Raw genomic sequence first — 54,920 nt, 5'->3', positions numbered from 1 at the left:
GCCGGCTCGCCGGCATGCGTCGGCACGGCCACGGCAAGGGCGGCCGCGAAGGCGATGTGCCGAAGACCGGGCACGTCGATGCGATCACGCCTTGCCGGCGTGCAGCGCCTCGACGAACAAGGTCAGCGCGGCTTCGGCGAAGGCCACCATGTTGGCCGGCCGGTCGCCCGATCCGGTGCGCAAGGTGCGCACGCGCGCGTCGGGGCCGGCCACGGCGAGGCAGCTATGCCCGGCCGGGTCGCCGTAGCGGTTGCCGGTCGGCCCGGCGGCGCCGGCCTCGGCCAGTCCCCAGGTGGCGCCGACCCGCTCGCGCACGCGCCCGGCCATGAAGGCGGCATAGGGCTCGGTCGCGCTACGCATGCCTTCGGGCAGGCGCTCGACGCCCAGAAAGCCGCGCGCGGCGGGCCGCGCATAGGTGACGCTGCCGCCGAGGAAATAGGCGGAGGCGCCGGGCACGGCCAGCAGAGAGGCGGCGATCAGCCCGCCGGCCGAGCTTTCCGAAACGCCGACGGTCTCCTTGCGGGCGACCAGGATGGCCGCGGCCTGTTCGCCGAGACGGGTGAGGTGGGCGTTGATCATGCGCTGCTCCGTTGCTGACGCGCGGCGGCGGTCGCCTGGGCGTCGATCTCGAATCTGGGGCCGGCGAGCACGACGCCGTAATCGCGCCGCGCGGATTCCAGGCTCACCACGCCGTCGCGCACGTCGCGGCGCACAAACTCAGCCGCGCGGTCGAAAGGATGGCCGAGGCCGCCGCCGCCGGGCGAGGAGGCATGGATGGTCGCCGGGCCGAACTGCGCCAGCCCGTATTGCGGCGCTTCGATATGGCGGCCCTCCGCGGTCTCGACCGACATGCGGCCCGCCGCGCCGAAGCCGCCGCCGGCCACGCCGTAGCCGGTCGGATAGCCGAGGCCCTCGCCGCGGAAGGTCCAGTCGCAGGCGACCTGCATATCCGCCTCGTATTCGACGCCGGTGCCGCCGCGGAACTCGCCAAGGCCGCCGCCATCGGTACGGAACTCGTGCCGGCGGATCAGGGTCGGGTAGAGCTGCTCGTAGACCTCGACATTCGGCACCACCAGGCCGCCCAGCGCGATCAGCAGGCCGATCTGGTTGAGGCCGTCGCGCCCCGGCACGGCGCCGCCCGCCATCATGGCGTTCCAGTGGTACATGACGAAGCGCTGGCCGTCGGATCCCAGGCCCGAGGTGATGTTGTGGATGGTCTTGCCCCAGCCGGCGCAGGCGCGCGTCGGGTCCGCCTTGGCGAGCGCCTTCCAGATCGCGTGCACGATCTCGTGCGCCACGAAGACCGTGCACATGGTCATCGGCGCCGGGGGGCGGGCGTTGATCACGCTGCCTTCGGGCGCGGTGATGCGGACCGAGCGGAAGGTGCCCTCGTTCCGCGGCAGGTCGGGCTCGAAGAACGAGGCGAGCGCCATGTAGACGGCGGAGTAGGTGTTGGCGAGCGAGGAGTTCTTGAAGCCCCGCATCTGCGGGTCGGTGCCGGTGAAGTCGACATGCAGGCCGTTGTCGTCCAAGGTCAGAGCGACGCGGATGACCGTGTCCTTCTTCTCGAAACAGTCGTTGTCGGTCATGTCGCTGCCCTCGTAGCGGCCCGGGGGCAGGGTCGCGAGCGCGGCGCGGAAGCGGCGGTCGGCATGGGCGAGAATGCCCTCGTAGAGCGCGAGACCGGTCTCGACCCCCGCCTCGCGAACCAGCGCGGCAATTCGATCCGCGCCGATCCGGGTCGAACCGATCATGGCGCGCAGGTCACCGTCGAGCAGCTCCGGCGTCCGGCTGTTGATCATCAGCAACTGCCACAGGTCGTCGCGCAATGCGCCGCGCTCGATCAGCTTCAGCACCGGCAGGCGGATGCCCTCGTGGAAGATCTCGGTCGCGGCGGAGTTGTAGGTGCCCGCCGCGCCGCCGCCGATATCCGATTGATGCGCGCGGTTGCAGGCGAAGCCGGCGAGCCGGCCTTCGACGAAGACCGGGCGCGCGATCACCCAGTCCGGCAGATGATTGCCGCCGGCGACATAGGGATCGTTGAGCAGGAAGACGTCGCCATCCTCGATCCGGCCGGCGAAGGCCTTGAGGATGGCGCGCACCGAGAAGCCGCCGCCGCCGGTATGGATCGGGATGCCGTCGGCCTGGCTCACCAGCGTGCCGTCGGGGCTGGCGATGAAGCAGGAGAAATCGTGGCTCTGGTTGAAGATCGGGCTGCGCGCCGTGCGGGTCATCACCCAGCCCATCTGCCGCGCGATGTGGTCGAGGCGCTTCTGCGTCAGCGCCAGCTGGACGGGATCGAGCGCGGTCATGCGGCCCCCACGGCGATGTCGAAATTGCCACTGGCATCGACGGCAAGCGTGTCGCCCGGACCGGCCAGCACCGTGGTCGTCAATTCCTCGACGACCAGCGGGCCGGCGAGCCGGTGGCTGGGCGCGAGATCCGCTCCGGCGAAGACCGGCGTCTCGACCCAGCCGGATGCCTCGTCCTGCCAGACCGGTCGGCGCGCGACCGGTCGCGGCGGCGGCGCGGCCGGCGGTGCCGCCGGCCGCAGGCGTTCCACGGCGCCGATCGCGGCGAGGCGGAGCGCTGTTACCTCGATCGTGCCCTGCGGCTGGATGTGGCCGAACATCCGGTCGTGCTCTTCCTCGAAGCGGCGGCGGATGGCCATCGGCTCGAAGCCGGAAGCGAGCTCGATCCGGATCGCATATTGCTGGCCCAGATAGCGGAGATCGAGGCTGCGCACCAGCCGCGCCCGCTCGCCGCCAAAGCCTTCGGCATCCATCGCGGCGCCCGCCTCTCGCTCCAGCGCCGCGAAGCGGTCCTCCAAGGCGGATCGGTCGGCGCGGTCGAGATCGGCAAAATGCACCCGCAGGAAATCCTGGCGCACATCGGTGTTCAGCATGCCGAGCGCGCAGAAGGCGCCGGCGAGGCGGGGCACATAGCAGCGGCGGGAACCGAGCGCGCGGGCCACGGCCGCGCCGTGCATCGGGCCCGCGCCGCCGGCGGCGACCAGGGTGAAGCGTCGCGGGTCGTAGCCGCGCTCGATGCTCATGCGCTCCACCGCGTGCAGCAGGTTCTGTTCCAACAGGCGGATGATGCCGGCGGCGGCGCGCTCGATGGTAAGGCCGAGCGGCCGCGCCACCTTGGTCTCGATCGCCTCCCGGGCGAGTCCGTCATCGAGGTTCACCGCGCCGCCGGCATAGGGGCCAGGGCGCAGCCGGCCGAGCACCAACTGCGCGTCGGTCACCGTCGGCTCGGCATTGCCGCGGCCATAGCAGGCGGGGCCGGGCACGGCACCGGCACCGCGGGGGCCGGCGAACAGCATGCCGGCGCCGTCGACCCCGGCGATGGTGCCGCCGCCGGCGCCCACCGTGTGGATCTCGATCGCCGGGATCGCCGCGTGATAGCCGCCGACCAATATCTGATCCGTGACCGCGACATCGCCCTTGCTCATCAGCGCCACGTCGCAGCTCGTGCCGCCGATCTCCATCGAGACGAAGTCGTCGGTGCCGGCGGTCTGGCGGTAGTAGTTGAGCGCGCCGACGCCGGCCGCCGGTCCGGAGAGGAGGAGCTGCACCGGCCGGTCCTGCACGTGGTCGACCGAGACGGCGCCGCCATTCGATTGCACCAGCAGCAGCGAATGCCGCAGGCCGAGCTGACGCAGCTTCCGGTTCAGGCCGGCGAGATAGGGAACCACGCGAGGGCCGACATAGGCATTCAGCACCGCGGTCGAGCCACGCTCGTACTCGCCGATCACCGGCGCCACATCGGAGGAAAGCGTGATCGGCAGGCCGTTCATATGTTGCCGTAGGGCGGATGCCGCCGCGACTTCATGCTTCGGGTCGGCATAGGAGTGCAGCAGGCACAGCGCCACCGCCTCGACGCCTTCGTCCTTGAACACCGCAGCGGCGGCCTCGACATCGCGCCCACTCACCGGCTCGAGTTCGTTGCCGTTGCGGTCGAGCCGTCCGGTGACCGGCAGGCGCAGGTAGCGCGGCACCAGCACGGGCGGGAAGGGCGCCCGGTGGTCCCATTGATCTTCGCGGATGCCGCGGCGGATCTCCAGGCTGTCGCGGAAGCCGGCCGTGGTCAGCATGCCGACCTTGGCGCCCTTGCCTTCCAGCAGGGTGTTGGTCGCGACGGTCGAGCCGTGGATCATCAACGAAGTGCCGGCCATCAGTTCGGGCAGCGCCATGCCGGCCTGCTTTGCCGCGGCGCCGAGCGCGTTCACCACGCCTTCCGCCGGGTCGGCCGGCGTGGACGGCACCTTGGTGACATGAACGGCACCGGCGGCGTCGGCCAGCACCAGGTCGGTGAACGTGCCGCCGACATCGACGCCGATGCGCCATGGCGCTTGCAACTGCATGCCCTCAATCCTGCTCGTGGCGGAACGGCGAGTGGTGCTCTTCCAGGTACTCGATCTCGCGCGCGACCTGGGCGCGCTCCTGCATCAGGAAATTCTCCACGGCGCGGTGGAAACCCGCATCGCGCACCCAGTGCACCGAATAGGTCGGCCTCGGCAGATAGCCGCGGGCGAGCTTATGCGGACCCTGCGCGCCGGCCTCGACCCGCGCCAGCCGGTGCGCGATCGCATAGTCGATGGCCTGGTAGTAGCAGAGCTCGAAATGCAGGAAACGGTGCTCCTCGATGCAGCCCCAGTACCGCCCGTACAGCGTATCGCTTCCCTTGAGGTTCAGCGCGCCGGCAATGTAGCGCCCGTCGCGCCGGGCCAGGACCAGTACGACGCGGTCGGCCATGCGCTCGCCGAGCAGGGAGAAGAAGCGCCGGTTCAGGTAGGGCCGCCCCCATTTCCGTCCGCCGGTATCCATGTAGAAGCGGAACATAGCGTCCCAGTGCCGCTCCTCGATTTCGCTGCCCGACAGGACGTCGATGCTGATCTCGTTCTCGATCGCGGCGGCGCGCTCCTTGCGCAGGTCCTTGCGCTTGCGCGAGGTGAGCTCGGCCAGGAAATCCTCGAACGAGCCATAGCCGCGATTCTCGAAATGGAACTGCTCGCCCGTCCGCTGCAGGAGCCCGGCCTTGCCCGCGCACTCCCACTCGGCCTCGGTGCAGAAGGTGACATGCACCGAGGACAGCTCCTCCCGCCGCGCGTATTCGCTGGCGCCGGCGATCAGGCCGCCGATGCCGGCCTCCGGTGCGATGCCGGGCCGCACCAGGAAGCGCGGGCCCGGCACCGGGGTGAACGGCACGCAGACCTGCAGCTTCGGGTAATAGCGCCCGCCGGCCCGCTCATAGGCCTGGGCCCAGCCGTGATCGAACACGTACTCGCCCTGCGAATGTCCCTTCAGGTAGGCGGGCGCGCAGGCGATGAGGTTTCCTTCATCGTCCTCGAGCGCCAGGTGCCGCGGCGCCCAGCCGGTTTCCGGGCGCACGCAACCGCTCGCCTCCAGCGCTTCGAGGAAGGTGTGGGCGAGGAAAGGGTTGTCCGCGCCGGCGCAGGCATCCCAGTCGGCCGAATCGATCTCGGCAATGGCGCCATGCACGCGCAGCGTCACCGCCGCATCGCTCATGCGCGGAAACCCTCGAAGATGACGTTGTCGGCGTGCGCCGCGGCGCGGGCGCGTTGTTCGTCGGTCCGCACGGTCCAGGTCAGCACCGGCCTGCCGGCCGCCCGGGCGCGTTCGGTCAGTGGCGCCGGCAGCAGGCTGACGTCATAGGCGATGAAGTCCGGCGCGCCGTGCCCGGCCTCCAACTTGGCGGCGAGGGCTTTGCGGCCGGCCTCGTCGAGCGCCTTCAGATCGGCCGGATCGGTCGCGATCTGGCCGCGCGGCACATGCGGCGCGCGCTCATGGAACCAGGCGACGACATCGGGCGCGAAGGATTGCACGGCATAGTCGCCGGCATAGCCCTTGAGCCTCTCCCATGCGGCTTCGCAGAGCGGCGCGGCCGGCTCGTTGCCGTAATTCTTGATCTCGATCAGCAACGGCGCCCTGCCGCTCGCCAGCGCAAGAAACTCATCGAAGAGGGGCGGCGTCTCCGCCGTGCCGAGCAGGGGCAATCTGGACAGCGCGCTGGCCGCGAGCGCATCCGTCCGGCCTTCCGTGCCGGTCAGCCGCTTCAGATCGGCGTCATGGAACACCACCGGCACGCCATCGGCCGCCAGCCGGACGTCGCATTCGATGGCGTAGCCGGCCGCAATGGCGGCGCGAAAGGCCGCCCGCGAGTTTTCCGGCACCCCGGCGCCGATATCGTGCAGGCCGCGATGGGCGACCGGTACGCTGCGCAACCACCCTTTGGCCACTGGTCACGCCACCTCGAAAATCGCCTCGACTTCCACCGCGACATTGCGCGGCAGCGAGCCGGAGCCCACGGCGGAGCGCGCGTGGCGGCCCTTGTCCCCGAACACTTCGACCATCAGGTCGGAACAGCCGTTCACGACCTCGGGTTGCTGGGTGAAATTCTCCACCGCGTTGACGAAGCCCACCAGCTTCACGCAACGCACGACCTTGTCGAGATCGCCGTCCAGCGCCGCCTTGAGATTGGACAGGATGTTGATGCCGCAGAGGCGCGCCGCCTTCTTGGCATCCTCGACATTGACCTCCTTGCCGACCTTGCCGACATGGCGCAGCTCGCCATGCGACATGGTCACCTGGCCGGAGATGAACACCAGATTGCCGGTGCGCACGAAGGGCACGTAGTTCGCCACCGGCTTGGCCGGTGCCGGCAGATCGATGCCGAGAGCCTTGAGGCGTCCATCAATCTCACCCGCCATGACATCCTCCTTGAATGTTCCGTCCCGTTATCAGCGTTGTGCTTGGTAGCCTGACCCGTCAACCGCCGGGCCGTCCGCCGGCGCCTGCATCCAGCCGGATGCCGACATTCTTGGTCTGCACATAGTTGAGCAGCGCCTCCTGGCCCTTCTCCCGACCATAACCCGACCGCTTGGTGCCGCCGAACGGCGTCTCGACCCCGCCGGCGAACCATTCGTTGACGAAGACCTGGCCGGCGACCAACCGGTCGGCCGCCCAGTGGGCGGTGCGCAGATCCTTGGTATAGACGCCGGCGCAGAGGCCGTATTCGGTGCCGTTGGCGAGTTCGATCGCCTCCTCGGGCTCGTCGAAAGCCTGCACGGCGAGGACCGGGCCGAACACCTCCTCGCGGGCGATGGTCATGTCGGGCATGACGCCGGCGAACACCGTCGGCTGCATGAAATGGCCGCGCGCGCCGTCGACGCGGCGTCCGCCGGTCACCGCCGTCGCGCCCTGCTGGCCGGCGGCGAGGCAATAGCCTTCCACCTTGTCGAGCTGGCCGGCGGAGATCAGCGGGCCGAGATCCTTGCCCTCGATGCCAGGGCCGATGGACAGCGAGGCCGCCTTGGCGCGGATCCGCTCGATCACCTGGTCATGCACCTTGCGGTGCACGATCAGCCGCGATTGCGCCGAGCAGACCTGGCCGGCATTGGAGAAGATGCCGGCGGCGGTCGAGGCCGTGACCTGGTCGAGATCGGCATCGGGGAAGACGATGCCGGCCGACTTGCCGCCGAGCTCCATCACGCAGGGGATCACGCGCTCCGCCGCCGCGCGCAGGATGCTCTGGCCGGTCCGGACCGAGCCGGTGAACACGATGTGGTCGATATCGGGATGCGCCACCAGCCAGGCGCCGCAATCATGGCCGTAGCCGCACAGGATGTTGACCGCGCCGGGCGGCACGCCGGCGCGGGCGCAGGCCTCGGCGATGTAGTAGCAGGAGAGCGGAGAGAGCTCCGGCGATTTCAGCACCACGCAGTTGCCGGTGGCGAGCGCGCAGGCGACCGAGCGGGCGGCGATCTGCAGCGGGAAGTTCCACGGCACCACCTGGGCGGACACGCCGAACGGCGCCGGCACGGTGTAGTCGACATAGCCGGCGCCGAGCGGGATCATCCGGCCTTCCAGCTTGTCGGTGGCACCGCCGTAATAGGTGAAGTAGCGCGAAGCGGCCATCGCCTCGTTCCTGGCCGCAGCGAGCGTCTTGCCGTTGTCGAGACACTCGACCAGGGCGATCTCGTCGGCCAGCGCCTCCATGTGGCGGCCGATCTCGAGCAGCAGGCGGCCGCGCGCCATCGGCCGCATGTCGATCAGGGTGCGCGCCATGAAGCGGGCCCGCGCCGCGGCAACCGCGGCATCCACATCGGCACGGCCGCCCCGCGCCACCTCGGCGATGGTTTCGGCCGTCGCCGGGTTCTCGATGGCGATGCGGCCGCCATCGGCGGCATCGCGCCAGGCGCCGTCGATATAGTTCTGCCAATAGGTCTTGATCTTGCTTCCGGTCATCGCGTCCCTTGTCTCCGGGGGCAAGGATAGCGTGGCCGGCGCCCGCGCACTATTGCGCGTAGTCCGGCTCTTCGCGGTCCAGGATCCGCTTCAGCGCCGCGAAATGCAGTCCCGTCTGGGTCTTGTCGGCGGCGATCTGTGCGGCGGTGCGGGCCGCGACTTCGGGCTTTGCGATCTTGAGCGGCCGGCCGGACCATTGGGCATAGACCTGCACCTGCGCCGCGCGCTCCAGGTAGTAGAGATCATCATAGGCGGTGGCGACGTCCGGTCCGGTGACGATCACACCGTGATTGGCGAGGAACAGCACCTCGGCCTCGGCGAGCTTGGCGCACATCCGGTCGCCTTCGGAATGATCCAGCGCCAGGCCGTTATACTCGTCGTCATAAGCCGTGCGGCCGAGGAAGCGGAGCCCGTTCTGCGTGCAGCCATATTCCAGGCGCCCGCCATCGATCGAGGTGATCGAGGTGGCGAAGGGCATGTGGGTGTGCAGGACGCAGGCAGCGGTCGGCTTGTTCACATGGATGCGCGCGTGGATGAAGTACGCGGTCGCCTCGACCGTATGGTCGCCCTCCAACACGTTGCCGTCCGGGTCGATCATCACCAGGTCGGAGGCCTTGACCTCGGACCAGTGCAGGCCTTGCGGATTGATCAGGATGCGGTCGCGGGTGCCCGGCACCAGCAGGCTGAAGTGATTGCAGATCCCCTCGTGCAGGCCCTGGCGCACCGCCCATCGCAGGGCTGCGGCAAGATCGATGCGGGCCTGCCAGACGGGGTCGTTGCGACGGCTCGTGCTCATGGGACGCTCTCCCTTTCGGCTTCCCGGGCCAAGGTACGCTGGGCGGCAGCGGCCTCGACGTCCGCCGCCATGGCTTCCGCCTTCACCTTCTGGCGGTTGTGACGGCGCACGACGAACCAGACCACCACGACGAACAGCGCCAGCATGCCGAGGCCGAAGCCCTTGGCGATCGACCCCAGAAGATTCTCGAACATCCCGCCCAGTACATAGCCGCCCCAGGCGAAGCTGTTGGCCCAGAAGCCGGCAGCGATGAAGTTCAGCACCAGGAACCGCCCCCAGGGCAGGCGGCTCATGCCGAGCGCCACCGAGCTGAAATTGCGGATCCCATAAATGAAGCGGAAGGTCAGGATGAACCAGGTGTTGTGCTTCTCGGCGAGATGCATCGCCGTGTCGACGCCGGGCTTCCACTTTGGAAAGCGCTGCAGCAAACGGCCACCGAAGCGCCGGCCGATGAAGAACCAGGTCTGATCGCCCGCGAACGATCCGAGCCAGGCCGCGGCGATCAGCCAGCGGATGTCAAGATAGCCCTCATGGCAGGCATAGCCGGCAAAAATGACAAATGTTTCACCTTCGATATATGTCCAAAGGAAGGTGAGCAGATAGAAGAGATGCTCGTATTTCGAGATGTAGTAGAGAACATCGTCCACGGGTACCGCCGGTCAGCTCGCGTTCTTGTTGCGGTTCGATCGCTTGCCCGCTGCCGTCCCTGTATCGGCCAAATGTCGGGCGCCGCACCATAGTGCCGCGCCCCCCGGTCGTCGAGGGGCGCGGCATTCCGCAAGTCAGAAAGTGCCGTGATAGGCGCCGCCATCGATCAGCAGGCTCTGGCCGGTGATGAAGCCGGCATTGGCGCCGCACAGGAAGGCGCAGGCATCGCCGAATTCCGCCGGGTTGCCGACCCGCCTGGCCGGGATGGCGGCCGCGCGCTCCTTGAACACATCCTCCACGGCGCGGTTCTGCGCCTTGGCGGCAATCGTGATGCCGCCCATCAGCCGGTCGGTCTGGAAGGCGCCGGGCAGCAGGTTGTTGATCGTCACGTTGGCATGCGCGACCGAACGGGCGACGCCGGCCAGAAAGGCGGTCAGGCCGGCGCGTGCGCCGCTGGAGAGGTCCAGTCCGGCCAGCGGCATCTTGACGGAACCGGAGGTGATGTTGACGACGCGGCCGAACTTGCGCGCCACCATGCCGTCGACCACCGCCTGAATCAGCTCGATCGGCGTGACCATGTTGGCGACCACGCCCTTCAGCATCGCCTCGCGGTCGAGCTGGCGGAAATCCTTGAACGGCGGGCCGCCGGCATTGTTGACCAGAATGTCCGGCTCCGGGCACGCGGCGAGCAGGGCCTTCTGGCCCTCCGCCGTGGTCACGTCGGCCACCACGGGCGTCACCTTGGCGCCGGTCGCCTTGGCGATCTCGGCCGCTGTCTTCGGCAGCTGCTCGGCATTGACGCCGTTGATGATCACCTCGCAGCCGGCGCGGGCGAGCGAGGTGGCGCAGGCGCGGCCCAGGCCGCGGTTGGAAGCGCAGACGATGGCCTTGCGGCCCTTGATTCCGAGATCGAGCATGTTTCTCCCCTTGGTTCGAGTGCGGATTCTAAATGGCGCGGCCGAGGATGCGGGCAAACAGTTCGGGATCGACATTGCCGCCGGAGCAGACAACGACGGTGACCTTACCCTCGGTCGGCAGCTTGCCGAGTAGGGCAGCGGCAAGCCCGACGGCGCCGCCGGGCTCCACCACCAGCTTCAAATGCAGGAAGGCCTGGCGCATTGCCTCGGCGACCTCGGGATCGGCGGCGGCGACCGCGCCGGTGATGGCTCGGCTGTTGATCGCCCAGGTGATCTCGCCGGGCTCCGGCGACATCAAGGCGTCGCACAGCGTCGACGCACCGGGATTGATCGCAACGCGCCGGCCCGCTTCCAGCGAACGGGCATGGTCCTCGTAACCGGCGGGCTCGGCGACGATGGCGCGGGCGTTCGGGTAGATCGACTGCACGGCCGTCGCGACGCCGGCCAGCAGGCCGCCGCCGCTTGCCGGCACGATCACCTGGTCCGGGGTCAGGCCGAGGGCGAGGCATTGCTCGGCGATCTCCAGGCCGACCGTGCCCTGGCCGGCGATCAGGCCCGGATCGTCGAACGGTTTCACCAGTGTCGCGCCGGTCTCGGCGGCAAGCTTGGCGCCGATCGCCTCCCGGTTCTCCTTCAGCCGGTCGTAGGTGATGACCTTGGCGCCATAGCCCTTGGTGTTCTCGATCTTGATGGCCGGTGCATCCGACGGCATCACGATGGTCGCCGGCGCGCCCAGCATGGCGGCGGCACAGGCGACGCCCTGGGCATGATTGCCGGAGGAGAAGGCGACCACGCCCTTCGGCCGGTCGGCGGCAGGGATCAGGCTGATCCGGTTGAAGGCGCCGCGGAACTTGAACGAGCCGGTGCGCTGCAAGGCTTCCGCCTTGATCAGCAGCCGGCCGCCGACCCGCCGGCTCAGTGCCGGCACTTCGAGCAGCGGCGTGCGCACGGCGACCGGCGCCAGCCGCGCGGCCGCCGCCCGGATATCGGCCATGGTCGGCACGATGGTCTGAACCGGCAGGCTCGCCCGGTCAGAAGGGCTCGAGGAATTCATGCAGGACGCTCCGGAACGGCTCCTCATGGGGCAGGGGAATATGCCCCCGATTGGGAATGAGGAGTCTCCTCAAGTCCGGCTTTTCCGCAAGCATCCGATCGAAGGTTTCCTGGTCCAGCACATCGGAGAGGGCGCCGCGCACGGCGAGCGTCGGGATCGGCTTCAGCGCCGCATAGAGCGGCCAGAGATCCGGCACCGGCGCGCTCAGCTGCTCGCGCAGGGCATCGCCGATCTTGAGATCGTAGTCGAGGCGAAGCTCGCCGGTCGCCGGATCGCGCACGAACGTGTCCTGGGCGCTCTGCAGCCAATGCGCCTCGGCGATGCCGGGATAGGCATAGCCGAATTGCTGCTTGATGGCGGCGGCGGCCTGCTCATAGGTCGCGAAGCGGAGATCGGTGCCGACATAGCCGGCAATGCGCTGGCGGCCCTCGTCGCTGACCGTCGGGCCGACATCGTTCAGGACGGCGGCGGCGACCAGGCCCGGCACGCCGGCGGCCAGTCCCATGGTGAGGATGCCGCCGAGCGAGGTGCCGAGCAGGACGCAGCGTGCGATGCCGGCCTGCTGCAGGACGAGGAGAATGTCCTGCACATAGGTCGGCGGCGCGTAATTGTGCCAGTTCGGGTCGTAGCCGGAGCGGCCGCGGCCACGGTAGTCGAGTGCCAGCACACGGCGGCGCGGGGCCAGCTCGGTCGCGATCCGGTGAAAATCCTTCGAATTGCGCGTCAGACCGGTCAGGCAGACCAGCGGCAGCCGCCCTTCGGCTGCGGCGCCATAATCGCGGTAGTAGATCGCGACGCCGTCCGGAGCGCCGACCGTGAACTCGCGATAGAGGGGTACTCCGTGGTTCATCCTGCCACCAGCTCCGGCAGTGTCCGGAGGTCGCTCAGCACGCGCTCCGGCGCGCCCGGGAGCCGTTCCGGCGGCTGGCCGAAGCGATTGACCCAGAACACGCGGAAGCCGAAATGCGCGGCGCCATGCGCGTCCCAGCCATTCGACGACAGGAACAGGATCGCGGCCGGGTCCACGCCGAAATGTGCCGTCGCCAGGCGGTAGACGCTGCCATGCGGCTTGTAGATGCCTGCATCCTCGACCGACAGCACGGCGTCGAGGCTGCTGGCGATGCCGGCACTCTTCACCGCCGCGTCCAGCATGGCGGGCGAGCCGTTCGACAAGATCGCCGTCTTCAATCCCTTGGCCTTCAGACGGCGCAGCATGTCCGGCACTTCCGGATAGGCGTCGAGCGTGAAATAGAGCGCCATCAGGCGGCGGCGCAGGTCGGCATCGGCGATGCCGGACTGGGCGAGGGCGAAGTCCAGCGCCTCGCCCGTCACCTGCTCGAAATCGGCATGCGCGCCCATCAGCGAGCGGAGCCAGGTGTATTGCAGCTGCTTCGCCCGCCAGGTCTCGGCCAGCTTCAGCCAGCTTTCGCCGATCTCGCCGGCCAGCCTGGCGGCGGCGCTGTTGACGTCGAACAGCGTGCCATAGGCATCGAAGACGCAGGCACGAACGCCGGCCACCGCCTCAGCCATTGCGCCCGCCATCGCCGCGGAAATCGCGGTCCAACCGCTGCAGCACGCCCGTACCCGGCGCCAGCCGCTGGCGATACACCATCAGCCCTTCCAGCACGCGCTGCACGTAGTTGCGCGTCTCGTTGAACGGCATCAGCTCGATCCAGTCGACCACGTCGACATCGGCGCGGCGCGGATCGCCCCAGTCGCGCATCCAGCCGAGCGTCCGGCTCTTGCCCGCGTTGTAGGAGGACAGTGCGAGCAGGTAGGAGCCGTCGAAGGCATCGACCATGCGCTGCAGATAGCGCGAGCCGAGCGTGGTGTTGTAGCGGGGATCGCGGGTCAGGCGATCCGGGCTGTAGGGCAGGCGAAGTTCCTTCGCCACTTCCTTGGCGGTCGCCGGCATCAGCTGCAGCAGGCCGCGCGCACCGGCCGGCGAGATTGCGGCGGCATTGAACTCGCTCTCCTGGCGTGCGGTCGCCAGCACCAGGCCCTGTTCCGGCAAGTCGGCATGCCGGGTCAGGTCCACCATCGGATAGAGCCGGGTCAGCAGGATCGAGCCGTTCCGCTGCGAGCGCTTGGCCGACATCACGCCGAGATCCACACGCCCCACCCGGTCGGCGAGGGTGGCGACGAGCTCGTGCTCGACCGGCGTCGTCGCCCGGTCGGCGAGGTGCATGATGAACACGCGAACGTAGTCGCGCACGCTGTCGCCGCCTTCGGCCAGCAGGCGCGCGGCATGCACCAGCTCCTTCCTGTCGAAGCGGGCAAAATCCTCCGCCGTCGGCTGCGGCTCGGACGGCAGGATCAGCGGCCGGCGCGGATCGATCCGCGCCTGCGCCAGCTGGCCGTAGAAGGTCGCGCCGTGCTGTGCCGCCGCCTCGTACCAGATGCGGGCGCCGTCGCGATTGCCGATCGCTTCCTGTGCGCGGCCGGACCAGTAGGCACCGCGTGCCACGCTGATCGGCAGCTTGACCGTCTCGACCACGCGGCGGAAATGCTCGGCAGCAATGTCAGGCTGTTCCAGGAACCGCAGCGCGATCCAGCCGGCGAGCCATTCCGCCTCGTTGGCGACGCTCGGCACCGACAGCCGGTGGTCAGCCGCGGCGCGGTAGGCGTCGGTGATCTTGCCGGCGCCCAGCAGGCGGCGCGAATGATACTGCCGCTCGTTCCAGAACGGCCATGCCGCATTGGCCGGCGGGGCCGCCATGCTGAGCGCATCGAGCGCCTGGTCGTCGTCGTCCCGCTTGCGCAGATAGCGCGCGCGATCGAGGGCGAGGCCGGGATCGCGCTGCAGCTCGTCCGGCAGCGCCGCGGCCAGCGCCTCGGCATTGCTCGTGCGCTCGACCAGCGCGATGCGGGCCTGCACCAGCCGCTTGCCGTTGTTGTCGAGGAAGGGCAGTACCCGCCTGGCGCCGGCGCGGTCGCCATCGCTCAGCAGGTTGGTCGCGCGGGCCAGATGGTCGGCATTGTCGAGCCGGGCGAGATGGCGCTGCATGATGGCCGCCTCGGCGCCGTCGCTGAGCTGGCTCGAGGCCCAGGCGAGCTTGAGCCAGGGCGCCGCGTCGGTCTCGCGCCCGGTGGCGATCAGGGCATCGGCGAACCGGGCCATGCCGTCGGCGGCGACCGGCTTGCGGTGCGCGAACCAGTTCAGCACCGCCTGGTGGTCGGGCTCGAGGCGGAGCGCCTCCTCGGCGCGCCGGGTCATCAGGTCGCGGCTCGGCCAGTCCGGGTTCTGGTCCAGGAAGGCGACGATATCGGCGAAGTTGGCGCCCGAATCCCGGCGCAGGAAATAGAGGAAGTCGACCAGCTTCTCCGCGCCGTCCAGGCGGGCGGCGCGGGCCTGCGCCCGGGCTTCCTCGTAGCGGCCCCAGGCCGCGTGCTTCACGGCGTTGACCCAATGCTCCCGCCGGGCATTCGACAGCGAGGATTTGCCCGGCGGCGGTGCCGGTTGCGTGGTTAACGCGGCGGGCTCGGCGGCGGTCGATTTCGGCCTGGCGGCACCCGGGGGTGCATTCGCCGCGGTCCGCAGCCCGGCGGGCTCCGCGGGCTTGGGCTTCGGCGCAGGCGGCGCGCTGTTGGCGGCCTGGGCGGTGGCCGGCAGCAGGCCGAGCAGAACGACAGCGGCGGCGGCAGAAAAACGCCTCACGAATCCGTCCCTTGTCCAGTCAGGCGGGCAGCATACTAGCCGGACGAAGGTTAAACTGTCCCTGCCTGGCCGGCCGGTGCCCCCGAGTCACATCGTCGCCCCCAGCACCCAGGGGGTAAACTCTTCGTCACCCATGCCGAGCAGTTCGCTCTTGGTGCGCTGGCCCGAGGCGGTCTTCAACACGAGATCGAAGATCTCCTGGCCGACCTCCTGGATCGATTTCTCGCCATCCGCGATCTCGCCGCAGTTGATGTCCATGTCATCGGTCATCTTGCGGTAGAGCGGCGTGTTGGTGGCGAGCTTCAGGCTCGGCGCCGGCTTGCAGCCGAACACGCTGCCGCGGCCGGTGGTGAAGCAGATCATGTTGGCGCCGCCCGCCACCTGGCCGGTCGCCGAGACAGGGTCGTAGCCCGGCGTGTCCATGTAGACGAAGCCCTTGGCGGTGACCGGCTCGGCATAGCGAAACACGTCGACCAGGTTGGTCGTTCCGCCCTTGGCCACGGCGCCGAGCGACTTTTCCAGGATGGTGGTGAGACCGCCCGCCTTGTTGCCGGGGGAGGGGTTGTTGTTCATCTCGCCGTTGTTGCGGGCGGTGTAATCCTCCCACCACTTGATGCGGTCGACGATCTTCTGGCCGACTTCGCGGCTGACGGCGCGGCGGGTCAGCAGGTGCTCGGCGCCGTAGATCTCCGGCGTCTCGCTCAAGATGGCGCTGCCGCCGTGGCGGACCAGCAGATCGACCGCCGCGCCCAGCGCCGGATTCGCCGTGATGCCGGAATAGCCGTCCGAGCCGCCGCATTGCAGGCCGATGCAGATATGGCTCGCCGGCACGGTCTCCCGCTTCACCTGATTCGCCTCCGGCAGCATCTCGCGCAGCATGTCGACGCCGCGCTTCACCGTGATGGCGGTGCCGCCTTCGTCCTGGATGGTCATGGTGCGGAGCTTCGGGCCGACCTCGAGCCCCTCCGCCTGGATCATGCCGCCGATCTGGTTCGACTCGCAGCCGAGCCCGACGATCAGCACCCCGGCAAAATTCGGATGCCGGGCGAAACCGGCGAGCGTGCGGCGCAGCACGTCGATCGGCTCGCCCTCGGACGCCATGCCGCAGCCGGTCGCATGGGTCAGCGCCACCACCCCGTCCACGTTCGGGAACTGGTCGAGATAGGGAACGATCTTCTGCGCTATGTATTTCGAGGCGGTGGCGGAGCAGTTCACCGTCGAGACGATGCCGAGGAAGTTCCGGGTCGCAACCCGGCCGTCCGGCCGCACGATGCCCTGGAACGTGGCGCGCTCGTGCTCCGGCAGATAGGCGGTCGGCTTGGCATCGGCGCCGAAGGCGTAGTCGCGCTCGAAGGCGCGCATCTCGAGGTTGTGGGTATGGACATGGGCGCCGGGCGCCAGATCGGCACTCGCGAAGCCGATGATCTGGTCGTATTTGCGCACCGGCTCGCCCGCCTTGACCGGCTTCAAGGTCACCTTGTGGCCGCGCGGGATGTGGCTGGCGCAGGCGATGCCGTAATCGTCCAGCCTGGTGCCGGGCAGCAGATCGGCGCGGGCGACGGCGACGTTGTCGTTCGGATGCAGGCGGATGACCAGCGGCGGCATGGCGGCTTCGCTCCCGGATTGTCGACCCAGCGGGGCCTAAGCGCGGAATGAATGCGCACGGACATGGACGTGAGGCCCCGGCCCGTGGCACTTTGCGCCGCCAGAATATCGATAACCAGAGGGTGGGGTAAGCGGGAGGAGAGATGGCAGGACGACTGGCAGGCAAGCGCGCCCTGGTGACGGCAGCGGGTCAGGGCATCGGGCGGGCGACGGCGCTCGCCTTCGCCGACGAAGGCGCGACCGTCTACGCGACCGACCTGGACCCCGGCAAGCTGACCGAGCTTGCCGGCCACGCCAACATCGCTTCGATGAAGCTCGACTGTCTCGACCCTGCGGCGATCCAGGCCATCGCCAAGGAGCTCGGCACCCTCGACATCGTCTTCAACTGCGCCGGCTTCGTGCACAACGGCACGATCCTGGAGGCGACCGAGGAAGAATGGGCCTTCGCCTTCGACCTCAACGTGCGCAGCGTGTTCCGGGTGATCCGGGCCTTCCTGCCGGCCATGCTGGACAAGGGCGCGGGCTCGATCGTCAACATCGCCTCGATCGCCTCCAGCCTGAAGGGCGTTCCGAACCGCGCGATCTACGGCGCGACCAAGGCATCGGTGATCGGCCTGACCAAATCGGTCGCCGCCGATTTCGTCGGCCGCGGCATCCGCTGCAACGCGATCTGCCCGGGCACGGTGCATACGCCGTCGCTGGACGACCGCATCAACGCCGCGCCGGATCCGGTGCAGGCGCGCAAGGATTTCGTCGCCCGCCAGCCGATGGGCCGGCTCGGCAAGGCGGAGGAGATCGCAGGCCTCGCGGTCTATCTCGCCAGCGACGAGAGCGTGTTCGTCACCGGCCAGGCCTATGTGATCGATGGCGGCATTCTGATCTAGCGAGGCGTAAGCCAAAGAGGGGAAGCACCAACATGAAGCTGTTGCGCTACGGACCGAAGGGGAAGGAAAAGCCGGGCCTCTTGGACGAGGACGGCAAGATCCGCGACATCTCCAGGATCATCAAGGACATCACGCCGGCCACGATCGGCGAGATCGGCAAGCTGAAGAAGGCGAATCTCAAGCGGCTGCCGGTGGTCAAGGGCAAGCCGCGCATCGGTGCCTGCGTCGCGAACTTCGCCAATTTCCTCTGCATCGGCCTCAACTATGCCGACCACGCGGCCGAGACCGGCTCGGCCCTGCCGGAGAAGCCCATCGTGTTCCTGAAGGCGTTGAGCGCCGTGACCGGGCCGACCGACAGCGTGCCGATCCCGCGCGGCTCGACCATGTGCGACTGGGAGGTCGAGCTCGGCGTCATCATCGGCCGCAAGGGCAAGTACATCGCCGAGAAGGACGCGATGCGCTACGTCGCCGGCTATTGCACGGTGAACGACGTGTCGGAGCGGCGCTACCAGGGCTATCTCCGGCCGCAGACGCACTGGGTGTTCGGCAAGGGCTGCGACGGCTTTGGTCCGATCGGGCCCTATTTCGTCACCAAGGACGAGGTGAAGGACCCGCACAATCTGAAGCTCTGGTGCGAGGTGTCGGGCACCATGCGCCAGAACGGCAACACCTCGACCATGATCTTCAAGATCCCGCAGCTGATCGCCTTCATCAGCAAGCACATGACGATCTATCCCGGCGACATCATCTCGACCGGCACGCCGCCCGGCGTCGGCACCGGCATCAAGCCGGAGCCGGTCTACCTCAAGGGCGGCGACGTGATGCGCACCGGCGTCGAAGGCCTCGGCGAGCAGAAGACCAAGATGGTGCAGGACAAGTAGCCAGGTCCCTTCGCATCGGAAACGCCTCTCCGCCCGCGAAGCGGGGGAAGAGGCTGAGAGAGGTGGGGAGGATGCGGCCAGCCGAGCTTGAACGACCGGCGGTGACTCTGCGGATGGCCCACCTCCCCCAACCCCCTCCGCCCTAAGGGCAGAGGGGCTTAGTTTCGAGAGCTACCCGTCCTCTCTCACCACCTGCGTCAGCGCCTCGCCGTATTGCGCCAATTTCATGTCGCCGATGCCCGGGATGTCGGCGAGCTCGGCGAGGCTGCGCGGCCGCCGCGAAGCAATTTCGCGCAAGGTCGCGTCGTGGCAGATCACGTAGGGCGGCACGCCCCGTGCCGCCGCCAGCCCGCGGCGCCATTGGCGGAGCGCCTCGAACAGCGGCTGGTCGGCCTCGGCCACTTCGGCCTTGCGGGCCGCGCGCCCCGGCGCCGCAACGCGGCGGCGCTCCTTGCGCGACGGCTCGCGGGTCAGCAGCACGCGGCGCTCGCCGCGCAGCACCTCGCGCACCTCGGGCCCAAGCGTCAGCGCGCCATAGGCCTCGAAATCGGTGGCGACCAGTCCCATGGCGCTGAGCTGGCGGATGACGGAGCGCCACTGGATGTCGTCGCGCTCGGCGCCGACGCCGAAGACGCTCAGCTTGTCATGGCCGAAGCGGCGGATCTTGTCGCTGTCCTTGCCGCGCAGCACATCGACGACGTGGCCGGCGCCGAAGCGCTGGCCGGTGCGGTAGATCGCCGAGAGCAGCTTCTGGGCATCGGTCGTGCCGTCGAAGCTCTCCACCGGCGACAGGCACCGGTCGCAATTGCCGCAGGGCTCAAGCCGTTCCTCGCCGAAATAGCGCAGCAGCACCTGGCGGCGGCAATCGGCGGTTTCGCAGAAGCCGAGCAGGGCGTCGAGCTTGCGGCGCTCGACGCGCTTCTGCTCGTCGGAGGCTTCCGAGCTTTCGATGAAGCCGCGGATCTTGGCGATGTCCTCGGCGCCATAGACCATCCAGACCACGGAAGGCTCGCCGTCGCGCCCGGCGCGGCCGGTCTCCTGGTAATAGGCCTCCAGGCTCTTCGGCAGGTCGAGATGGGCGACGAAGCGCACATCGGGCCGGTTGATGCCGAGCCCGAAGGCGATGGTGGCGACCACGATCACGCCGTCGTCGCGCACGAAGCGCTCCAGCGCGCGCGAGCGCACGTCGGGGTCGAGCCCGGCGTGATAGGGCATGGCGTCGAAGCCCTGTTCGCGCAGCCACTCCGCGGTTGTCTCGGTGCGGCTGCGCGAGAGGCAGTAGACGATCCCGGTGGCGCCGCGCTCCTGCTCGGCGAGGAAGTCCTTGAGCTGGCGGCGCTCGGCGATCTTGGGGCCAATGCGGTACTGGATGTTCGGACGGTCGAAGCTCGCCACGAAGACGCGCGCCGCGTCGAGATCCAACCGCTCCAGGATGTCGCGCCGGGTCGCCCGGTCCGCCGTCGCCGTCACGGCGATGCGGGGCACGCCGCGAAAGCGCTGGGCCAGCACCGAGAGCCGCAGATATTCCGGACGGAAGTCGTGCCCCCATTGCGACACGCAATGCGCCTCGTCGATGGCGAAGAGCGAAATGCGGCATTCTTCCAGCAATTCCAGGAAGCCTTCGGCGAACAGCCGCTCCGGCGCGATATAAAGCAGGTCGATGTCGCCGCTGCGCATGGCCTGCTCGGCAGCGCGCCGCGCGCCGCCATTCTGCGCCGAGTTGATGGCATGGGCGCGCAGGCCTACTTCGCGCAAGGCACCGACCTGGTCCTGCATCAGCGCGATCAGGGGCGAGATGACGACGCCGAAGCCGTCGCGGGCGAGCGCCGGGATCTGGTAGCAGAGCGACTTGCCGCCGCCGGTCGGCATCAAGACCAGCGCATCGCCGCCGGCGGTCACGTGCTCGACGATCGCCTGCTGCTCGCCGCGGAAGGCGTTGTAGCCGAAGACGTGGGCGAGGATGTCGTGCGGGGTCGGCACCGTCAGTAGGTGGACCGGCCGCCGGAGATGTCGAAGGTGGCGCCGGTCGAGAACGAGCAATCGGCCGAGGCGAGCCAGGCGACCAGCGCCGCCACTTCCTTGGGCTCGACCAGCCGCCCCATCGGAATCCTCGAGATCATGTAGTTCACGTGCTCCTGCGTCATCTGCTTCAGGATCTCGGTATTGCCGGCGGCCGGCGTGACGCAGTTGACCAGCACGTTGACGTCGGCGAGCTCCTTGGCGAGCGATTTGGTGAGCGTGATGAGCGCCGCCTTGGAGATGCTGTAGGGCGCCGCGTTCGGATTGCCTTCCTTGCCGGCGACCGAGGAGATGTTGATGACGCGGCCATAGCCGCGCGTCTTCATGTCCGGCACCAGCGCGGCGCAGCAGATATAGGCGGAGGCGAGGTTGACATCGATGATGCGCCGGAACTCGCCCGGCGTGTATTCCCAGGTCTTGCGGTTCGGCCCGGCGATGCCGGCATTGTTGACCAGGATGTCGACGGGGCCGAGATGCCGCGCGGCCTGCTGGGCGGCATCCTCCACCGCGGTCTCGTCGGTGACGTCGAGCACGATGTGATCGACCTTGCCCTTGTGGCCGAGCGTGCGGGCCGCCTTGGCGAGCGCCGCCTTGTCCATGTCCCAGAGCGACACGGCGGCGCCGGATTCCAGCATCCGGTCGGCGATGGCATAGCCGAAGCCGCGCGCGGCGCCGGTCACCACGGCAACATGGCCCTTGAGATCGATCTTGTTCGCCATCCCCGCTCGGCCTCCCTCGCGCCTCCTGCGCCGAAGCTAGCATGCGCTCGCGCGGCCGCGCATGCTCAATTGACGCAGCCGGCCGCCGGGGCCAGCATGGCGCGCAGCAGACCCCATTTCGTATCGGGAGGAATGACGATGCCGGCCAAGATGAAGAAGGGCTTCCGCCAGCTGGTCGACGAGGCCAATGCCCAGGTCGAGACCTTGACCATCGAGCAGGCGAAGAAGCTGCAAGGCGACCCGAACGTGGTGCTGGTCGATATCCGGGACATCCGCGAGCTCGAGCGCGAAGGCGTGGTGCCCGGCGCCTTCCACGCGCCGCGCGGCATGATCGAGTTCTGGGTCGATCCGGACAGCCCGTATTTCAAGCCGATCTTCGGCGAAGGCAAGAAGTACGTCTTCTTCTGTGCCGCCGGCTGGCGCTCCGCGCTGACCGCGAAGACCGTGCAGGATATGGGGCTTGCGCCGGTCGCGCATATCGATGGCGGCTTCACTGCCTGGCGCGACAGCGGCGGGCCGGTGGAGAAGAAGGAATCCAAGCCGAAGCCGGCGGCGTGAGGAGGCCCCGATGAGTGCCGCCCCTTCCGTCGCCGAACGCGAAGCGATCTTCAAGGCCTTCGGCCGTGCCTTCTTCAAGGAGGATCTCGACGCGCTCTACCAGGTTGTGACCGAGGATTTCGTCTGGAGCGCCGTGGTGGACGGCAAGGCCCGCCACATTCGGGGGCGGCAGGCGGTCGGCGCGTATTTCGCCGAGCGGCGCGGCCTGTACGAGAACGTGCGCTTCCACGACGTGATCTATCACCACGCACCGGAGGCGAGCTTCATGACTTTCCGGCTGACCGCGACGAACAAGGCGACCGGCGCGCCGGTCGACGAGATCGGCGTCGAGCGCTACACCTTCCGCGACGGCAAGCTCGCGGTGAAGGACGTCTATCTCAAGCCGGCCGGCTAGCTAAGCCTGCGGACCGAGCTGTGCCGCGACTTCGGTCGCGGCGCGCTTCATGTCGCGGGCGAGCTTGAGTGCCGTTGCGCGGTCGAGCTGGTTGCCGAGGCCGACCGCCGCGAGGGTGCGGGATATGGTGCCGTCGCCCTTCAGCACCGGTACGGCCACGATGGTGACGCCGGCGATGTAATTGCCGCGATCGATGCTGAAGCCCTGGCGCCGCACCGTCGCGACTTCCTTGCGCCAGGTTTCGTAGCCCGGCGCATTGTGCCAGCGCAGCCGCCGAAACCGCCGCTCGACCTCGCCCCATGGCTGGTCGGTGAAGGCCGCGAGGCAGCGGCCGGTGGCGCTGATCAAGGCGGGGAAGCGGCTGCCGACATCGACATGCAGCCGGACCGGCGCCTGCGTGCGCGACAGCGCCACCACCACCATGTGATCCAGGTCCGGCAGCTCGACGCCGATAGCCGTCACGCCGTAGCGCTGCGACAGCGCGTCGAGCTTCGGCCGCACCAGGCTCGGGAAGTCGCCGCTCTCCAGCACCGCGCGGGCCAGCGGCAGCATGCCGACGCCAAGGCCGTACTGCTTGCTGACGGCATCCACATGCACCAGCTGTTCGGCGGCAAGCGCGCGCAGGATGTGCAGCGCCGTGCTGGGCACGAGATCGAGTGCCTCGGCGATCGTCTTCAGGCCGAGCGGCGCACGGCTGCGGCTCAGCAGGCGGAGGATGGCGACGGCGCGGGTGACGGCGGGGACGGCGCGGATGCGTGGGGCGGCAGCAGGTGACATGATTGTATATGTACAATGATAAGTGCTGTTGTACAATCGGATGCCGCGCGCCATGCTGTACCGATGGCGCTGCTGACCGACTTCACCAGCTACGCGGAGGCGCAGGCGCAATTCGCCCCGGCGAAGCTCTGGGAGCTGTTCGACGGCGATCGCGGGCGGCTCAACATCGCGCATGAATGCATCGACCGGCATGCCGGTCGGGCCGAACCCGCCGTCATCGTCGTGCGCGCCGACGGTGCCGACGAGGTCCTGAGCTTTCGCCAGATCGCCGAGGCGTCGTCGCGCTTCGCCCATTGGCTGGCGGCCGAGGGCGTGGAGCCGGGCGACCGCGTCGCCGTCATGCTCGAACCGTCGCTCGCCTTCTACGCGGCTTTGTTCGGCGCCATGAAGCGGGGCGCGGTCGCGGTGCCACTGTTCACGCTGTTCGGGCCCGATGGCGTGAAGCTCAGGGTGGCGGATTGCCAGCCGCGCCTGCTGCTGACCAATGCCGAGAAGGCGCCGCTCCTCGCGGCTGTGGGGCCGCGCGTCGTCGTGGCCGACGAGGCCTTCCTCGGCGGGCTGGCGCGGTTCGATCCGCATTACGAGCCGGACACGGCGGCCGATGCCCTCGCCATCTTCCAGTACACTTCCGGCACGACCCGCGAACTGCCGGAGGCGGTTAAACACACGCACCGGTCCATCGTGACCTTGATGGTGGCGGCGCTCTACGGCACCGGCCTTCGGCCCGGCGACCGGTTTCTGTGTCCGTCCTCGCCGGCCTGGGGCCACGGCCTATGGCACGGGACCCTGGCGCCGCTCGCGCTCGGCATCACCGCCGGCGTCTATGCCGGCAAGTTCGATGCCGAACGGCTGCTGGCAGCGCTGCAGGCACACGAGTTCACCAACATGTCGGCGGCGGCCACGCATTACCGCATGATGCGGAAGTCGGGCGCTGCCGGGCGATACCGCTATGCGATCCGCAAGCTTTCCTTCACCGGCGAGCCGATCGACAGCGAGACGGCTCTGTTCGTCGAGCGGACCTTCGGCCGGCCGGTCTGCAGCATGTACGGAACGACCGAGATCGGCGTGATCCTGGTCAGCTATCCCGGCGCCGACGACTTCGCCGTCAAGCCGGGCTCGCTCGGCAAACCGATCCCGGGCGGCCGGGTCGAGGTGCAGGATGCCGCCGGACAGCCCTGTCCGCCGGGTATCGTGGGCGAGCTCAAGGTCTGGCGCCGCGACCGCTGGATCGCGACCAAGGATCTCGGCCGCATCGACGCGGACGGCTACTTCTTTCATGCCGGCCGCGCTGACGACGTCATCATCTCCGCTGGCTGGACCATGAGCGCGGTCGAGATCGAGGATGCCATTCTGAAGCATCCCGATATCCGCGAGGCCGCCGCCATCGGCGTGCCGGACCCGCTGCGGGGACAGATCGTGAAGGCCTTCGTCGTGTCCGACCGGCAGGGCGACGCAGCGTTCCGGCAGGAGATCCAGGTTCTCGTGCGCCAGAGACTGAGCCAGCACGAATATCCGCGCCTCGTCGCCTTCGTCGCTGAGCTGCCGAAGACGCCGGCCGGCAAGGTCAATCGCAAGGTGCTGCGCGCGCGCGAGCAGGCAAGCTGAAAGAGGAAACGTTCATGCAGAGCAGTGCCGAGGGCAGATTCCCGAAGATCACCCAGAAGGAGCTTGATGCGCTGCGCCAGCGCATCGGGGTGAAGATCGGCGTCACCGCGGAACCCTGGTGCTACGAGGCGACGCGCGACAACATCCGCCACTACGCGCACGGCATCGGCGACGACAACCCGCTGTGGTGCGCCCCAGAATACGCCGCCAAGACGAAATACGGGGACCTGATCGCGCTGCCGAGCTTCCTGTTCGCGACCAGCCGTATCGTCTCCGGCTATGTCGGCGGCCTCCCCGGCATCCATGCCATGTGGTCGGGCGCCGACTGGACCTGGCACAAGGTGGTGCGGCGCAACGATGAGATCTCCACCGAGGCCTGGCTGAAGGACATCGTCGAGCACCAGACCCGCTTCGCCGGCCGCGCGATCCAGCAGATCTATCACGTCGACTTCTTCAACCGGCAGGGCGACCGCGTCGCCGAGGCCGATAGCTGGTGCTTCCGCACCGAACGCGACCACGCGCGCGAGCAGGGCAGCAAGTACAGCGAGGTGAAGGCCCGTCCGCCGCGCCGCTACAGCCGGGACGAGCTCGACAAGGCCTACCAGCTCTATGCCGAGGAACGCATCCGCGGCGCCGTGCCGCGCCACTGGGAAGAGGTGAGCGAGGGCGAGGCCTTGCCGACCATGCTGAAGGGGCCGATGACCGTCACCGGCTTCATCGCCTATGCGCAAGGCTGGGGCGGCCTCTATATCCGCGCCAACAAGCTCGCCTGGAAGCAGATCTATGCCCATCCGGGGCTCGGCATCGAGAACCGCTTCGGCATTCCCGACTGCCCGGAGCGCGTGCACTGGGAAGAGGAGTTCGCCCTCGAGGTCGGCGCGCCGGGCGCCTACGATTACGGGCCGGAGCGGTGTTCCTGGCTCACCCACCATCTGACCAACTGGATGGGCGATGACGGCTTCCTGCGCCGGGCGTCGTGCAAGATCCGCCGGCACAACCCGGCCGGCGACCTTCTGTTCATCGACGGCAAGGTGACGCGCAAGTTCGTCGAGGACGGCCGCCACCTGGTCGAGATTGAGCAGGAGGCGCGCAACCAGGACGGCGAGCTCTCGATTCTGGGCAGCGGGTTGGTGGAACTGCCGTCGCGCGGCTGACGGCTTACGGCGGCGCCGGCCGACGCCCTAAATAGACCGACAGATTGTTGGCCGGCATCTCGCTGGCGCTCGGCGCCACGAATCCCGCCGAGCGCGCGAGTGCCGCCACATCGTCCAGATCGCGGACACCCCAGGCGGGATCCTGCGCTCTGAGGCTCGCATCGAAGGCAGCGTTGCTCGGCGCGGTGTGACGACCTCCGCGCTTGAACGGCCCGTAGAGGAAGACCGGCGCATCCAGCACCGCGGCGCCTCGCAGCAATCCCTCGGCCGCCGCCCAGGGCGCGATGTGGATCATGTTGATGCAGACGATCAGGCGCACGCGCCCGGCGCCGAGCGCGTGATGCCAGTCGGACGTCGTCACATCGAGGGCGAGGGCCGGCAGGGCGATGTTGGCCACGCCGCCGCACCAGGCGGCGACCGACGCACGCGCCTCGGCGTCCGGGTCGCTCGCCTGCCAGAACACGCCGGCCGGCAGCGCCGGCGCGAAATGGCCGGCATGCTGGCCGCTGCCGCTGGCGATCTCCAGCACGACGCCCTCGGCCGGAAAATGCGGCCGCAGGGCATCCAGGATCGGATCGCGGTTGCGATCGGCCGCCGGGCTGTACCGGCGCCGCTCAGCCACCGGCACCGAGCACCGCGACCGCTTCGATCTCCACCAGCACCAGCGGATGGGCGAGGGCGCGCACCTCGACCAGGGTCGAGACCGGGAAGTCGCCGCTGAACACCTCGCGCCGGGCCCGCCAGACTTCCTCGCGGCGGCGGATATCGGTGACGAAGACGTTGATCTTCACCACGTCGTCCATCTTGGCGCCGGCGGCGTCGAGCAGATGGCGGATCTTGCCGAACACGGCGCGGGCCTGGCGGTACATGCTGTCGCCGCCCTCCGGCTCGCCGTCCTTGATGTCGGGGATCATGCCGGCGACGTAGACGGTCTCGCCGACCTTGAGGCAGTTCGACCAGGTCTGCGGCGGCGGCTCGGTGACCTGCGGGCTGGCGAAACGCTGTTTCTTCATTGTTTCCCCCTCAGACCGGCGTGAGCAGAGGCTCGCCGGCGAAATGGGCGGCGATGTTGTCGACCACCAGCTGGCCCATGGCGGCGCGGGTCTCTTCCGTCGCGCTGGCGGCATGCGGCTGCAGCACGACGTTGGGCAGGTCCATCAGCTCGGCCGGCACGTTCGGCTCGTCCTCGAACACGTCGAGCGCCGCCTGGCCGAGCTTGCCCGAGGTCAGCGCCGCCACCAGTGCCGCCTGGTCCACCACCGAGCCGCGCGAGATGTTGACCAGAGTGCCTTTGGTGCCGAGCGCTTCGATCACCTCGGCATTGACGGCGTGGCGCGTCGCTGCGCCGCCGGGGCAGGTCAGCAGCAGGAAGTCGACGGCGCGCGCCATGTCGACCAGCTTCGGATGGTAGGCATAGGGCAGGTCGGGCTTCCGGTTCGGGCCGCTGTAATGGATCTCGCAGCCGAACGGCGCGAGGCGGCGCGCCACCGCCTGGCCGATCCGGCCCATGCCGTAGATGCCGGCCTTGCGGCGCACCATGTTGTGGGTCAGCGGCATGTTGGCTTTCAGCCACTGGCCGGTCTTTACATAGGCATGGCCCTCGACGATGCGGCGCTGCACGGCGAGCAGGAGCGCCACGCCCATATCGGCGACGCAATCGGTCAGCACGTCCGGCGTGTTGCTGACCTTGATGCCGCGCTCGCGGCAGCGGGCGGTGTCGATGGCGTCGACGCCGACGCCGAAGCAGGCGGCGATCTCGAGCGCCGGCAGGGCGTCGAGCACCGCTCGGGCGGCGCCGGTCGCGCCGAAGGTGGCGAGCGCGCGGATCCGCGGCCGCACCGCATCCGGCAGGCCGGCAGGGTCTTTCGGGTCGTCGTGGAAGTGGACCTGATAGTCGCGTTCGAGTGCTGCCGTCACAGAGGGCAGCATCGGTCGGATCACCAGGACTTCGGGTTTGGCCACGCGCTCCCTCCCTCTGCTCGCCGCCATGGTAGCGGCCGGGCGGGGGAGGGGTCTAGGCGGCGCGGCCGATCTTGCCGATCAGATAGTCGAGATTGGCCGGGTCGATGCCGGTTTCGAACTGGGTGAGCAGCCGCTCGATGGTGCGCTCGGTGAAGCGCTGGCGGTCGCCGGGATTGCCGTCGTGGCGCAGCTCGCGGGCGACATCGATGGCGGCGCGGGCGATCGGGTAGAGGCCGTTCGGCAGCTTGCAATGCTCGTACAGCGCCTTGAGGCCGAGCGAGCCGTGGTCGTGGATCAGCTTGTGGGCGTTGACCACGCTGATATTGGCCATTGCCGCCAGTCCGGCCTCGAAGAAGTCGACATCGCCGAGACAGAGCGCGCGCAGCACGATGGTGGGCGTGAGGCGGCCGTTCTTGTTCAGCTGGCGCACCAGCTGCACCACGTCGGGCTGGGCCGCGTCGGCCGAGAGCGACAGCGTCACCCGCTCGCGGGTCGAGAGCACGAGGTCGGTGGCAAGGTCGGGCGACAGGTCATGATGGGCGACCAGGTGGTCGCGCAGGTTGTCGGAGACGAGCGAGACCAGCCGCTCGGCGATGCGGATCGGCAGGCGCGAGCGACGCGCCATCGGCGCGTTCACCTTCTCGCTCTTGCCGAAGCGGTCGACGGCGCGGCCGAGCGCGGCCTCGCCGATCTCGACCTTGTCGTTCGCCATCAGCGTGGCGACCGCGGCCTCGCCGCCCTTGGCGGTGATGGCGTCGATCACCTCGGCGCCGAGATCGGCGCGCTTGGCGATCGCCACCTGGTGGTTCTCGGTGGCGGCGGAGATGATCTCGATCAGGTCCTCGTCGGTCAGGACGGAGGAGAATTCGAGCATCGGCGCGGCGACCTCGATCACGTCCTTGGCGAGGGTCAGCGCCACGTCATGCGGCACCTGGGGCAGCGACTTCAGCTGTTCGGCCAGGGCGGCGCGCACCCGGATCGCGGTGTCGCGCACCATGGCGCGGAAGATCTCTTCGGCGAGGGCGCGCTCGCGCGGCAGCAGGTCGGCCTGGGAGAAGGCGGTCGCGACCTTGGTCGCGGTGACGACCCGGTTCTTTTCCGACGGGTCCTGCAGCAGGCGGGCCACATCGGCCGCCGTCAGGATCATGCGCTCGCTGCTCACCGGGTCCTCCGCATTGGTCGCCCGCAAACGTAAGTCTAGGGGCTACAGAGTTAACCCTTCCTGAAGCTGCGGGCGGGCGGATTGGCGGCCCGCGTCTCGCCCCGGGTGAGCCGGCGGAGCGCCGCGAGGCGCTCGTCCACGTCGATCGGCAGGCGGCCGGTGGTCTCCAACCCTTTGTCTTCCAAAGCACGCTCGCGGGCGCCGGCGCGGGCCTCGATCGCCCGGTCGCGGTGCAGCAGCAGAGCCTCGACCTCCGGCCGGAACAGGCGGAGCAGGCCGGTGATCCAGGCATTGACCGCCGGCTCGGGCAGGGCGGTGGTGACGGCGAAGCGGGGCAGCAGGCGGATCGCGGTGGCGGCCGGCACCCAGGCCTCGTCGGTGACCCAGCGGTTGACAGCGAACAGGGCGCGAGGCTCGCCGTATTCGTCCATCGAGACGGCGATCAGATGGGTCGGCGATCCTGCCGCGGCGCGGCGCAGGAAGGTGTGGAAATGGCCGTGCTCGCCCGCGACGCTGCGATGGGCGTGATAGTAGTACTGGGCGCCGGTCACCGGATCGAAGACGTCGCCGTCGGGATAATGATCGAACTCGTAAAACGGGCCCTGGCCGGCGAGCAGCTCGGCCACCACGTTGCTGCCGCGGTCGAGCAGCCGGTCGCGCGCCGCGGCCACCGCCTCGCCCGCTTCCAGCATGCCGGCCAGGCGACGCTTCGGCAGCTCGGCCAGCCTGGGCGCGGCGGGCGGTGCGATCCGGCTCATGCCGTCCTGCTGTGGCGAAGCGCCGCGCCGCGGCGCGCCGGCTTTGCCGGCCAGGCTGCCGGCTCTATATCGGCGGGGCGGGTCGAGAAGCGAAGGTGAGGTCGATGCACGGGTCGAACTGGATGTTGGCGCTGACGGGAGCTCTGGCGCTGGCGGGATCGCTGGCCGCGGGCGCCGCGCAGGCGGCGGACGAGGCCAAGGGGCAGCGGCTTTTCGCGGTCTGCAAGACCTGCCACACGGTGGAGAATGGCGGCAAGCATCAGGTCGGCCCGAACCTGCACGGCGTGTTCGGCCGCAAGGCCGGCACCGCCGAGGGCTACAAGTATTCCGACGCCATGAAGGGCGCCAACATCACCTGGTCGGCTGAGGCGGTCGACAAATACATCGCCGATCCCAAGGGTTTCGTGCCGAAGAACAAGATGGTCTATGCGGGCATGCGCAAGGCCGAGGACCGCGCCGACCTGATCGCCTGGCTGCAGAAGGCAACCCAATAGGTTCTTAGTTGTACTGCCGGACCAGGCCGACCAGCCGGCCCTGGATGCGCACCCGGTCGGGCCCGAAGATGCGGGTCTCGTAGGCCGGGTTGGCGGCTTCCAGCGCGATCGACTGGCCCTTGCGGCGCAGCCGCTTCAAGGTCGCCTCCTGCTCGTCGACCAGGGCGACCACGATCTGGCCGTTCTCGGCGGTGTCGCAGCGGCGGATCAGCACGGTGTCGCCGTCCAGGATGCCGGCCTCGACCATCGAATCGCCGGCCACCGTCAGCGCGTAGTGCTCGCCGTCGCCGAGCAGGCTCGCCGGTACCTCGACCCGGGCGGAATGGTCGCGCAGCGCCTCGATCGGCGTGCCGGCGGCGATCTTGCCGTAGAGCGGCAGCCCGACCATGTCGCGCGCCGCATTGGCCGGATCGCCGCTGCCGGCCGGCCAGCCGCCGGTGACCACGGTCGGCTTGAAGGTGCCGCGCTTCGGCGTCTGCGAGGGCACGGTCGAATCCGGCAGCTTCATCACTTCCAGCGCCCGCGCCCGGTGGGCGAGGCGACGGATGAAGCCGCGCTCCTCCAACGCTGTGATCAGCCGGTGGATGCCGGATTTCGACTTGAGCTGCAGCGCCTCCTTCATCTCGTCGAACGAAGGGGAAACCCCGGTGCGCTGCAGGGTCTGGTGCACGTACACGAGAAGCTCGTGCTGCTTGCGGGTGAGCATGATTTCCCCTCGCCTCCGCCTAAAATCTACATCTTGGGCCGGAACAAACCCGAAACCCGCATATGTTCTAGGTTGGTTCCTCCGCTAACGTCAAGCGCAAATGCAGGACCTCAGCCCAAAAAAGCGCCGGCCGATCCGAGCGGTACGATGGCGACGCGGCTGCCGGCCTTGGCGGCGGGGGCGCGCGGCGCCCGCACGACCAGGCAATCGGCCCGGGCCAGGCGCGACAGCATGGAGCTGTCCTGCTTGTCGAACGGGGTCGCGACCGGCGTGCCGTCCGCCTCGAAGCTGAGCGTCGAGCGCAGGTAATCCTCGCGGCCGTCATTCTCGGCCAAGTCGCGGCCGAGCTTGGCGGTGAGCGGCGGCCGGCTCTCGGCCCGCTCGCCCTGCAGGGCGCGTAGCGCCGGCACCAAGAAGAGGGTCGCGCAGACCAGCGACGACACCGGATTGCCGGGCAGGCCGAGCAGGGCGGCGTTGTCGATGCGGCCGAACATCAGCGGCTTGCCGGGCCGCATGGCGATGCGCCAGAAGTCGAGCGCGAGGCCGCGTTGGCCCAGCACCTTGCGCACGAGATCGTGCTCGCCGACCGACGCGCCGCCCAAGGTCACCAGCATGTCGGCGCCGCGCGCGCCGTCGGCCATCGCGCTGAGCGAGGCCTCCTCGTCGCGCGCGATGCCGAGATCGATGGGGATGCCACCGGCCTCGCGAATCAGCGCCGCCAAGGCGAGCGCGTTGGAGGAGACGATCTGGTTCGGGCCGATCGGCTCGCCCGGCCGGGCGAGCTCGTCGCCGGTCGCGATCATGGCGATGCGCGGCCGGCGATGCACTTCGAGCCAGGGCCAGTTCATCGCCGCAACCAGGCCGATATCGGCCGGCGTCAGCCGCCTTCCGGCCGGCACGCCGACCTCGCCTGCCTTGAAGTCGAGCCCGGCCGGGCGGACATAGGTGCCGGCCTTTGCGCCCTCGCGCACGGTGAGGTTCTTGCCCGCGGCGTCGACGTCTTCCTGGATGACGATGCAATCGGCGCCGGCCGGCACCGGCGCGCCGGTGAAAATGCGCACCGCTTGGCCCGGGCCGACGGTGCCGTCGAAGGAAGCGCCGGCCGGCACGTAGCCGATCTCGACGAGCTTCGCCGGCACGGCCGCCACATCGGCGCTGCGGCAGGCCCAACCGTCCATCGCCGAGACCGCGACAGGCGGCTGGGTGCGGCGCGCGACGATGTCGATCGCGGTGACGCGGCCCACGGCCTCGGCGACCGAGACGGTCTCCGCCGGCAGCGACTTGACCGCGGCGAGGATGCGCGCGCGCGCTTCGGCGACGGAGATCATCGCGTCAGGCATCACGGCGCCTCATAGGTGCCGGACTTGCCGCCGGATTTGTGGGTCAGGCGGATCGCCTGGATCTGCATGCCGCGATCGACCGCCTTGACCATGTCGTAGACGGTGAGCGCGGCGACCGCGACGGCGGTGAGCGCCTCCATCTCGACACCGGTCTTGCCGGTGGTCTTCACCGTGGCGGTGATCGTCACCGCGTTGCGCTTCGTGTCGCAGTCGAGATCGACGGCGACGGAGGTGACGGGGAGGGGATGGCAGAGCGGAATCAGGTCCGACGTGCGCTTCGCCGCCATGATGCCGGCGAGCCGCGCGGTGCCGAGCACGTCGCCCTTGGCGGCGGTGCCGTCCTGGACCAGCTTCAAGGTCGCCGGCTGCATCGTTACTTCGCCGCGCGCGACGGCGACACGCTCGGTCGCCGCCTTGGCCGAGACATCGACCATGTGCGCCTTGCCGGCGGCGTCGAAATGGGTGAGGCGGCCGGTCATGCGGTGCGGCCTGCCCCAGCCCAAAAGCCCTCTCCGCCCTCGAAGAGGGGGGAGAGGGTTGGGTGAGGTGGGGAGGAAGCGGTGGCAGGAAGAAGCGCGCGGCTTGCGTGACAGCCCAATGCGGAAAGGCCTACCTCCCCACCTCCCCCAACCCCTCCCCCCGCGTTGCGGGCGGAGGGGAGTGATCGGCGATATGCAGGTCGGCTGTTCACGCAGTCTTCTCCAGCAGCTTCCGCACCGCCGCGGTCACGTCGCTCCGCCGCATCAGGCTCTCGCCGACGAGGAAGGTCGTCACGTCGATCCTGGCCATCCGCGCGATGTCGGCTGACGTCTCGATGCCGCTTTCGCAGACGGTGAGCTTGCCGGCCGGCACGCGGGGGGCGAGGCGCTCCGTCGTCGCGAGGTCGACCTTGAGGGTCTTGAGGTTGCGGTTGTTGATGCCGATCAGGCCGGCATCGAGCTGGAGCGCGCGGTCGAGCTCGGCCTCGTCATGCACCTCGACCAGCACGTCCATGCCCCAGTCGCGCGCGACGCTCGCGAGCTCGCGCGCCTGGTCGTCTTCCAGCGCGGCCATGATCAGCAGGATGCAATCGGCGCCGATCGCGCGGGCATCGACCACCTGGTAGGGATCGAGCATGAAGTCCTTGCGGATCACCGGCAGGTCGACGGCACTGCGCGCCGCGGTCAGGTCGGCGTCCTGGCCCTGGAAATAGGGCGTGTCGGTGAGCACGGAAAGACAGGTCGCGCCGCCCGCCTTGTAGGCGCGGGCGAGCGCCGGCGGATCGAAATCGGCGCGGATCAGGCCCTTGGAGGGCGAGGCCTTCTTGATCTCGGCGATCAGGCCGGTGCGGCCTTCCTGCTTCGCGGCCGTGAGCGCCTTGAAGAAGCCGCGCGGCGCGGTCTGCGCTTTTGCATCCGCCTCGACGGCGCGCAGCGCGCGGAGCTGCTTCCGCTTCGCCACATGCGCGAGCTTGTCGGCGCAGATGCGGTCGAGGACGTTGGTCATCGAAACTCACCACACGAACCAAAATCCCTCTCCCCCCACTGGTGGGGGGAGAGGTTAGGTGAGGGGGGCGTTTCCGCCGTGCAATCGGCGGGGAACAACTCGCCGTCAGCGCCGCGCCCTTGGTTCCAGAGTTCAGTTTGTGGCAACGCCCCCCTCACCCCGACCCTCTCTCCCCACCAGTGGGGAGAGAGGGAGGATGGGCGGCGGATGCGGTCGCGGGCCACGCCGCTCATCACTCCGCCGCCTTCGGCGGGGCTGCGTTGGTGATCGTCACCAGCTTGTCGAGCGCGGCTTTCGCCCGGCCGGTGTCGATCGACTGCGCCGCCGCCGCGACGCCGGCTTTCAGGTCGCCGACCTTGCCGGCGACGATCAGGGCGGCGGCGGCGTTGAACAGGACGATGTCGCGCAAGGGGCCGGTGGCGCCGGCCAGCACGTTGCGGATCGCGGCCGCGTTGGTCTCCGGGTCGGATCCCTTCAGGTCCTCGAACACCGCGCGCGGCAGGCCGGCCTGTTCGGGCGTCAGCTCGAACTCGGTCACCGTGCCTTCGTTCAGCTCGGCGGCATAGGTGACGCCGGTCGTGGTGATCTCGTCCATGCCGTCGCTGCCATGCACGACCCAGACGCGCTCGGCGCCGAGCTTGCCCATGGTCTCCGCCACCGGCCGCACCCATTCGCGGCCGAACACGCCGATCAGCTGGCGCTTGGTATCGGCCGGATTGGCCAGCGGCCCGAGCAAATTGAAGATGGTGCGGGTGCCGAGCTCGACGCGCGTGGGGCCGACCGCGCGCATGGCGCCGTGATGGCGCGGCGCCAGCATGAAGCCGATCGACGCCTCGCGCATGGCGCGCTCGATCAGCGGCATGGCGCAATCGAGATTGACGCCGAGCGCGGTGAGCGCATCGGCCGCGCCGCTCTTCGAGGACAGCGCGCGGTTGCCGTGCTTCGCCACCGTCACGCCGGTGCCGGCGACCACGAAGGCGGTGCAGGTGGAGATGTTATAGGTGCCGGTGGCATCGCCGCCGGTGCCGACGATGTCGATGGCGCCCTTCGGCGCCTGCACTTTCAGCGCGCGCGAGCGCAAGGCGAGGGCGCCGCCGGTGATCTCGTCCACGCTCTCGCCGCGGACGCGCAGGCACATCAGGAAGCCGCCCATCTGCGAGGGCGTGGCATTGCCGGCCATCATGGCGTCGAAGGCGGCGCGGGCGCTCTCGACATCGAGGCGCTCGCCCGCCGCCACCTGCGCCAGCAGGCGCTTGAACTCCTCCATGTCGACGCTCAACTGACCCCTCCTCGAGACCGCGGCCCGGTCCGCTTCGGCCAGGCGCGGCGCAAATGTTCCGCGCCGGTCATCCCGCGAGGCGTTTCTAGCATCGAACCCGGAGCGCCATGAACCGGGGAATTCGCGGCCGGGCGGCCGGCGCGGCGCATCTGTTCCTCCGGTCCAACCCTCCCCCGTGCCGAAGGCATGGGGGAGGGCAGGGTGGGGGCGAAGCCGCACGACGCCGGCCGGCGCATCTGTTCCCCAGCTTCAGCCGCCGCGAGGCAGGCGCGGCGCATCTGTTCCTTCACCTCGTCGTGCCCGGGCTTGACCCGGGTACCCATGGCACGAACAGAAGGGCGTGGGTGGCCGGCCAGTTCTCCTCCTGAAGCTAGGCCCGGCCACGACGGAACAGCGCGGCGCATCTGTTCCGCTCCAAAATTGTGGGTATTCCCGGTGCCGCCGGGAGGCCCGGCCCTGCCGCGGCGCATCTGTTCCGCGGCGCGTCTGTTCCGCCGATTCCTTTCGTAATTTGTAAGGACCGCCGGGAAAGCAGAGTTTCATTCCGGCAGTCTAGCAGAATTTGCTCAGAAAGAGAACTGCCTTCACGCCCGGCTGACGTTAGCGTGATCTTCGGTCGGCCCCTCCGACCGCAGGAGAGGTGCCCCCTGCTGCGTGTGTATGGGCCGTACGGTTAATCGGCGCGACCCGCGCCGGGAAAGGGAACAGATGTCCACCACCACGCGCCGCGGTCCGGCCCATACAGCTCCGGCTCTGGCCGCCCTGGTCGCGCTCGCCATGCTGACGCTCTCCGCCTGCGGCACCCTGGTGGGCGCCGGCGTCGGCGCCGGTGTCGGCGCGCTGGCCGGCGACACCAATACCGGCGCCCTGGTCGGCGCCGGCGCGGGCCTGATCTACGACATCGCGAAGTGATGCGTTGCGGGCCCGGTCTCGATCCCCAGTGAACCGGGCCCGGCTCATCCATAAGGCCCGTGCGACTTCCTATCGCGGGATGAGTGCAGCCTCATACAATCACTTGAGTAACTCGATAATCTCGCAGTGGAATAGAGAAAATTTTCAGTCTTAAACAAAGACAATTACTTGTGACCGCGCCAGTCAAGGTCATCACAAATAAAGTTAAATTATAGTAATAATTTCATATTTCTATAAAAATAGAGTTATCGGATCTTAGCTCATAACTAACCTCATGTCTTGATTTGTTAATTTTTATTGTATAAAAATCGTCCATCATGTTTGAGATTACTCTAAGAGTCGCAAATGCGGCTGTTAAAGTGGGGTCGCCATAAATAGCGCTTTCAACAAGCATGGGAGTGGTGAGCGAAGCACGATTCTTGTATGAATTTAATAAAACACCAGAAAAAATATTGGCTTCTAGTCTCTCTATATCCCTTTCTATCTCGGGAAATCTCGAGATGTAGTTCGTGTAGTGAATCATCTGCTTTCCAAATAATACAGCATTTTCTCTCTTTGGAATTCCACAAGATTCTTCGAAGTCCTTATATGCAGCGAGATATTCTTTTCTTTGTGTCGAATCAAGGATTGTCTTTAGGCTCTTGCACGAGAGGTGCATGATAGACTCCGGGCGCGGAAGTATCATCGTACTTTGGAAAATTGGCGGCTCAACGCGGGATTTAGACATATCCAAATTTTTGTATGATATTTCAAATAAACTAGATGAAATATCACTATAAAACTGTCTCTCAAAATCACATTCGAACTCCTTGGCGAAATTTCCAGAATAGCAATCACCAAATAATTTGAACCAGTGTTTAGATATTCCGACATTTTTTGGAGTGACTTCTTGGATATGCTTTAGCGCAGCAGTTACTGTAGGAAATCTCGCACTTTCTCCACGTTCTCTCTTTCCCACAATTTCTTCGATTGTTATCTTCTCTCCGCAAATATTCGGGGCCAATAAATTTACCAGATCCAAATAACGGACGCCCATACTAGGATGTTTTAAGCCGTACTGTACCGCGTTATTTATAGTATTCTGAATGTCATTCGACTTTGCTAAAAAGGATTGGCAGCGTTTCTTGACATCGAGTGGTAATCCAGAGTCGTCCAAACTGGACGGTTGTAACAGGCAAGTTTTCTCCACCATCATTGCCAGCCTGTGGCTCATATTCTTTTTCCATTCGACAGACGGAATTGAGTAATCGCTTAGTTCATTTGCGATCCGTCGAGCCATTTTGGTTCCGTATAGTCCGTCCACGCGTGTTGAAGGAGTAGCATCACCGACGAGTCGATGCCGCAGCAACTCGGCGCTGCCCAGCTCCTTGTCTCGTACTAAGACAGTAAGATTTCTATGCCCGTCTTTTGATTCCGTTTCACAAAGGATCTTAAACCAAGTGTCCAAGCCACCATCGAATTGCATGTTTCCTTCTGCATCCCGAAACAAATGATCGGCCATCCAGTGTGAGAATAGGAATGAATCTGGGATCAAAATACCACGAGGATTTAGGATTGAATGCCACCGAAAAAAATACTCGGATGGATTCCACACAAATTCTTGTCCTTTCAGGAACGGACGGAAATTCTCCGACCCGCTCGACAAGAGCATGCCTTTGGGATGAACAGTCAGGTCTGGAAAGACAAATGGCATCTCAATGCCCCATTTGTGGGCGCAATATACCAGTCGCAATGATACAAGGAACTACGATTCTACAGAACCTAGAAGGCTGTCCACGAGCCTCGACATTCGGTTGCGGGCGGCGAGCCGTCGCCGTCTGGTCTTCTGCTCAACATCAAAGCGCCGGCTGTCTCGCACCGGTGCTGCGAGGACGGGAAAGTGCCAATGGATGTGCATACCGTCGCCAAGATGTCAGGAGGATCTAGTTCGCCCTGCGCGGTTAAAGCCCTGTTCATTTCATGCCGGCCTGACCCAGCCTCACGGCGAACGCCGTAATCGGCTCTGGTGGGCGGGGCTGCTCGCGCTCGCCTGCGCCCTGCCGTTCCTGCTCGGCAGCTTCCGCGTCTACCAGCTCACGCTCGCCGGCACCTACGCGCTCGCCATCCTGGGCCTCAACATCCTGACCGGGTTCAGCGGGCAGATCTCGCTCGGGCACGGCGCCTTCTATGCGCTCGGCGGCTATGTGACGGGCGGCATGATGTTCCATTGGGGCGTCGACGCCTATCTCACCCTGCCGGCGGCGGCGCTCGCCTGCTTCGCGGCGGGGCTGGCGGTGGGCTGGCCGGCGGCCAGGCTGCCCTTCCTCGGCCTCGCGCTCGCGACCTATGCGCTCGCCGTGGCGCTGCCGCAGGTGCTGAAATCCTGGCTCGCCGCGCCGTGGACCCGCGGCGTGCAGGGCATCTATATCGACAAGCCGGCGGTGCCGGCCGCGCTGCCGCTGACGCCGGACCAGTGGTGGTACTTCGTGACGCTTGGCCTGCTGGTGGCGGCGCTGTGGGCGGCCTCGAACCTGACGCGCGGGCGGATCGGCCGGGCCTGGGCGGCGCTGCGCGACGACGAGATCGCCGCCGCCTGCAACGGCATCCATGTGGCGCGCTATCGCGTGCTCGCGATGGCGACGGGCGCGGCCTGTGCCGGGCTCGGCGGCGCGCTCGCCGTGCTGGTGACCGACTATGTCGCGCCCGACCGCTACGGCTTCTTCTTCTCGGTCCAGCTCCTGATCGGCGCCGTGCTCGGCGGCGTCACCTCGATCGCGGGCGCCGTGGTGGGCGGGCTCGTGCTGATCCTGCTGCCGATGCTGGCCGACGAGATCTCGAAGAACCTGGCCTGGCCGGTCTATGGGGCGCTGCTGATCGCGAGCGTGTGGCTGGCACCGGAGGGGGTGGTGGGGGTGTGGCGGCGAATCCAGTCGCGTTGACCTAGGCACTTCGAATGCGGAGCTGGACTGAGTGCGGACGTGGCAAGATCAATAGGGTGAGTGCGTGGTCCGCCAATCTCAAGGTCTGACAAAGGCGCTCGGCACCTCATCCATCACCAGAACCCCATTTAATTGCGCGGTGTAGGGACCATCCTGCTTCAGCACGACGTTCCAATAGATTCCGGGAGGGCGGCCCGGGGCGGCAGGTTCGGCCGTTTGGTCGGTAAAGTAAAATGCGAGCGGCGCAAGATCCGGACGGAAACCCGCATCGAGCCGCCTCTGGATCATCTGGCTATGGAGCTTCTGAGCGCCTGGTTTGATATTGCCCTTCTCATCGATCAGTCTAATGGGATGCTGAGACAGCTCGTTCAGAAGTACCCCCAGCAGGCTCTTCCAATTCCGAAACGAGTCCGTCAGCGCGTTCGATATCGAATGCATCGCGAACAGGAGACCCATCTCCCTGCGGAGAGAGCCCAAATTGAGACACGAACTGACGGCGGAAATCACTTCGTGGGTATTTTTGTTCGCACCGTGGAGGATAAGTGCCTCGTTTAGCCGCTTCAGGACGTTCCAACCGCTCTTGTTTCGATCAAGCGCAGGGTGTTGCAGCCAGTCGCAATAGAGATGCAATGTGGGTAGCGTGGCACCTAACCCTTCGTGCTCGAGCGCAATTCGAATGCAGCGCATTAGATCGAGAATGTCGGCCCTTGTAGCTCGACCCTCAGCGAGCAGTGAATCGATTCTGGAAGCGAGCTTGGTGATTGGATTGGGTTTCATGGCGGGCCACCATAACGCACGGCCGGAGGTTTTTATCGGAGCTCCGCAGGCGGTCCGAGCGTGAGCTTTTCGCTCAAGCTGACTGCGCTCACCTTCCTCGCCGTCCTCATCCCCGTCTACTGGCGCCATTACGGCCCGGGCAATTTCCTCTGGCTCTCCGATCTCGGCCTCGCCTGCACCGTCGCGGCGTTCGTGCTGGAGAGTCCGCTGCTCGCCAGCATGGCGGCGGTCGGCATCCTGGCGCTGGAGCTCGCCTGGACGGCGGATTTCATCGCCGGCGGGCGCCTGCTCGGGCTCGCGGGCTACATGTTCGATGCGTGCTATCCGCTCTATCTCCGGCTGCTCTCGCTGTTCCACCTCGCGATCCCGCCGGCGGTGCTGCTGATGCTGTGGCAGTGGGGTTATGACGCCCGCGCGCTGCCGCTGCAGGTGCTGCTCACCTGGGCCGCCTTCGCCGGCGCGTACCTGCTGACCGAGCCGGCGAAGAACATCAACTGGGTGTTCGGCTGGGGGACGGAGCCGCAGGCGGTGATGCCGGCGCTCGCGTGGTTCGGGGTCATGTGCGTCGGCGTGCCGGTGCTGGTGATGCTGCCGACGCATTTTTTGTTGAGCTGGGGGTTTCCGGCGGCGGGGCGGTGAGCGCGGGACGGGCCCGCGCCTGCTAAGCTGACCGCGCGATGAAGGACCGCATCGAACAGCCGCCGATGGTCAAGGAGACGCCGCGCCTGCGCCGCGTGATCCGCACGCCCTTGACCGAGATCTGGAATGACGAGCGCGTACTGCCTGTGCGGTTCTTGCGCGGCCTCGATCTCGAGGATGCTCGCGCCCTCCTCAAGCGAGGCGCCGTGCATCTCGTCATTGCCGAGCCGGGCTTGCCATTGCGCTGGATTCCGCCGGCGGAGTGTTTCCGGTTCTGGAAGACGGAAGCGCAGCGGCACATCGTCTTCGGCGCCTGTGTGCCGTACCAGATGCCGGACGGTTACGCCTATGCGGCGTCGGAATGGGAGGCGCTCGATGGGGTGCCGATCGTGGTGTTGACGAAGCACAGTTAGGCGGTGCCCGGCGGCGGCCGCCCCCACCCAACCCTCCCCCACGTTGCTGCGCAACGCGAGGGAGGGCTTGAGGGCGGTCAGTCGAAGGTGAAGCCCTCGTACCCCCTGGCCGCGACCTCGTCGCATCGCTCGCGGTAGGCGGGGGCGCCGGCGGCGTAGAGGAGGAAGGTGCGCTTGTTGCGGCCGGGCAGGTTGGTGTTGATGCCCATGAACCAGCTGTCGACCTGGGTGAAGAGCAGCTTCTGGCCGGTCTCGTAGACATGCTCGGTCCAGGCGTCCTCGGCGGCGCGCGTCGCGGCGATGCGGTTCAGGCCCTGCTTCTGCATATGCGCCAGCACGTCGCTGACCCATTCGACGTTCTGCTCGATGCAGCGCGGGATGTTGCAGAAGGTGGCCGCGTTGTGCGGGCCGACCAGGGTGAACAGGTTGGGGAAGCCCTCGACCTGCAGGCCGAGATAGGTGCGCGGGCCTTCGGCCCATTTGTCTTTCAGGGTGCGGCCGCCGAGGCCTGTGATTTCCATCTTGTTGAAGCCGCCGAGCACGGCGTCGAAGCCGGTGGCGTAGATGATCATGTCGAAATCGCGCTGCGTGTCGCTCGTGGCGATGCCGGCCGGCGTGATGCGCTCGATCGGCGTTTCGCGGATATCGACCAGCGTCACGTTCGGCTGGTTGTAGACCTCGTAGTAATTGGTCTCGAGCGGCACGCGGCGGGTGCCGAAGCCATGATCCTTGGGGATCAGCTTGTCGGCGATCTTCGGGTCCTTCACCCGTTCGCGGATCTTGCGGGCGACGAACTCGCTGATCGTGTCGTTGGCTTCGCGGCTGACGAAGATGTCGCGGAAATTGCCCATCCAGATGCCGAAGCCGGGCTCGGCGTAGCGCTGCTCGTAGAAGGCCTCGCGCTCTTGCGGAGAGACTTCCAGGGCGCGCCTGGGATCGGCGTCGTGGATGAAGCAGCCGTGGCTGGCGCGGCAGCGGGCGAAGATCTCGGGATAGCTCGCCTTGATCTTCGCCTGCTCCTCGGCGGTGATCTTCGCGTTCACCAGCGGCGCGCACCAGTTCGGGCGGCGCTGGAACACGGTGAGCGTGCCGGCCGTCTTCGCGACTTCCTGGATGGTCTGCACCCCGGTCGCGCCGGTGCCGATCACGGCGACGCGCTTGCCGGCGAAGCTCACGGGATGATGCGGCCAGGTGGCGGTGTGGTAGCTCTCGCCTTTGAAGTCCTGGATGCCGGGGATGGTCGGCCAGACCGGCGTCGAGAGCGGCCCCACCGCGGTGATCAGGAAGCGGCAGCGCGCGGTGTCTCCGTCTTCCAGCGTCACTTCCCATTCGTTCGCCGCTTCGTCGTAGGCGCAAGCCGTGACGCGGCTGTCGAAGCGGATGTCGCGGCGCAGCTTCAGCTTGTCGGCGACGTAGTTGAGATAGGCGAGCGTCTCCGGCTGGGCGGCGAAATGCTCGCTCCATTCCCATTCCTTCAGCACCTCGTCGTCGAAGGAATAGCCGTAGGACCAGCTCTCGGAATCGAAGCGGGCGCCGGGATAGCGGTTCCAGTACCAGGTGCCGCCGACATCGCCGCCGGCCTCGTAGACGCGGACTTTCAGGCCGAGCTGGCGCAGCTTGTGCAGCTGGTACAGGCCGGACATGCCGGCGCCGATGACGATGGCATCGAACATGGCCATCCCTTCCTCCCGCGCTTCTTCTGCCGGAACGCTAGCGCGACCGCGCCGAGGCGCCTAGAGGCGCCGGTGTCGCGGGTGGTCTAAGCTCGCAGCCTGCGAATCCAACAGGGGCGTTCGATGGCAAGACGGGTCGAGAAGGTGGCGTTGCGGGCGATGTCGCCGGGCACGCCGGGGCGGGAGCTGACGGTGCTGCGCTATGGCCGCGCGGGCGCCAGGCCCAAGGCCTATCTGCAGGCCTCGATCCATTCCGGCGAGTTCCCCGGCATGATGGCGCTGCACCACCTGATCCCGATGCTCGACCGCGCCGACAAGGCGAAGCGCATCAAGGGCGAGATCGTGATCGTGCCGCATGCCAACCCGATCGGGCTGTCGCAGGTGCTGCTCGCGACTCATTTGGGCCGATACGACTTCTTCGCCCGCGACAACTTCAACCGCAACTATCACGACCTGGCCGAGCCGGTGGCCGAGGTGGTGGAGAACAAGCTCGGCGCCGATCCGGAGCGCAACGTGAAGATGATCCGCGCCGCGGCGCTCGCCGTGCTGGGCGAGATGGAGCCGATGAACGAGCTGCAGGATCTGCGCCTCGCGCTGATGTCGCGCTCGATCGATGCGGATATCGTCATCGACCTGCATTGCGACCAGCAGGCTTCGCTGCATCACTTCATCAGCCAGCGCGACTGGCCGGCGATCAAGGACCTGTCGGCGCAGGTCGGCGCCACGGCTGTCATGTACAACTCGCCCTACCCGATGACGATGACCTTCTCCGGCGCCAACGGCACGATGTGGTCGAAGCTCGCCGACCGCTTCAAGGGCAAGCCGGTGCCGCAGGCCTGCCAATCCTCGACCATCGAGTATCGCGGCCAGCGCGACGTGAACGACCGGCTCGGCGCGATGGACGCGCAGAACCTCTACAAGTTCCTGCAGCGGCGCGGCCTCATTGGCGGCAATCCGGGCCCGCTGCCGCGCGCGCTCGGCACCGCGACGCCGATGGAAGGCATGGATGTCGGCTATGCGCCGGTCGGCGGCGTGCTGGTCTACAAGCGCCAGGCCGGCGACAAGGTGAAGAAGGGCGAGGTGATCTGCGAGATCATCGATCCGTTCAGCATCGATCCGGAGCGGGCGCGCACGCCGGTGCGCACGGCGACGGCGGGCGTGCTGTTCTCGCGCCGCACCGACGGCCAGCTCACCTGGCCCGGCGCCGGCTGCTTCCGCGTCGCCGGCCCGAAGCCCCTGCCGCACCGCAAGGGGCGGAGCGGCCTCGACGATTAGCCCGCCGCAACGAAAAAGCCCCGGCCGCGAGGCCGGGGCTCGATCGTGTCTCCTCGGGCCGGGCGGGGAGAGCCGCCCGGCCTCCGGGTCAGCTCGCCTTGAGGTTGACGGCGGCGGCCTTGCCGCGCTCCATCGAGACCTCGAAAGTCACCTGCTGGCCTTCATTCAGGCTGTGCAGGCCGGCGCGCTCCAGTGCCGAGGCGTGGACGAAAACGTCCTTCGAACCATCGGACGGCTGGATGAAGCCGTAGCCCTTCTGGGAGTTGAACCACTTCACAGTTCCGGTCGCCATAGCGGTCGTCTTTCTCTCTCTCGGCCGGCCGGCCCGGGAGGATTTCCGGGGCCGGGCGGCCTTCGTGCGGGCCGCGCGACAGCCGCGCGGCTCGGCAACCTGAATTTCGGGGATGTCTCGTCGGCGCCGGCGGAAGGTCGACCCTTCAAGAGGGCCAGGCCCGGCGGAGGCGGAGCGGCCAAGTCAGGCCAAAACCTCGATTGCCCCGTCCTTAGACAGGTCAATCATGGCGGGGTCAAGGCAGTTCGCCCGTCACCTGACCGCCTTGCCCGACGGCACCAGGCGGGCGGCGGCGTTGGCGCGGGCGAGGACCTGGCCGACCTCGTCCATCAGCTGGGCCTCGACGAAGGCGACGGTCTTGCCCATCTGCAGCACCTGGCCTTCGCCGTAGAGCGGGCCGCGGCGGGCCGGCTGCAGGAAGCTGATGTTGAGGTGGATGGTCGACGTATAGAGCGTGCCGCCGCTCGCGAGCCAGACCGCCGGCCCCATCGTGTCGTCCAACATGGCGGTGAGGAAGCCGCCCTGGACATAGCCTGCGGGGTTGAGGAAATCCGGCCGGCCGTCGAAGCCGATGCGGAGCCAGCCCTTCGACTGGTCGTGCTTGATCAGCTGCCAGCCGAGCAGCGCGGCGCAGGGCGGCATCGGCAGCCGCTCGAACGGCGTCCCCTCGGTGCCGGGCAGCGGCGTCAGATAGGGCGTGGCCGGGGCAGGAGCAGGGGCGGTCGCGGTGGCATTGCGGGGCAAGGCAATCGTCTCCATCGACGGATGCCCTGAAGCTAGGGAGGGGTTGCTGACATCGTTCTGTCAGCAGTCGCAGCCCTATCCCAGCGCCGCCGGCGATCGCTTCCAATTACCTGCCGGGTCATTGGGGCCGGTGCGGGCGCTGATATGGTGCCGGCCTCAAGGAGGAAACATCGCGTGCGTCTGCCCTTCTTTTACGGCTGGATCGTCGTGGCCGTCGTGTTCGTGACCATGGGCATCGGCGTCAATGCCCGCACCGCCTTCTCGCTGCTCTATCCGCCGATCCTGGGCGAGTTCGGCTGGGACCATGGCGTGGTCGCCGGCGCCTTCTCCTTCGGCTTCGTCGCCGCGGCGGCGATGAGCCCGACCATCGGCTGGCTGATGGATCGCCGCGGGCCGCGCGCGGTGCTGGAGCTTGGCGTGGTGATGACCGGCGCCGGCCTGGTCCTGGCGAGCTATGTCAGCCAGCCCTGGCATCTCTATGCCACGCTCGGCGTGCTGGTCGGCGGCGGCAGCACCTGCCTCGGCTATACCGGCCACTCGCTGTTCCTGCCGAACTGGTTCGTGCGCCGGCGCGGGCTCGCCATCAGCCTCGCCTTCGCCGGGGTCGGCATCGGCTCAATCGTGCTGCTGCCCTGGATGCAGGCCTTCATGGACCGCACCGACTGGCGCACCGCAAGCTGGGTGCTCGGCATCTTCCTGCTGGTCGTGCTGGTGCCGCTCAACCTGCTGCACTGGAAGCGGCCGGAGGATATCGGCCTGCATCCGGACGGCGACGCGCACAATCCGGCGCAGCGCGCCGCGGCCCAGGCCGCCAACGTGGTCGACCCGGGCTGGGTCGCGGTCGAGTGGACGCTCGCGCGCGCGCTGCGGACCGCCAGGTTCTGGTGGATCGCGCTCGGCTATTTCGGCGGCCTCTACGCCTGGTACGCGGTGCAGGTGCACCAGACCAAGTACCTGACCGGGATCGGCTTCGGCACCGCCGACGCGGCGCTGGCGCTCGGCGTGGTCAGCCTGGTCGGCATCCCGGGCCAGATCGCGCTCGGCTGGCTGTCCGACCGGATCGGCCGCGAATGGGTGTGGAGCGCGGGCTGCCTCGGCTTCGTCATCTGCTACCTGGCGCTGATCGCGCTCGAGCACATGCCGACCGTGTTCATGCTCTATGCGATGGTGGTGGCGCAGGGCGCGCTCGGCTATGGCCTGACCTCGGTGATGGCCGCGATCGCGGCCGAGATCTTCCAGGGCCCGCATTACGGCCGCATCTTCGGCATCCTGATGGTGGTGATGCTGGGCGGCGGCGCGCTCGGCCCCTGGGTCACCGGCATCCTGCACGACGCCACCGGCGGCTACGCCGCGGGCTTCTGGATCGCCTGCGGCCTGAGCGTCGTCTCGGCCGGCGCCATCTGGATGGCCGCGCCGCGCAAGGTGCGTGCCGTGGCCGGGCAGGTGCACCGCATCGCGGGGTCGAAGCCGGCCTGACGCCTGCTATGCTGGCGCGAGAAAAGTCCGGAGGAAACCATGCCGAACGAGATCACCGTCGCCGCCATCCAGATCACCGCCGACGACCGCGACAAGCAGGCGACTGTCGACAAGGTGCTGCGCTTGATCGACCAGGCCGGCGAGCGCGGGGCGGAGCTGACCGTGCTTCCGGAAGTGTGGACCGGGCTCGGCGCCTCGGCCGACGACGCCTATCGCGCCATTGCCGAAACGGTGCCGGGGCCGACCACCGAGCGGCTGGCCGAGAAGGCGAAGAAGTACGGCATGACCATCGTCGGCTCGCTCTACGAGCGGCGTGGCAACCGCTATTTCAACTCGGCGCCGGTGATTGGGCCGGACGGCATCATCGGTCGCTACGACAAGACGCATCTGTTCGACGCGCCGGACCGGCCCGACATCCCGCCGGGCTACAAGGAATCGAAGAAGGTCGATGCCGGCACCGAGCTGCCGGTCTTCCTGACGCCGGTCGGCCAGGTCGGCGTCTCGGTCTGCTCCGATCTCCGGTTTCCGGAAGTGTATCGCGAGCTGGCGCTGAAGGGCGCCAAGGTGATCGTCTGCGCCTCGGCCTTCCTCTCGCCGCGGTTCGACCACTGGGAGTTCTTTTTGCGGGCGCGGGCGACCGAGAACCAGTGCTGGGTCGTCGCTTCCGGCCAGGTCGGCAAGGACCCTTCCTCCGACTACGCCTTTGTCGGCCGGTCGATGGTGGTGGATCCCTGGGGCGTGATCACCGCGACGGCGCCGGACACCGAATGCTGCATGACCACCACGATCGACCTCGACTACATCGACGTGGTGAAGCAACGCTATCCGCTGATGGATCAGCGCCGGCCCGAGCTCTACCAGACCATCGGCCGGGCCAAGGCGTGAGGCGGATCATCTGATGGCGATCAGCGACGAGTTTCGCGACTTCATCGCGGAATCGCTGGCGCCGCTTGGCAATGTAGGCCTCCGGCGCATGTTCAGTGGCGCCGGCGTGTTCCAGGGCGACCTGATGTTCGGCCTGGTGGCGGACGACACGCTGTATTTCAAGGTCGACGAGGCGACGCGCGGCGATTTCGAGGCGGCGGGCTGCCGCCAGTTCACCTACCGCGCCCGCGGCCGCGACAACGCGCTCGGTTTCTGGCAGGTGCCGGACACACTGCTCGACGATTCCGACGAGCTCTGCCGCTGGGCGCGCCTCGCCATCGACGTCGCCTTTCGCGCGCGGGCGAAGGCGCAGCCGAAGGGGCGCGCGAAGGCCGGCGTCGCCAAGCCGAAGGCGGAAGTGAAGGCAACGTCAAAGCCGAAAGCGAAAGCCAAGCCCGCACGGGGCAAGTGATCTTCCGCGCCCTGGCTCAGCGCAATCACCTACGGAAAGTTCGGTGGCGTTCCGGCGGCGTGCGCGACCACCTTCTCCCCCAAGGAGAAGGGATTCGTCTCCTCCTTCCGGCACGACGAAAGGATTCCCCTCAGCCCGCGCGCGGCTGCGCGGCCTTCAGCAGAGCCTCCACATCGATTGCATCGAGCTGCTCCGGCAGCAGGAACTGTCGCGCGTAGTCGCGCCAGACGCCGGAGGTGAGGAAGAGCTCGAACAGCTCGTGGTCGATATGGTGGTCGCGGCTCATGCGCGCCATGATCGCCAGGCTCTCGCTGATCGGCTTCGGCGGCTTGTAGGGGCGGTCCTGCGCGGTCAGCGCCTCGAAGATGTCGGCGATCGCCATCATGCGGCCGAGCGGCGAGATCTCGTGCTTCCTCAGGCCGCGCGGATAGCCGGTGCCGTCCATGTGCTCGTGATGCGTGCCGGCGATATGCGGCACGCGGGCGAGATGCTTCGGCCAGGGCAGCGCCTCCAGCATGTCGACCGTGTGCACCATGTGGTCGTTGATGATCTGGCGTTCCGCGCTGGTCAGCGTGCCGCGCCGCACCGAGAGGTTGGCAAGCTCTTCCGGCGAGAGCAGCGGGCGCGCGCCTTCGGCATCGGCATAGGGGCGGGCGGCGATCGTCTCCAGCCGCGCGAGATCCACCTCGGCCAGCGATTCGCCGCCGACATTGCTGGCTTCGAGAAAGGCGAGATCGGCATCGATCGCCGCCAGCTCTGCCGCGCGCATGCGCGCTGCCTCTTCGACGTCGGAGCCGGCCGCCACCGCGCGGTAATAGGCGATATCGGCCTCGCGCCGCAGCACCTCGAAGCGGGTGCGGATCTCGCCGATACGGTCGTAGATGGTCTCGAGCTTGGTCGACTTGTCCATCACATGGACCGGCGTCACCACCTTGCCGATATCGTGCAGTCCGCCGGCGACTTCGAGCTCGTACCATTCGGCCGGCGTCAGCCCGTAATGCGCATAGGGCCCTTCGGTCGTGTCGCAGGCGGCGCGCGCCAGCATCTGGGTCAGCACCGGCACGCGCTGGCAATGGGTGCCGGTATAGGGCGACTTGGCGTCGATGGCGCGCGCCATCACCTGGACCAGGTTGTCGAACAGGCGCTTCTGGCCGTCGATCAGCTGCTGGTTCTCCACCGCGACGCCGGCGAAGCCGGACAGCGCCTCGACCAACGGCACCACCGTCAGATCGAAAGGCAGGATGCGCCCGGCGACGTCGCGGGCATTGATCAGCTGGATGACGCCGATCACGTGCCGGGTGTGATCGACCAGCGGCACGCCGAGGAACGAGACCGAGCGATAGCCGGTGCGGGCATCGAAGGCGCGCGGGCCGGCGAAGTTGAACCCGGTTTCGGCATAGGCATCGTCGACGACGAGCGAGCGGGCGGTATTGGCGGTACAGGTGGCGACCGTGGTGCAGTTCAGGCTGCCGTCCGGCAGGACCAGCGGGATCGGCGGCAGGTCGATCGGCTCGCCCGACGTGCCGCCCTGGTGGATGCCGAGGCTGATGGTGCGGCGCACCGAGAATTCGAGCTGATCCTCGGCGGTGCGGAGATAGATGGTGCCGCCATCGGCCCGGGCGATGGCCATGGCGCCGAACAGGATGCGCTCGGCGAGGCGCGCCCGGTCGCGCTCCGCCGCCAGCGCGATGCCGATCTCCAGGATCTCGCGGACGGCGGCGCCTCCGGCATGGCCGGTTTCGGCCGCCGCGGGATCAAGATCGGGCGAGGCCTCGTCCACCGTCGCTTAACCTCGACACGCTATCGAAGGTGGAGCCTAGTCAAACTGGGTGCTTGTTACGATGCGTTCGTTGATTGTTTTGGTTATTTCTCTGTTACCGGCACTCGCCTGGGCTCAGACCAATGGCTGTTTCCGCCAGGGCGAGCTGAAGGCCGAGGCGAATGTGCGGCTGGGCCTGCTGCTGCGCGAGCGCGCCGCGGTCTGCGCCGCGCGATCCGGGGACCCCGCGTTCAACGACCTGCCGCAGATGTGGTCGAAATTCGAGCAGGCCAATGCCCCGCAGTTGAAGGATGCCGTGGAGACACGCTCGCGGGCGATCGATCGCGTGTTCAAGAATGCGGACAATTCCGTCGATGCGCAGACCGGGCGGCTGATCGCCCGGTTCCGCCAGGAGCCGGCCTACAGCGCCAATTGCCGCGACATCCAGAAGCTGCTGACCGACATGGACAAGGGCGGCTGGGGGGCGTTCCAGCGCCGGGCGAAGCTGTTCGACAGCGAAGTGAAGCTCGATTCTCCACCCTGCTGATTGTAGTTACCTTCAAATCCGCAGACTGGATTGTGACTCCCGGGTGGGCCATGTATAGCTGCGCGCCCGCGCCGCCGGAACGTTCGTTCCGCCGCGGGTCTCGTCGCTATCTGTCCCGGAGTCCCGATGCTGGTTCTGAAGCATGGCCTCGCCTTTGAGGAGCTTTATTCCCGGGACGGCCTGATCAAAGTCGACACAGCGTTTCTCGCCCATCTTGCCGCGGCCGATGCGACGCTCGGCGAGCGGCTGAAGGCGGCGCGCTGCGGGCCGGACGGGATCGACGGCAAGACTGAATCGGCGCTGCTGATCGAGCTGGCGCCGCATGTCGAGGACTTCCTCGCCGCGCTGTTCGGCATCGAGGCCGAGGCGGCGGCGCTGCGGGCCAGGCACCACAACCTCGCGCCGCTCTACGACGTGAAGCGGCTGTTCGTGCAGCGCCAGGCGGTGAAGCAGGTGAAGCCGGCCGAGGCGGAGGCGGTGGACGGCGCCGCGCTCGGCGCGGAGATCACGGCGCTGATCGGCGGCAAGTTCACCGAGCTCGGCTTCGCCCGCGCCGTGCAGGACTGGCAGAAGGACGAGGCGGCCAACGCCGACAACCTGAAGAAGGCGGCGCTCTATGCCGCCTGGGCGACGGTGACGGCGGCGGGTCAGGCGAAACACGGCCGCGGCCTGCTGTTCAAGCAGCCGAAGAAGATCGATCCGGAGCATCTGGTGCTGGTGGTGACGGCGGAGGCGCCGGCAGGTCACAAGGTGCATACGCTGGACGCGCATCACCTGCGCCGGCGCGAGGGCTTCGCGCTGACCGACCAGGGCACCGATCTCGCCGGCGCGCTGGACCATGCGAACTACTGCATCTGGTGCCACCACCAGGGCAAGGACAGTTGCTCCAAAGGCCTGCGCGACAAGGCGAAGCCGGACGAAATCGCACCGTTCAAGAAGAGCCCGTTCGGGGTGACTCTCGCCGGCTGCCCGCTGGAGGAGAAGATCTCCGAATTCCATGAGGTGAAGACCAAGGGCTTCGCCCTCGGTGCGCTCGGCATCATCTGCGTCGACAATCCGCTGGCCGCCGCGACCGGGCACCGGATCTGCAACGACTGCATGAAGTCGTGCATCTATCAGCGCCAGGAGCCGGTCAATATCCCCGAGGCGGAGACCCGCACCTTGAAGGACGTGCTGGAGCTGCCCTTCGGCTTCGAGATCTATTCGCTGCTGACGCGCTGGAACCCGCTCGACATCCGCCGGCCCTATCCGAAGCCGCCGAGCGGCAAGCGCGTGCTGGTGGTGGGCCTCGGGCCCGCCGGGTTCAGCCTGGCGCACCACCTGATGAACGACGGCCACCGCATCACCGGCATCGACGGATTGAAGATCGAGCCGCTGCCGGGCGAGGTCTCCGGCATCGACCAGCACGGCAAGCGCATGGCGTTCCGGCCGATCCGCGACGTGGCGGAGCTGTGGGAGAACCTGGACGACCGGGTGATGGCGGGCTTCGGCGGCGTCGCCGAATACGGCATCACGGTGCGCTGGAACAAGAATTTCCTGAAGGTGATCCGCCTGCTGCTGGAGCGGCGCGAGGCGTTCCGGCTCTATGGCGGCGTGCGCTTCGGCGGCACCTTGACGGCGGAGAAGGCGTTCCAGCTCGGCTTCGATCACATCGCGCTCGCGGCCGGCGCCGGAAAACCCACTGTGCTCGACATGCCGAACGGGCTCGCGCGCGGCGTGCGCACGGCGTCCGACTTCCTGATGGCGCTGCAGCTGACCGGCGCGGCGAAGAAGGATTCGATCGCCAACATGCAGCTGCGCCTGCCGGTGGTGGTGATCGGCGGCGGGTTGACCGCGATCGACACCGCGACCGAGAGCCTCGCCTATTACCCGGTGCAGGTGGAGAAGTTCCTGTCGCGCTACGAGGTGCTGGTGGCCGAGAAGGGCGAGAGCGCGGTGCAAGCGCGCTGGAGCGTGGAGGAGGGCGAGCAGGCGGCCGAGTTCGTCGCCCATGCCCGTGCCATCCGCGAGGAGCGCGCGGCAGCCAGGCGCGAAGGCCGCGCGGCCCGCATCGTCGAGCTACTGCAGGGCTGGGGCGGCGTCACGCTCGCCTATCGCAAGCGGCTGATCGACAGCCCGTCCTATACCCTGAACCACGAGGAGGTGGAGAAGGCGCTGGAGGAGGGGATCAGCTTCGCCGAAGGGCTGACGCCGGAGCGCGTGGAAGTGGATGCGCGCGGCGCGGCACGGTCGATTGTGATGCAGGCGGCGAACGGCAAGGTGGAGCTGCCGGCGCGGACCATCCTGGTCGCCGCCGGGACGCAGCCGAACACCGTGCTGGCGCGCGAGGACGCGGAGGTGTTCAAGCTCGACGGCCGCTATTTTCAGGCCTGCGACGAGGACGGCCAGCCGGTGAAGCCGGAGCGCGCCATCTCCAAGCCGACCAAGTCCGACATCCTGCTGACGCGCTGGGCCGATGGCCGCTTCGTCTCCTTCTTCGGCGACCTGCATCCCTCCTTCTTCGGCAATGTCGTGAAGGCGATGGGCGGCGTGAAGCAGAGCTATCCGATCGTCACACGGGTGCTGGGCAAGCTGGCGCCGGCGAGCGCGCTCGATGATGCCGCATTCACGGCGTCGCTGGACCGGCAGCTGCGTCCGCGCGTGGCTTATGTGGAGCGGCTGACGCCGACCATCGTCGAGGTGGTGGTGGAGGCGCCGCTCGCCGCCGAGCGGTTCGAGCCGGGGCAGTTCTATCGCCTGCAGAACTACGAGACCAACGCGATGCGGGTCGACGGCACTCTGCTGGCGATGGAGGGGCTGGCGCTGACCGGTGCCTGGGTGGACAAGCAGAAGGGTCTCGTCTCCGTCATCGTGCTGGAAATGGGCGGCTCCTCCGATCTCTGCATGTATCTCAAGCCGGGCGAACCCGTCGTGCTGATGGGGCCGACCGGTGCGCCGACCGAGATCGAGGCGGGCGAGAACGTGGCGCTGGTGGGCGGCGGGCTCGGCAACGCGGTGCTGTTCTCGATCGGCCAGGCCTACCGTGCCGCGGGATCGAAGGTGCTCTACTTCGCCGGCTACAAGCGGGTGATCGACCGCTACAAGGTGGCGGAGATCGAGAAGGCGGCCGATGTGGTGGTGTGGTGCTGCGACGAGGAGCCGGGCTTTCAGCCGACCCGGCCGCAGGACCGGGCCTTCGTCGGCAACATCGTGCAGGCGATGGCAGCCTACGCCTCAGGCGCGCTCGGGCCGGTGACCTTGCCGCTCAGCGAGGCCGACCGGCTGATCGCCATCGGCTCCGACCGTATGATGGCGGCGGTGGCGGCGGCGCGGCACGGCGTGCTGAAGCCCTTCGTGAAGCCGGGCCATGTGGCGATCGGCTCGATCAACTCCCCCATGCAATGCATGATGAAGGAGATCTGCGCCCAGTGCCTGCAGCCGCATAAGGACCCGGTGACGGGCGAGGAGACTTACGTGTTCTCCTGCTTCAACCAGGACCAGCCGCTGGATCAGGTGGTGTGGCCGGCGCTGAACCAGCGCCTGCAGCAGAACGGCGTGCAGGAAAAGCTCTGTGCCCAGTGGATCGACCGCTGCCTGCTGCAGGCCGGCGTGAGGGAGGCGGCGGCTTAGCTACTCTTTAAGCGCCTGACCCAAGTCCCGACCGCCATAGAGAACGCGCATGATCTCCACCTTGCGGCCTGTCACGCGGAAGGCGATGGCGATGCGCCGTTCGAAGCCGATGATGCGGATCCCACGACCGAGGTCGTCGCGTCGCGTGCCGCGCTTGGGACTGAGTTCGAGTGCCTGGCAGGCGTCGCCGATACGCTCGACATAGCTGCCGGCCGCGTCGATGCCTGACCGCCGAGCGATGTAGCGGTAGATGTTGAAGAGATCCACCTCGGCCAGCGGGCGGAACTCGATCTCGTACTTCACTTCGTGAGGCGCTTCTTCCGCTCACGCGCGTGGTGGGTGCGCAGCCGAGCAAGCACCTCGGTTGCCGGCGTGTTGGGACGGGGATCGTTCAAAGATTCCTCGATTTGCCGGCGCATCCACTCGTCGATCGCTGCCTCCTCGCGGTCCAGCGCGCGCAGCGCCGCGCGCATCACCTCGCTGGCGGAAGCGTAGGCGCCGGATTGCACGCGTGTATCGACGCGCTCCTGCAGATCGCCGAGCGTGACTGTGATCGGGCGGCTGGTGCGCGGCATCCGGAAGCGTTCCGAGTTGTGTATGACACCGTCATACTCGAGCGCCTGCAGCCGAAGGTCAAGCATGATGTCCGCCTAGCAAAAGCCGCCGGCCGCGGCGCGACAGCGACGGAGTGCCGGCGCCGCTCGGTGACGGTGCGCGCTTCGCCCCAACCTTGTCACGGGCGCGGTTCGATGCGCCGTAAGGCAAGCGGAACTAGCGACTTATCGGCGGTGCGCCGATGCCGTGCCGTCGCGGCATCCAGGCGGAGGCGGAACCAAGCGGGGCTGTTGCGGGATGAGTGTCGGGCGGTGGCTCGACGCTTGCTGGAGCCCCCATGGAACGCTGCCTACCCTCTGAGCCTGCGGCGCATGTCGCCGGCGTCATGCTCTCCGTCTGTCTCGTGCTCGCTGCCGCGACCGGCCGCGCATTCGCCCATGGCGATGCGGCCTGGATCATGGAGGAGCCGCGCTATGTGACCGGCGCCGGATCGCATTGCTGCGGTCCGACCGATTGCGAGCGCGTGCCCGACGGCGAGGTGGTCGAGGTCAGGCCGGGCGAATGGCTCGTCCGCTCGACGCATCAGGTGTTCCGCCAGGATCAGAAGGGCGTCTATCCGAGCAAGCAGGGATCGTTCTGGTGGTGCCGGCGCGGCGCCCGCGTCGTGTGCCTGTTCTACGACACGGGCGGGTTCTGACACCGCCCAGCCGATTGCGGCGTAGAGCGCTCTGGCGCGAAGACACCGTCGGCTAGAGCGTGATGCATTTAGCTTTGTGCATAGCCGGCGTTTTTGAAGTAGTTGGCGCATTCGGTTGATGTGCAGCTATCGAGGATGCGGCCGATCGCGTCCGAGATGGCGTCGGCGGT

At 67.7% G+C, this 54,920-nt stretch carries 55 protein-coding genes (1 of these 55 running past the window's edge); 18 read left to right on the top strand and 37 right to left on the bottom strand.

Features of this window, described 5'->3' with window-relative positions:
• From DT074_RS16175 to DT074_RS16100, 16 genes are all read right to left on the bottom strand, one after another.
• Positions 1-74, bottom strand: partial view of an alpha/beta hydrolase gene (locus tag DT074_RS16175; RefSeq protein WP_368744713.1) — the 5' end (the start) only. It extends 895 nt beyond the left edge of the window; only the first 74 of its 969 coding nucleotides appear in the window; it begins with the start codon at positions 72-74; the stop codon falls past the left edge of the window.
• Positions 75-84: 10 nt separating this feature from the next.
• Positions 85-579, bottom strand: coding sequence for a CinA family protein (locus DT074_RS16170; protein WP_119420887.1), 495 nt, complete (start codon positions 577-579; stop codon positions 85-87).
• On the bottom strand, positions 576-2,312 hold the full coding sequence (locus tag DT074_RS16165; RefSeq protein ID WP_119420886.1) for a hydantoinase B/oxoprolinase family protein: 1,737 nt from the start codon (positions 2,310-2,312) through the stop codon (positions 576-578). Before DT074_RS16165 ends, DT074_RS16170 begins: the two co-directional genes overlap by 4 nt.
• Positions 2,309-4,369 carry a hydantoinase/oxoprolinase family protein gene (locus DT074_RS16160; protein WP_119420885.1) on the bottom strand — a complete coding sequence of 687 codons (2,061 nt, stop codon included), beginning with the start codon at positions 4,367-4,369 and terminating at the stop codon, positions 2,309-2,311. The genes DT074_RS16165 and DT074_RS16160 overlap by 4 nt, the downstream gene beginning before the upstream one ends.
• Before the next feature lie 4 nt (positions 4,370-4,373).
• A complete protein-coding gene (locus DT074_RS16155) occupies positions 4,374-5,534 on the bottom strand; it encodes a GNAT family N-acetyltransferase (RefSeq protein WP_119420884.1) in 1,161 nt (386 codons plus the stop codon).
• Positions 5,531-6,265, bottom strand: coding sequence for a glycerophosphodiester phosphodiesterase family protein (locus DT074_RS16150; RefSeq protein ID WP_119420883.1), 735 nt, complete (start codon positions 6,263-6,265; stop codon positions 5,531-5,533). The genes DT074_RS16155 and DT074_RS16150 overlap by 4 nt, the downstream gene beginning before the upstream one ends.
• A 3-nt stretch (positions 6,266-6,268) precedes the next feature.
• Positions 6,269-6,736: a RidA family protein gene (locus DT074_RS16145; protein ID WP_119420882.1), complete on the bottom strand. Its 468-nt coding sequence runs from the start codon at positions 6,734-6,736 to the stop codon at positions 6,269-6,271.
• Between the two features lie 58 nt (positions 6,737-6,794).
• A complete protein-coding gene (locus tag DT074_RS16140) occupies positions 6,795-8,273 on the bottom strand; it encodes an aldehyde dehydrogenase family protein (protein WP_119420881.1) in 1,479 nt (492 codons plus the stop codon).
• A 49-nt stretch (positions 8,274-8,322) separates the two neighbouring features.
• Positions 8,323-9,069, bottom strand: coding sequence for an aldolase (locus DT074_RS16135; RefSeq protein ID WP_119420880.1), 747 nt, complete (start codon positions 9,067-9,069; stop codon positions 8,323-8,325).
• Positions 9,066-9,716 (bottom strand): DedA family protein, encoded by a 651-nt coding sequence (locus DT074_RS16130; RefSeq protein ID WP_119420879.1) that lies wholly within the window; start codon positions 9,714-9,716, stop codon positions 9,066-9,068. Before DT074_RS16130 ends, DT074_RS16135 begins: the two co-directional genes overlap by 4 nt.
• Positions 9,717-9,851: 135 nt before the next feature.
• Positions 9,852-10,634, bottom strand: coding sequence for an SDR family oxidoreductase (locus DT074_RS16125; protein ID WP_119420878.1), 783 nt, complete (start codon positions 10,632-10,634; stop codon positions 9,852-9,854).
• A 28-nt stretch (positions 10,635-10,662) separates the two neighbouring features.
• Positions 10,663-11,688, bottom strand: a complete 1,026-nt coding sequence (locus tag DT074_RS16120) for a threonine ammonia-lyase (RefSeq protein WP_368744712.1) — start codon at positions 11,686-11,688, stop codon at positions 10,663-10,665.
• Positions 11,666-12,538 (bottom strand): alpha/beta fold hydrolase, encoded by an 873-nt coding sequence (locus DT074_RS16115; protein WP_119420876.1) that lies wholly within the window; start codon positions 12,536-12,538, stop codon positions 11,666-11,668. The genes DT074_RS16120 and DT074_RS16115 overlap by 23 nt, the downstream gene beginning before the upstream one ends.
• Positions 12,535-13,218, bottom strand: coding sequence for a haloacid dehalogenase type II (locus tag DT074_RS16110; protein ID WP_119420875.1), 684 nt, complete (start codon positions 13,216-13,218; stop codon positions 12,535-12,537). The genes DT074_RS16115 and DT074_RS16110 overlap by 4 nt, the downstream gene beginning before the upstream one ends.
• Positions 13,211-15,346 (bottom strand): lytic transglycosylase domain-containing protein, encoded by a 2,136-nt coding sequence (locus DT074_RS16105; protein ID WP_119420874.1) that lies wholly within the window; start codon positions 15,344-15,346, stop codon positions 13,211-13,213. Before DT074_RS16105 ends, DT074_RS16110 begins: the two co-directional genes overlap by 8 nt.
• Positions 15,347-15,433: 87 nt before the next feature.
• Entirely contained in the window at positions 15,434-16,951 is a 1,518-nt protein-coding gene (locus DT074_RS16100) for a UxaA family hydrolase (RefSeq protein ID WP_119420873.1), read from the bottom strand.
• A gap of 143 nt (positions 16,952-17,094) precedes the next feature.
• On the opposite strand from DT074_RS16100, the gene DT074_RS16095 reads away from it, so the two are divergent.
• On the top strand, positions 17,095-17,835 hold the full coding sequence (locus DT074_RS16095) for an SDR family oxidoreductase (RefSeq protein ID WP_119420872.1): 741 nt from the start codon (positions 17,095-17,097) through the stop codon (positions 17,833-17,835).
• A 32-nt stretch (positions 17,836-17,867) separates the two neighbouring features.
• Complete coding sequence (locus DT074_RS16090; protein ID WP_119420871.1) at positions 17,868-18,716, top strand: fumarylacetoacetate hydrolase family protein; 849 nt, start codon at positions 17,868-17,870, stop codon at positions 18,714-18,716.
• Between the two features lie 171 nt (positions 18,717-18,887).
• Here the strand turns inward: DT074_RS16090 and recQ are convergent, their stop codons facing one another.
• The gene (recQ, locus tag DT074_RS16085; protein ID WP_438503687.1) at positions 18,888-20,774 is read right to left on the bottom strand and encodes a DNA helicase RecQ; all 1,887 of its coding nucleotides are present in this window, start codon (positions 20,772-20,774) and stop codon (positions 18,888-18,890) included.
• Entirely contained in the window at positions 20,699-21,454 is a 756-nt protein-coding gene (locus DT074_RS16080; RefSeq protein WP_119420869.1) for an SDR family NAD(P)-dependent oxidoreductase, read from the bottom strand. The genes recQ and DT074_RS16080 overlap by 76 nt, the downstream gene beginning before the upstream one ends.
• Positions 21,455-21,592: 138 nt before the next feature.
• Between DT074_RS16080 and DT074_RS16075 the strand changes: the two genes are divergently transcribed.
• Together DT074_RS16075 and DT074_RS16070 are read left to right on the top strand one after the other, a co-directional pair.
• Positions 21,593-22,012, top strand: a complete 420-nt coding sequence (locus DT074_RS16075) for a rhodanese-like domain-containing protein (protein WP_119420904.1) — start codon at positions 21,593-21,595, stop codon at positions 22,010-22,012.
• 10 nt (positions 22,013-22,022) lie between these two features.
• Positions 22,023-22,406, top strand: coding sequence for a nuclear transport factor 2 family protein (locus DT074_RS16070; protein ID WP_162914950.1), 384 nt, complete (start codon positions 22,023-22,025; stop codon positions 22,404-22,406).
• Here DT074_RS16070 and DT074_RS16065 read toward each other — a convergent pair whose 3' ends face one another.
• Positions 22,407-23,183: an IclR family transcriptional regulator gene (locus DT074_RS16065; RefSeq protein WP_119420867.1), complete on the bottom strand. Its 777-nt coding sequence runs from the start codon at positions 23,181-23,183 to the stop codon at positions 22,407-22,409.
• A gap of 63 nt (positions 23,184-23,246) precedes the next feature.
• Here DT074_RS16065 and DT074_RS16060 point away from each other — a divergent pair, with 63 nt between their 5' ends.
• Positions 23,247-24,788, top strand: coding sequence for an acetate--CoA ligase (locus DT074_RS16060; protein ID WP_119420866.1), 1,542 nt, complete (start codon positions 23,247-23,249; stop codon positions 24,786-24,788).
• A gap of 14 nt (positions 24,789-24,802) precedes the next feature.
• On the top strand, positions 24,803-25,942 hold the full coding sequence (locus tag DT074_RS16055; RefSeq protein WP_119420865.1) for an FAS1-like dehydratase domain-containing protein: 1,140 nt from the start codon (positions 24,803-24,805) through the stop codon (positions 25,940-25,942).
• 4 nt (positions 25,943-25,946) lie between these two features.
• Here the strand turns inward: DT074_RS16055 and DT074_RS16050 are convergent, their stop codons facing one another.
• From DT074_RS16050 to DT074_RS16030, 5 genes are read right to left on the bottom strand one after another with little or no spacing between them, the layout of a single operon-like run.
• Complete coding sequence (locus DT074_RS16050) at positions 25,947-26,570, bottom strand: DUF938 domain-containing protein (protein ID WP_119420864.1); 624 nt, start codon at positions 26,568-26,570, stop codon at positions 25,947-25,949.
• Positions 26,557-26,955: a RidA family protein gene (locus DT074_RS16045; protein ID WP_119420863.1), complete on the bottom strand. Its 399-nt coding sequence runs from the start codon at positions 26,953-26,955 to the stop codon at positions 26,557-26,559. Before DT074_RS16045 ends, DT074_RS16050 begins: the two co-directional genes overlap by 14 nt.
• A gap of 10 nt (positions 26,956-26,965) precedes the next feature.
• A complete protein-coding gene (locus tag DT074_RS16040; protein ID WP_119420862.1) occupies positions 26,966-27,904 on the bottom strand; it encodes a 2-hydroxyacid dehydrogenase in 939 nt (312 codons plus the stop codon).
• A gap of 52 nt (positions 27,905-27,956) precedes the next feature.
• Positions 27,957-29,066 carry a SpbR family protein gene (spbR, locus tag DT074_RS16035; protein ID WP_368744710.1) on the bottom strand — a complete coding sequence of 370 codons (1,110 nt, stop codon included), beginning with the start codon at positions 29,064-29,066 and terminating at the stop codon, positions 27,957-27,959.
• 50 nt (positions 29,067-29,116) lie between these two features.
• Positions 29,117-29,824, bottom strand: a complete 708-nt coding sequence (locus DT074_RS16030) for a DUF6969 family protein (RefSeq protein ID WP_119420861.1) — start codon at positions 29,822-29,824, stop codon at positions 29,117-29,119.
• A 104-nt stretch (positions 29,825-29,928) separates the two neighbouring features.
• On the opposite strand from DT074_RS16030, the gene DT074_RS16025 reads away from it, so the two are divergent.
• Entirely contained in the window at positions 29,929-30,318 is a 390-nt protein-coding gene (locus DT074_RS16025; protein WP_368744709.1) for a c-type cytochrome, read from the top strand.
• A 4-nt stretch (positions 30,319-30,322) separates the two neighbouring features.
• Here DT074_RS16025 and lexA read toward each other — a convergent pair whose 3' ends face one another.
• The 5 genes from lexA to trpD form a co-directional block, all read right to left on the bottom strand.
• On the bottom strand, positions 30,323-31,024 hold the full coding sequence (gene lexA, locus DT074_RS16020; protein ID WP_119420859.1) for a transcriptional repressor LexA: 702 nt from the start codon (positions 31,022-31,024) through the stop codon (positions 30,323-30,325).
• 110 nt (positions 31,025-31,134) lie between these two features.
• On the bottom strand, positions 31,135-32,364 hold the full coding sequence (locus tag DT074_RS16015) for a molybdopterin molybdotransferase MoeA (RefSeq protein ID WP_368744708.1): 1,230 nt from the start codon (positions 32,362-32,364) through the stop codon (positions 31,135-31,137).
• Positions 32,364-32,843 (bottom strand): cyclic pyranopterin monophosphate synthase MoaC, encoded by a 480-nt coding sequence (gene moaC / locus DT074_RS16010; protein WP_119420858.1) that lies wholly within the window; start codon positions 32,841-32,843, stop codon positions 32,364-32,366. The genes DT074_RS16015 and moaC overlap by 1 nt, the downstream gene beginning before the upstream one ends.
• A 208-nt stretch (positions 32,844-33,051) precedes the next feature.
• Complete coding sequence (gene trpC / locus DT074_RS16005; protein WP_119420857.1) at positions 33,052-33,849, bottom strand: indole-3-glycerol phosphate synthase TrpC; 798 nt, start codon at positions 33,847-33,849, stop codon at positions 33,052-33,054.
• Positions 33,850-34,081: 232 nt separating this feature from the next.
• The gene (gene trpD, locus DT074_RS16000) at positions 34,082-35,116 is read right to left on the bottom strand and encodes an anthranilate phosphoribosyltransferase (RefSeq protein WP_119420901.1); all 1,035 of its coding nucleotides are present in this window, start codon (positions 35,114-35,116) and stop codon (positions 34,082-34,084) included.
• Positions 35,117-35,836: 720 nt separating this feature from the next.
• On the opposite strand from trpD, the gene DT074_RS15995 reads away from it, so the two are divergent.
• Positions 35,837-36,040, top strand: coding sequence for a hypothetical protein (locus tag DT074_RS15995; RefSeq protein WP_119420856.1), 204 nt, complete (start codon positions 35,837-35,839; stop codon positions 36,038-36,040).
• A 223-nt stretch (positions 36,041-36,263) separates the two neighbouring features.
• Here DT074_RS15995 and DT074_RS28100 read toward each other — a convergent pair whose 3' ends face one another.
• On the bottom strand, positions 36,264-37,733 hold the full coding sequence (locus DT074_RS28100; RefSeq protein WP_162914949.1) for a hypothetical protein: 1,470 nt from the start codon (positions 37,731-37,733) through the stop codon (positions 36,264-36,266).
• A 196-nt stretch (positions 37,734-37,929) separates the two neighbouring features.
• Here DT074_RS28100 and DT074_RS15990 point away from each other — a divergent pair, with 196 nt between their 5' ends.
• Positions 37,930-38,958, top strand: a complete 1,029-nt coding sequence (locus DT074_RS15990) for a branched-chain amino acid ABC transporter permease (protein WP_162914948.1) — start codon at positions 37,930-37,932, stop codon at positions 38,956-38,958.
• A gap of 78 nt (positions 38,959-39,036) precedes the next feature.
• On the opposite strand, the gene DT074_RS28095 is transcribed toward DT074_RS15990, so the two are convergent.
• The gene (locus DT074_RS28095) at positions 39,037-39,735 is read right to left on the bottom strand and encodes a hypothetical protein (protein WP_162914947.1); all 699 of its coding nucleotides are present in this window, start codon (positions 39,733-39,735) and stop codon (positions 39,037-39,039) included.
• Between the two features lie 60 nt (positions 39,736-39,795).
• On the opposite strand from DT074_RS28095, the gene DT074_RS15980 reads away from it, so the two are divergent.
• The gene (locus DT074_RS15980) at positions 39,796-40,374 is read left to right on the top strand and encodes a membrane-associated protein (protein ID WP_119420853.1); all 579 of its coding nucleotides are present in this window, start codon (positions 39,796-39,798) and stop codon (positions 40,372-40,374) included.
• A gap of 38 nt (positions 40,375-40,412) precedes the next feature.
• Positions 40,413-40,787: a hypothetical protein gene (locus tag DT074_RS15975; RefSeq protein WP_119420852.1), complete on the top strand. Its 375-nt coding sequence runs from the start codon at positions 40,413-40,415 to the stop codon at positions 40,785-40,787.
• A 77-nt stretch (positions 40,788-40,864) separates the two neighbouring features.
• On the opposite strand, the gene DT074_RS15970 is transcribed toward DT074_RS15975, so the two are convergent.
• Entirely contained in the window at positions 40,865-42,466 is a 1,602-nt protein-coding gene (locus DT074_RS15970; protein WP_119420851.1) for a flavin-containing monooxygenase, read from the bottom strand.
• A 117-nt stretch (positions 42,467-42,583) separates the two neighbouring features.
• Between DT074_RS15970 and DT074_RS15965 the strand changes: the two genes are divergently transcribed.
• Complete coding sequence (locus DT074_RS15965) at positions 42,584-43,735, top strand: succinylglutamate desuccinylase/aspartoacylase family protein (protein ID WP_119420850.1); 1,152 nt, start codon at positions 42,584-42,586, stop codon at positions 43,733-43,735.
• A gap of 88 nt (positions 43,736-43,823) precedes the next feature.
• On the opposite strand, the gene DT074_RS15960 is transcribed toward DT074_RS15965, so the two are convergent.
• Both DT074_RS15960 and DT074_RS15955 read right to left on the bottom strand, forming a co-directional pair.
• On the bottom strand, positions 43,824-44,027 hold the full coding sequence (locus tag DT074_RS15960; RefSeq protein WP_119420849.1) for a cold-shock protein: 204 nt from the start codon (positions 44,025-44,027) through the stop codon (positions 43,824-43,826).
• A 252-nt stretch (positions 44,028-44,279) separates the two neighbouring features.
• The gene (locus DT074_RS15955; RefSeq protein ID WP_119420900.1) at positions 44,280-44,669 is read right to left on the bottom strand and encodes a PaaI family thioesterase; all 390 of its coding nucleotides are present in this window, start codon (positions 44,667-44,669) and stop codon (positions 44,280-44,282) included.
• 276 nt (positions 44,670-44,945) lie between these two features.
• Here DT074_RS15955 and DT074_RS15950 point away from each other — a divergent pair, with 276 nt between their 5' ends.
• From DT074_RS15950 to DT074_RS15940, 3 genes are read left to right on the top strand one after another with little or no spacing between them, the layout of a single operon-like run.
• The gene (locus tag DT074_RS15950; protein ID WP_368744705.1) at positions 44,946-46,247 is read left to right on the top strand and encodes an MFS transporter; all 1,302 of its coding nucleotides are present in this window, start codon (positions 44,946-44,948) and stop codon (positions 46,245-46,247) included.
• A gap of 39 nt (positions 46,248-46,286) precedes the next feature.
• Complete coding sequence (locus DT074_RS15945) at positions 46,287-47,132, top strand: carbon-nitrogen hydrolase family protein (RefSeq protein WP_119420847.1); 846 nt, start codon at positions 46,287-46,289, stop codon at positions 47,130-47,132.
• A 13-nt stretch (positions 47,133-47,145) separates the two neighbouring features.
• Positions 47,146-47,583, top strand: a complete 438-nt coding sequence (locus tag DT074_RS15940) for a TfoX/Sxy family protein (protein ID WP_119420846.1) — start codon at positions 47,146-47,148, stop codon at positions 47,581-47,583.
• A gap of 130 nt (positions 47,584-47,713) precedes the next feature.
• On the opposite strand, the gene DT074_RS15935 is transcribed toward DT074_RS15940, so the two are convergent.
• The gene (locus tag DT074_RS15935; RefSeq protein WP_368744704.1) at positions 47,714-49,363 is read right to left on the bottom strand and encodes an HD domain-containing phosphohydrolase; all 1,650 of its coding nucleotides are present in this window, start codon (positions 49,361-49,363) and stop codon (positions 47,714-47,716) included.
• Between the two features lie 61 nt (positions 49,364-49,424).
• On the opposite strand from DT074_RS15935, the gene DT074_RS15930 reads away from it, so the two are divergent.
• Together DT074_RS15930 and DT074_RS15925 are read left to right on the top strand one after the other, a co-directional pair.
• A complete protein-coding gene (locus tag DT074_RS15930) occupies positions 49,425-49,889 on the top strand; it encodes a hypothetical protein (protein WP_162914946.1) in 465 nt (154 codons plus the stop codon).
• Positions 49,890-50,015: 126 nt separating this feature from the next.
• The gene (locus DT074_RS15925; RefSeq protein ID WP_119420844.1) at positions 50,016-53,498 is read left to right on the top strand and encodes an FAD-dependent oxidoreductase; all 3,483 of its coding nucleotides are present in this window, start codon (positions 50,016-50,018) and stop codon (positions 53,496-53,498) included.
• Here DT074_RS15925 and DT074_RS15920 read toward each other — a convergent pair whose 3' ends face one another.
• Both DT074_RS15920 and DT074_RS15915 read right to left on the bottom strand, forming a co-directional pair.
• On the bottom strand, positions 53,499-53,801 hold the full coding sequence (locus DT074_RS15920) for a type II toxin-antitoxin system RelE/ParE family toxin (RefSeq protein ID WP_119420843.1): 303 nt from the start codon (positions 53,799-53,801) through the stop codon (positions 53,499-53,501).
• Positions 53,798-54,139, bottom strand: a complete 342-nt coding sequence (locus DT074_RS15915) for a type II toxin-antitoxin system ParD family antitoxin (protein WP_368744703.1) — start codon at positions 54,137-54,139, stop codon at positions 53,798-53,800. The genes DT074_RS15920 and DT074_RS15915 overlap by 4 nt, the downstream gene beginning before the upstream one ends.
• 251 nt (positions 54,140-54,390) lie before the next feature.
• Here DT074_RS15915 and DT074_RS15910 point away from each other — a divergent pair, with 251 nt between their 5' ends.
• On the top strand, positions 54,391-54,750 hold the full coding sequence (locus tag DT074_RS15910; RefSeq protein ID WP_162914945.1) for a hypothetical protein: 360 nt from the start codon (positions 54,391-54,393) through the stop codon (positions 54,748-54,750).
• Positions 54,751-54,920 lie beyond the last annotated feature (170 nt).

It is taken from the genome of Desertibaculum subflavum, from assembly GCA_003576705.1.
GTDB lineage: Bacteria > Pseudomonadota > Alphaproteobacteria > Ferrovibrionales > Ferrovibrionaceae > Desertibaculum > Desertibaculum subflavum.
The sequence above is the reverse complement of the archived record's forward strand: the minus strand, read 5'-3'. Positions and strand labels throughout refer to the sequence as shown.

What these genes read in the sequence shown, in the direction of transcription:
- DT074_RS16170 (WP_119420887.1), bottom strand. Translation starts at nt 579, where the DNA reads ATGATCAACGCCCACCTCACCCGTCTCGGCGAACAGGCCGCGGCCATC.
- DT074_RS16165 (WP_119420886.1), bottom strand. Translation starts at nt 2,312, where the DNA reads ATGACCGCGCTCGATCCCGTCCAGCTGGCGCTGACGCAGAAGCGCCTC.
- DT074_RS16160 (WP_119420885.1), bottom strand. Translation starts at nt 4,369, where the DNA reads ATGCAGTTGCAAGCGCCATGGCGCATCGGCGTCGATGTCGGCGGCACG.
- DT074_RS16155 (WP_119420884.1), bottom strand. Translation starts at nt 5,534, where the DNA reads ATGAGCGATGCGGCGGTGACGCTGCGCGTGCATGGCGCCATTGCCGAG.
- DT074_RS16145 (WP_119420882.1), bottom strand. Translation starts at nt 6,736, where the DNA reads ATGGCGGGTGAGATTGATGGACGCCTCAAGGCTCTCGGCATCGATCTG.
- DT074_RS16140 (WP_119420881.1), bottom strand. Translation starts at nt 8,273, where the DNA reads ATGACCGGAAGCAAGATCAAGACCTATTGGCAGAACTATATCGACGGC.
- DT074_RS16135 (WP_119420880.1), bottom strand. Translation starts at nt 9,069, where the DNA reads ATGAGCACGAGCCGTCGCAACGACCCCGTCTGGCAGGCCCGCATCGAT.
- DT074_RS16125 (WP_119420878.1), bottom strand. Translation starts at nt 10,634, where the DNA reads ATGCTCGATCTCGGAATCAAGGGCCGCAAGGCCATCGTCTGCGCTTCC.
- DT074_RS16120 (WP_368744712.1), bottom strand. Translation starts at nt 11,688, where the DNA reads ATGAATTCCTCGAGCCCTTCTGACCGGGCGAGCCTGCCGGTTCAGACC.
- DT074_RS16115 (WP_119420876.1), bottom strand. Translation starts at nt 12,538, where the DNA reads ATGAACCACGGAGTACCCCTCTATCGCGAGTTCACGGTCGGCGCTCCG.
- DT074_RS16110 (WP_119420875.1), bottom strand. Translation starts at nt 13,218, where the DNA reads ATGGCTGAGGCGGTGGCCGGCGTTCGTGCCTGCGTCTTCGATGCCTAT.
- DT074_RS16100 (WP_119420873.1), bottom strand. Translation starts at nt 16,951, where the DNA reads ATGCCGCCGCTGGTCATCCGCCTGCATCCGAACGACAACGTCGCCGTC.
- DT074_RS16095 (WP_119420872.1), top strand. Translation starts at nt 17,095, where the DNA reads ATGGCAGGACGACTGGCAGGCAAGCGCGCCCTGGTGACGGCAGCGGGT.
- DT074_RS16090 (WP_119420871.1), top strand. Translation starts at nt 17,868, where the DNA reads ATGAAGCTGTTGCGCTACGGACCGAAGGGGAAGGAAAAGCCGGGCCTC.
- DT074_RS16080 (WP_119420869.1), bottom strand. Translation starts at nt 21,454, where the DNA reads ATGGCGAACAAGATCGATCTCAAGGGCCATGTTGCCGTGGTGACCGGC.
- DT074_RS16075 (WP_119420904.1), top strand. Translation starts at nt 21,593, where the DNA reads ATGCCGGCCAAGATGAAGAAGGGCTTCCGCCAGCTGGTCGACGAGGCC.
- DT074_RS16070 (WP_162914950.1), top strand. Translation starts at nt 22,023, where the DNA reads ATGAGTGCCGCCCCTTCCGTCGCCGAACGCGAAGCGATCTTCAAGGCC.
- DT074_RS16065 (WP_119420867.1), bottom strand. Translation starts at nt 23,183, where the DNA reads ATGTCACCTGCTGCCGCCCCACGCATCCGCGCCGTCCCCGCCGTCACC.
- DT074_RS16060 (WP_119420866.1), top strand. Translation starts at nt 23,247, where the DNA reads ATGGCGCTGCTGACCGACTTCACCAGCTACGCGGAGGCGCAGGCGCAA.
- DT074_RS16055 (WP_119420865.1), top strand. Translation starts at nt 24,803, where the DNA reads ATGCAGAGCAGTGCCGAGGGCAGATTCCCGAAGATCACCCAGAAGGAG.
- DT074_RS16045 (WP_119420863.1), bottom strand. Translation starts at nt 26,955, where the DNA reads ATGAAGAAACAGCGTTTCGCCAGCCCGCAGGTCACCGAGCCGCCGCCG.
- DT074_RS16030 (WP_119420861.1), bottom strand. Translation starts at nt 29,824, where the DNA reads ATGAGCCGGATCGCACCGCCCGCCGCGCCCAGGCTGGCCGAGCTGCCG.
- DT074_RS16025 (WP_368744709.1), top strand. Translation starts at nt 29,929, where the DNA reads ATGCACGGGTCGAACTGGATGTTGGCGCTGACGGGAGCTCTGGCGCTG.
- lexA (WP_119420859.1), bottom strand. Translation starts at nt 31,024, where the DNA reads ATGCTCACCCGCAAGCAGCACGAGCTTCTCGTGTACGTGCACCAGACC.
- DT074_RS16015 (WP_368744708.1), bottom strand. Translation starts at nt 32,364, where the DNA reads ATGCCTGACGCGATGATCTCCGTCGCCGAAGCGCGCGCGCGCATCCTC.
- moaC (WP_119420858.1), bottom strand. Translation starts at nt 32,843, where the DNA reads ATGACCGGCCGCCTCACCCATTTCGACGCCGCCGGCAAGGCGCACATG.
- trpC (WP_119420857.1), bottom strand. Translation starts at nt 33,849, where the DNA reads ATGACCAACGTCCTCGACCGCATCTGCGCCGACAAGCTCGCGCATGTG.
- trpD (WP_119420901.1), bottom strand. Translation starts at nt 35,116, where the DNA reads ATGGAGGAGTTCAAGCGCCTGCTGGCGCAGGTGGCGGCGGGCGAGCGC.
- DT074_RS15995 (WP_119420856.1), top strand. Translation starts at nt 35,837, where the DNA reads ATGTCCACCACCACGCGCCGCGGTCCGGCCCATACAGCTCCGGCTCTG.
- DT074_RS28100 (WP_162914949.1), bottom strand. Translation starts at nt 37,733, where the DNA reads ATGCCATTTGTCTTTCCAGACCTGACTGTTCATCCCAAAGGCATGCTC.
- DT074_RS15990 (WP_162914948.1), top strand. Translation starts at nt 37,930, where the DNA reads ATGTGCATACCGTCGCCAAGATGTCAGGAGGATCTAGTTCGCCCTGCG.
- DT074_RS28095 (WP_162914947.1), bottom strand. Translation starts at nt 39,735, where the DNA reads ATGAAACCCAATCCAATCACCAAGCTCGCTTCCAGAATCGATTCACTG.
- DT074_RS15975 (WP_119420852.1), top strand. Translation starts at nt 40,413, where the DNA reads ATGAAGGACCGCATCGAACAGCCGCCGATGGTCAAGGAGACGCCGCGC.
- DT074_RS15970 (WP_119420851.1), bottom strand. Translation starts at nt 42,466, where the DNA reads ATGGCCATGTTCGATGCCATCGTCATCGGCGCCGGCATGTCCGGCCTG.
- DT074_RS15965 (WP_119420850.1), top strand. Translation starts at nt 42,584, where the DNA reads ATGGCAAGACGGGTCGAGAAGGTGGCGTTGCGGGCGATGTCGCCGGGC.
- DT074_RS15960 (WP_119420849.1), bottom strand. Translation starts at nt 44,027, where the DNA reads ATGGCGACCGGAACTGTGAAGTGGTTCAACTCCCAGAAGGGCTACGGC.
- DT074_RS15955 (WP_119420900.1), bottom strand. Translation starts at nt 44,669, where the DNA reads ATGCCGCCCTGCGCCGCGCTGCTCGGCTGGCAGCTGATCAAGCACGAC.
- DT074_RS15945 (WP_119420847.1), top strand. Translation starts at nt 46,287, where the DNA reads ATGCCGAACGAGATCACCGTCGCCGCCATCCAGATCACCGCCGACGAC.
- DT074_RS15940 (WP_119420846.1), top strand. Translation starts at nt 47,146, where the DNA reads ATGGCGATCAGCGACGAGTTTCGCGACTTCATCGCGGAATCGCTGGCG.
- DT074_RS15930 (WP_162914946.1), top strand. Translation starts at nt 49,425, where the DNA reads ATGCGTTCGTTGATTGTTTTGGTTATTTCTCTGTTACCGGCACTCGCC.
- DT074_RS15925 (WP_119420844.1), top strand. Translation starts at nt 50,016, where the DNA reads ATGCTGGTTCTGAAGCATGGCCTCGCCTTTGAGGAGCTTTATTCCCGG.
- DT074_RS15915 (WP_368744703.1), bottom strand. Translation starts at nt 54,139, where the DNA reads ATGCTTGACCTTCGGCTGCAGGCGCTCGAGTATGACGGTGTCATACAC.
- DT074_RS15910 (WP_162914945.1), top strand. Translation starts at nt 54,391, where the DNA reads ATGGAACGCTGCCTACCCTCTGAGCCTGCGGCGCATGTCGCCGGCGTC.